The sequence below is a fragment of the Ktedonobacterales bacterium genome (assembly GCA_036557285.1).
Classification (GTDB): Bacteria; Chloroflexota; Ktedonobacteria; order Ktedonobacterales; family DATBGS01; genus DATBHW01.
This window is the reverse complement of record DATBHW010000054.1, coordinates 1-56,867: the sequence shown is the minus strand read 5'-3', so window position 1 is coordinate 56,867 and position 56,867 is coordinate 1. Positions and strand designations below refer to the sequence as shown.

Sequence of the window (56,867 nt, the reverse complement as noted above, 5' to 3'; positions counted from 1 at the left end):
CTCCGGGGGATCGACGCCAATGACCTCACCGACCAGAATGCTGATCGTCCCGCCGATAATCATGGCGGGCAGGATGGTCGCCGCAAATTTGCCCATTTTGCTCCAGGCGGGATTGATAATGAGCATCAAGAAAGGCGGAATCATGAGGCCAACGAGGAATGGGACTCCTTCTTTTATCATTTCCATTGGGTCAAACTCCTTTCGCTGGTGACAATGAAGAGATATAGTTCTATACTACCAGCCGGACGCCGCGCTGTCAACGAGCGAGCAAGGAAGGGTTCCACCAATTATCGGGGGTCACTGGTAGCGCCGCCTTCCAGGCGGCCACCGCTGCGCCAGGGCGAGCGTTCGCCCTCCAGGCCAGCGGACCAGCAGGCCAACGCTGGCCGCCAAGATGGCGGCGCTGCCAGTAACACGCCTCGCTTGCCAACACCTCAGATTTGGTAGAATCGCAAGGAAGGGAAAGAGAAGCCCTATGTCGGGGGGGCGTCTCGGCGGGTGCGCAGGCTGAGCCAGGTAGCCAGGCCGATGAGCAGCAGCGCCACAATGCCCACCACCAGGGCAATAGGCGCGCCTTTCTGGAGGGCAAGCGCCACGCCGCTCAGGGTGTCAACGCCGATGAAGGCAGACCCCACCAGGACCAGCAGGCGCGAGCGGATACCAACGCCCAGGGCAATGATGATGAGCGATTCGATCAGCACCACCGAGCCGTAGATGAACTCTGCGGTCAGGCTTGGCTCGGTGAAGGTCTGGTAGAGCGTGGGCAAGAGCAGCAGCAGCGATCCGGTAAGCGAGGCAAACTGCCCGATACTCCGGGCGTTCGGCACGCGGCGGTCAGCGGGCAGGAACGCGCCAACCAGCAGTTGATAGGAGCCTGGGGCCAGCACAAACGCCTGCACGTTATCCGCGCCAGCCCAACGAGCGACCCAGGTAATCGCCAGCGCGACGAGTTCTCCAGCGACATAGATGGCAAGGTGGAATCGGGGGCGCTGCGCCAGAAGCGCCAGCATGCCTGCCAGCGCCAACAGCGCGACGGCGACGGTCAGGGTTTGCGGGTTCTGGATGCGAAAGCCGCCTGGCGAGAAGACGCTCGCCACTGCTGCTCCCGCAACGACCAGGAAGCCGAAGACGTGATGAACGAGCGAGCCGAACGCCTGGGGGTTACGCCAGCGGTCCCGATCTCGTGGGGCGAAGGCTTCGAGCCACCAGGCTCCGCTGGTCCGGCGCAGCCAGGGGATGTTTGCCCAGAGCGCAGCGCCCAGCCTGTAGAGCCAGCCCAGGGCGATAAAGGCCAGCGTGCCTTGCCACGAGGGCAAATGCAGCGCGTTCGCTCCCGCGCCCAGCGCCAGCATGCCCAGGATCAGCGCGGCCATCAGGACATCGGGCCGCGATTCGACAGCGGCGATCACATAGGCCAGCGCGGCCAGGATCAGCAGCGCCGTCGCCTGGAAGGCGCTGTCGCCCTGCCCGCTGATGATCGTGGCTGCGGCGGCTACCGCTGCTGCGGCGTAGAAGGCCCAGGACCAGCCAGCGCCTGCCAAACGCCCGGCGATCAGTCCCAGCACAGCGAAGCCCAGCGCCAGCGACAGCAGGGCGTGCGCGTCGGGCTGAACCAGGATGCTTGCCACCGCATAGAGCATAGGAACTATTGCCGCGCCGGGTTTGCCTTCCAGCACGACCAGCGCATAGGCGACAGCAGCGAAGATCAGCAGCAGCCCTTCCACCTGTCCGGCCTCGAACGGCACGACGCGCAGCGTGGCAAACATGGAGGAGCCGATGGCGGCGGCATAGGGCGCGTAAGCCCACTCGCGCCGGAACCGAATACGCTCGACATATGCAAGCCCCTCTCGCAGGGCGAGCAGGCTGATGATCGCGCCAAAGGCTGCGAGGGCGAAGGTGATCACCAGCGTGGGCAGCAGGTTGTCGGGGGCGGGCAGCAGGAAGACGGCCACCAGCGTGTACACGACGGCCACCGCGCTCAAGATCGGCTGGCGTTCCTGAACGGCCACCAGATAGGCGGCTCCGGCCATTGCCAGCAGGAAAGCCACCTGCCAGGCAGGCGCGTCAGCGCCAAGATGGTTGAGTTTTACCGTTACCGACACCGAGCCAACGACGGCGGCAATCTGCAAAGCCGCGCCCCACCAGCGCCCACGCTCCTGTCGGGCTGCCGCGCCCACCGCGATCAGCGCGAAGACCAGCGCCACGCTGGCAAGATCGCTGGCGGTGAGCCACAGCGCCCAGAACGCCAGCACCGCCGGGATAATCGTTGCCAGCGGCTGGTTTTCCCAGAGCGCCACGCCATAAGCCAAAGCGGCAAAGAACAGCAGAAACCAGGCTGTAAACGGCAGGCCGCTGGCGCTCCAATCCGGGACGCTCAGGCCGCCAACGCTGGTCTGGACGGCGGCGACGATCACGGCCCAGAGCGCAATTGCATAGGGGGCAAGCGCCCAGACCTGCCCCCAGAGACGGCGCGCGCCCAGCGCCGCCAGGGCCAGTCCCAGCGCCAGCAGGCTCACATGCAAGCCATTGGCGTCGTTGAGCGCCAGCGGCATCACCGCCAGAATACCAAAAAAGGCGGTAACGACGTTGCCGTAGATCGGCTGGCGCTCGCTCAATCCGGCGCTGAAAGCCGCCGCTGTGAAAGTCAGCAGAATCTCGGTTTGATAGCCCGCGTCGTGATGGGCGAAGAAAGTGAGCGTATAGAGCGCGTTGCCCAGCGCAACGACATAGACGGGCGCGACAAAGCGCCGCGAGCGGGCAGCAAGGCCAAGGACCAGCGCCGCCAGCCAGAGCGCCAGGGCCAGCGCAAAGAAGAGCGCCAGCTTGTTAGCGGAGATGTGATCTGCCGGGATGACGACCTGAGCCACCTGATAGTAATCGAACGTCAGGAAGAAACCGCTGACCAGCAGCCACCACGCGCCGTCAATAAGCGCCGCGCCCACGCTGACGGCCAGCGCGGCAGTAAGCGCGATAATCAGCGGCCAGTTGGGGGCCGGGCTGCCTGCCACAATGAACGCGCCGCCACTTGCCAGCCCAACGGCCAGAACCTCCAGAAAGGTGCGCAGCCCACGCCGCCCTGACTGCCAGCGATAGAGCGCCAGCGCCAGCCCAAACTCCACCAGCGCCGTTGCCGCCAGGGAGATCGCCATCGGGCGATTCACCAGTTCTAGCGGCAGATTAGCAACCCAGAGGGTCACGCCGCCAACAGCCTCGGCAAAGAAGACGGCGTTAAATCCATCAATTGTATCTATGATGGCGGCTTGCTGGTTGGGCCGCCAGGATGGAACGGTGAGCCGCCATGCCGCCGTGATGGGTACCTGGATGCAGGCGCTCAGAGCCAGCGCCGCCGCATCCACGTAGACTGTCGGGAAAGCGTTGTAGACCAGCGTTTGGGTCAAGCCGATGATGCCGAAGACCTGCACACCGATTACCACCGGGATGGTTGCCAGGGCGGCGACCTGGGTGGCTGGCTCGGCCAGGATGCCCAGCCGCTGCCGATGACGCAGGTGATGCGGCCCCAGCAGCGCCAGCGTGACGACGCCCAGATCGAAGACCCACCACTCCGTGAGGCTTTTGGTCCAGGGGATGATGGCGATGGCGGCTACAATCAGCGCGGTCCAGCCCAGATAGGCGTAGGTGGCGAAGCGTGTCTGCACAGCCAGCCCCAGATAGACGATGGTGGCGTAAGTCGCCGAGATACACAGCATTCCGGCCACCGGAAAGTTGAGCTGCTGAAGCTGATAGCGATAGATTGCCAGCGCCACCAGCGGAGTCATCAGGGCGAAGACCGCCAGATAGACCTGGCTGACGGTGCGCAGCCGATCAATTTTGCGCAGGCTGAAGCCCGCCACGCCAAAGCTGACATACACCAGCGAGACGATGGAGAGCGTGAGCGTGCGGAGGTTTTCGCCTTTGCTGACGACCAGGGTGAGCGTGGCGACAAGCGCCAGAAAGCCGCCTAGATAGGCCATGATGGCAATCGCTTGCTCGGCGGCAAAGGCTCGCCAGGAAAAGACCGGCCCGGCGGGCGCTGGCGGAACGGGCGCGGCTGGCGGCGTCGGCGCAGCGGTTGGCCTGGGAGGCGCGGGCGGCGCAGCCGATCTCGGTGTCGCGTAGGACATTCTGGGCGGCGCGGCAGTAGAGACAGGCGCTGTGAACTCGCTGGCGCGTCGCCAGGCTTCGACTGGGCCAGGCTTTGGCTGAGTCAGGCGTTCTGTCGTGGCAGCCGAAGCTGGACGCAGCCAGGGCGCCTGGCGCAGACGCTGGTAGTTGATGTAATACTCTTCGCGGAGACTGGCAACCGTCTGGCTGCCCTTGTTGTCAGCAGTGCGCGTATCAAGATCGCGCAGGATAATGGCTAGTCGCTGAAGTTCGCCCTTGATTTTCTGGCTGACTACCTCGCCGCACTGGGGGCAATACTCGATTTCCGGTGGTGACACTGCTTTGCATCGAGGGCAGGTGATCTCTTGCTCTCTCATGCCGGGCCTCCTTTAGAAAGTTGTGGAAGCTACCTGCTTTGTCCCCCCGGTTCTTCGCATCTTTCAACGCGCCAGAAAAGAGAAAAGTTACTCGTTTGGCGGAAATGTGAGCTAGTTCACAGTCGAAGTGTGGTGTGAGCTACCTCATATCAGACAACCGAATTGATGTGATTCACCTGGTCTATGCTAGCTTTCACTATTTTTTGGAGGACTTTTATAACGGGAAGAAGAACCCTCTTGACTCTGGCGCTCCTGGGCCTGTTTGCCCTGGCGGGATGCGCCCCGGCGCCTCTCCAGCACAGACGCCATCGCCGACGGCCCCCACCACACCGACGCCCAGGCCGTCTCCGCTCGAACTGAGCTTTCTTGGCAGCGACGGCAATGTCTGGGAGATGGCCTGGCCGCAGGGCGCAACTGGAGCAATCTGGCGTCCGGTTACATGAATATCGGCGCAAAAATTGCGATTAATGCGCGTGTTGGCTCGTGCTTGCAGCGCGGTCGCGTCGGCCCAACAGGAGGCTGACGCAACCGCGCTCTCGCTGGAGAAAGGAGTATTCACATGCAGATAAGCGCTCGCAATCAGTTGCAGGGCAAGGTAAAAAGCGTCAAGCTGGGTACGGTGATGGCCGAGGTGGTGGTTGCGCTGCCCGATGGGCAGGAGATCGTTTCCGCCATCACGCGCGGTTCCGCCGAGTCGCTGAGGCTTCAGGCAGGCGATCAGGTTATTGCTATCATCAAATCAACTGAGGTAATGATCGGCAAAGCATAGAAGCCAGCCAGAAAGTCCTCGCGCTCGCTCTATCCCTTGACAGCGGCAACCAGGAGCAGTTATACTGTGTTCAGCATCGAGACGGTATGGCCCGGTGATGTCGAGAACATCAGACGGGCCACTCCCCCCAATCCTGCAAATCGCCAGGAATGGGGCTGGGATATTCTACCATTTGATGGCAGAACCTCTCAGCGGCTGTTTCCTGGAGATTGGCGAGGTCTCGACGGCTGTGGATGTGCGGAGAGGGCGCGTCGGCGCGCGGGCGCTGGCTGCGCGCCCTCCCACACCCTTTAGCCTCGACCTGCCAGGACCGGGGAGCAGCCGCTTCGGCTGTCTGAACATTGCGTTTCATGCAGACGAAAGAGAGGTTCTTCTATGGTTCTGTCCGCCGCTTCTGACGTTTCCCTCATCCCCTGGCAGCGCCTGGATGCTGCCTGGCCCGCGCTCCCCGATTCGCCTACCGGCCTGGATGTTCCCGCCCAGCGGATGGTGCGCCGTCTGCTGACCGAGGCTGTCGGGCGGCGCTTGCGGATGCGCCGCAGCTTACCGCCTGAGTCCCTGTTTTTCTGGCAGGCGCGCCCACACCTGGCCCGCTATGTACGCAAACCGCGTTTCTTTGCGAACCTCTTGCACTGCTACGCGCTGGTTGACACGCGGCAGTTCTTGCGCACTGAGGCGGCACTGGCGCTGGAGGTGCTGGAGACGCCGCCCAGCCTGCTGGGGGCCGATGAATGGCAGAAGCTGCTGGCGCTGCAATGTCAGCGGCTCGGCCAGCTTTACGCGCACCTGCGCGAGCGCATCGGCGCGGTGGCGCAAGACGAACTGCACCGCGCGCTGAACAGCCTGATCTCCGAAGTGGGCGCGTGAAAAGAGCAATGCAGTACAATACCGACAAAAATGAAGGAGGCGCTTTTGGAGCCACGAGCGTTTCAAGACGAGCTTGCCGAAGCGGGCTTTTATCATTGCTGGGGCTGTGGGAGCCAGAATGAGCATGGCTTGCAGATCAAGAGCTACTGGGACGACGGTGATGGCATCTGCACGTGGCAGCCGCAGCCCTATCATCAGGCGTGGCCTGGCATCGTGAATGGTGGCATCCTTGCCACCATCATTGATTGCCATTCTGCCTGCACCGCCACTGCGGCGGCCTATCGCGCAGAAAATCGGGCGATGAACACGCCGCCCCTGATCGCGTTTGTCACGGCGGCGCTGCAAATCTCGTATCTGCGCCCGACGCCGATCACGGAGCCGCTGCTGCTGCGCGCGGTGATTTCTCACCAGACCAGGAATAAGATCCGCCTCACCTGCGTCCTTACCGTCCAGGGGCAAACCTGCGTGCGCGCGGAGGCGGTGATGGTGCGCTTGCGGGCGAAACCAGGCGCGGGCGGATGAGGCTTCCCCTATACGACCAGGACGGCTTTGCCCGTCACCTTGCGCTGCATGATGTCGTTGAGCGCGTCGGCGGCGCGTTCCAGCGGATACCTGGCCGAGATGCGCGGCCTGAGCTTGCCCGCCTGGAGCCAGCCCAGCAGTTCGCGCAGGTTTTCCTGGTTGTGCTGAGGATCGCGGGCGGCAAAGCTGCCCCAGAAGACGCCAAGGATGGCGCAGCCCTTGAGCAGCGTCAGGTTGAGCGGAATGCGCGGTATCTCGCCTGCGGTGAAGCCGATCACCAGGAAGCGGCCATTCCAGGCCATGCCGCGCAGCGCAGGCTCGGAATACGCGCCGCCAACGGGGTCCACAATCACATCAACGCCCTGCCCATTGGTCAGCGCCTTGACACGCTCTTTCAGGTCTTCGCTGCTGTAGTTGATGGTGTCGTCAGCGCCATGCTGGCGGCAGATCGCCAACTTCTCTTCGGTGGAGGCGGCGGCGATCACCTTCGCGCCCAGCGTCTTGCCAATTTCGACCGCAGCCAGCCCGATGCCGCCCGCCGCGCCCAGCACCAGCAGGGTTTCGCCGGGCTGAAGCTTTGCCCGGTCCTTCAGCGCGTGGATGTCGGTGCCATAGGTCATCACAAAAGCCGAAGCGGTGGCGAAATCCATCTCAGCGGGCATAGGGATCAGCGCGGCGGCCTCGGCCACCACTTCTTCGGCAAAGCCGCCATACGCCGTAAAGGCAATTACCCGGTCGCCAGGCTTGACGTTTTCGACGCCCGCGCCGACCTCTTTGACGACGCCCGCCACCTCGCCCCCTGGGGCGAAAGGCAGGGGCGGCTTGAACTGATAGAGACCCTGGATAATCAGTGTGTCGGGGAAGTTGACTCCGCACGCTTTGACGCTCACCACCGCCTGGCCTCTGCCTGGCTTGAGCGGCTCGACTTCTTCGATCACCAGGCTTTCCGGGGGACCATAGGCTTTACACAACACGGCTTTCATGAAACACTCTCCTCCCGCTGTTTTTGTGCTGCGATGAAGGCTGCATACCAGCGCCCGCTCTCCTTGATGATGCGGCGCTGGGTGAGGTAATCAACGTACACCAGCCCGTACCGCTGGCTGTAGCCATCAACCCACTCGAAGTTGTCCATAAGCGACCAGGCGAAATACCCACCAAGCGGAATCTCTTGCCGCAGCGATTCCTCCAGAACATGAATGTGCTCGCTCAGATAGTGTACGCGCCGCTTATCGGGGATATGGTTTCTACCATCCCACTGGTCGTCGAAGGCGGCCCCGTTCTCAGTAACCAGGATGAGCCTGGGCGCGTAGTCGCGGTGAACTCGCCTCAGCGCCTCGGCTAAGCCTGGCGGATAAATCTCCCAGGCCATCTGCGTGTAGCTGGCTTCAGGGACCGGGGAGACGTATTCGTAGGCTTCAGCAGAAGGTCTGTGTCCCCGCGCGCGCCCCGGCGCGCGGATGAGCGCGCGCGAATAGTAGTTGACGCCCAAAAAATCGAGCGGGGTTGAGATCAGGGCCATATCCTCGCTTTCAAGCGGCGGGGGCGCGGCGGCAAGGTCGGCAAACAGCCGTTCGGGGTAGCGCGCGTGGAAAAGCGGATCGAGCAGCCAGCGGTTATGCAGCACATCCGCGCGCTCAACGCCCTGCCAGGTTTCGGCGCGGTCGTCGGCGGCAAAGATGGGCGTGAGATTGAGGGTGATACCGACCTGGGCATCGGCGCGCGCGTGGGACCGGATGCGTGGAACCGCTAAACCGTGCGCCAGCAGCAGGTGATGGGCGGCATCTATCGCAGATTGCGGCTGCTGGATGCCTGGCGCGTGGACGCCCAGCCCATAGCCGAGGTAGGCGGAACACCAGGGTTCGTTCAGGGTGATCCACCAGGCGATACGATCTCCCAGCCGCCGGGCAGCGATCTCCGCATAGTCGGCGAACGCGAAGGCGGTCTTGCGTTTCGGCCAGCCGCCTTGATCGTGCAGCGCCAGCGGCAAATCCCAATGGTAGAGGGTCGCTACCGGAGCGATGCCGCGCGCCAGCAGCGCGTCAACCAGGCGATCATAGAAATCGAGGCCACGCTCGTTGATCGCGCCCCGGCCTTCGGGCAGGACGCGCGGCCAGGAGAGGGAGAAGCGATAGGCGTTGAGGTTAAGCTGGGCCATCAGCGCCACGTCTTCGAGCATGTGGTGATAATGATCGGCAGCAATCGCGCCGGTTTCGCCCCCGTGTATGGTCCCTGGCTCCTGGGCAAAGGTGTCCCAGATGGAGAGGCCGCGCCCATCTTCGTGAGCCGCGCCTTCAATCTGGTAGGCCGACGTGGCCGCGCCCCACAGGAAACTGGCGGGAAAGACCGGGCCAGCCGCGCGGCTTTTCCGCCCTTGATTACCGGCAAGCCGCATAGCTGAGAAATCGGGTACAAAGCCGTGTTCGTCCATGATGCGCGCGATGCGCTCGCGTGTGAGCGGGTCCACGTCGGGCTTCTGATTCAGCACCCGCGAGACAGTAGCCGTCGAAACTCCGGCGAGACGCGCAATATCCTGTATCGTCAGTCGTTCTCTCATGGACTCCTCCCGCCGCCAGGACGCTCAACTGATGCGGGCTGATACGTTCCCATTGTCTCTGCTATTATACCAGGCAAAGCGCATGGGCGGGAAAGTCTCTGTTTTTTTTCCAGGTTCCACCAACTATCGGGGGCCACTTGTAGCGCCGCCATCCTGGCGGCCAACGATTCGTCGGTGTGCGCGTGCGCCCTCCAGGCCAGCGTACCAACAGGCCAGCGTTGAGCCGCCTGGAAGGCGGCGCTACAAGTGACACGCCTTGCCTGCCAACACCGCATGTTTGGTGGACTCCTTTTTTCATAAGCAGGAAGGCTGCTCAGTATGCTACAATGCAATCAAGGTAAAGAGGAAATACAGAGCCACATTGGCGCAAACAGTATAGATGGCAAGCGGTATAGATGAAAGGAAGAGTCTCTCATGTTGACTGACTATATTCGCGCAGCGATGCGTCGGGCAACCTATGAAGTCTTGTCCGATGGCACCTTCTATGGCAAGATTCCAGGCTTTCAAGGTGTTTGGGCCAACGCGCCAACGCTTGAGGCGTGCCGCGAAGAACTGCGCGAGGTGTTGGAGGGCTGGATGCGCCTGCGCCTCGCGGATAATCTCGATCTGCCCGCCATCGAAGGCAACACGCCGATCATCAGTACCGCCCTCTGCCCCTGGCACGCCTAGCCCTCATTTGCAGCGCCACCATCCCCGGAAGCAAATCGCAGCGCCGCCGGACAACGGTATCTTCCAGGCGGCGCTGCAAGCAGATGGAGTATCTCTGGCTCGTTAAATCGTCGCCTTGCGCAGCAGTGCATACGACGCGAGAATACAGACGGCAATCACCGGAACCGTCCACAGGCCGAGCATGGCTGCGGATTGCTGACCAAACCAGTCCAAGATCGGTCCCCACCAGTTCCAATAGGTGTTGACCAGCGAAAGGACGCTGAGGAGCAGACCGGACAGGCCGAAGAGCGTATACATGCCGGTGCGGCCAAAACGCTGGTAGACGCTGGCCGGTAGGAATCCGAGAAAGTACATGAGGACCATGACGGCAAAGAAGGTCCAGAGCTGCGCGTAAAGCGGGCCATCACTCACATAGGGCAGGTGGAAAAAGTGGAGGTCCACGCCCCAGTTTGGTATCAGGTTGCCCTCAATGAGCGAAAGCAGCCAGATCAGGATCGCCCAGGCGGCGCTGGTTGCGACGGCCATTGCTATCGTGCCCAGGAAGTAATCCTTTCGGCGCACGCCGAAGCCAACGGCAAAGGGAAACGTTCCGGCCACTGTGATGGCTCCCACGACCATCATGAAGACATAGATGGAGGACAGCCCGCCGGTATAGATCGGTGTTTTGCCGCCAAGAAGCAGGGCAATGAACACATTGATGGCGAAGGAACTCCCCACAATAATCCAGGGGAGGAGAAACCAGGAAAACCTGTCTCTGGAGTACATAGTCATGACACTTGCGATGCGGTTCATCGGACTTCCGCTGCCTTTCTTTCAGATTTTTCGCTCGTCAGATGGACGATCAACTGCTGCATAGAGACTGGAGCGAGTTCCAGGCCGAGGGCTTCGGCTTGCTTGCGCTCTCCTTTGTCACCATTGCCCATGACGGTCGCCGAAACCAGATCGCCCAGCGGCTCCCGTCCAAGCATGGCTTTGCCTGCGGTGTAGGTCTCGACCTTCGACGCCGCGCCGATGACGGTAAACGCTCGTCCGCGCAGGGCGTCGGCTTCTTCATCGAGAATCAGCCTGCCCTGGTCTATGACGATGATGTGTTCCAACAACCGGCTCACCTCGTCAATCAGGTGCGTTGACAGGATGATCGTGCGCGGATGCTCCGCGTAATCCTCGATCAGTCGCTCATAAAACAGGTTCCTGGCTACGGCATCGAGGCCCAGATACGGCTCGTCGAAGATGGTCAGCGGAGCGCGGCTGGCAAGGCCGACAACGATGCCCACCGAGGAGAGCATGCCTCTGGACAACGCCTTGATTTTCCGTTTCAGCGGCAAGCGGAAATCTTCGATCAACGTGAAGGCAAACTGTCGGTCCCACTGGGGCAAAAACAGGGCCGCCTGCTCCAGCACGTCAATCACGCGAAAGTTATTGGGAAACCTCTGGTTTTCCTTGACGAAGCAGACCTGGCTCAGCACGCGGCTGTTCTCATAGGGCGCTTCCCCAAACACCTGGACTTCGCCGCTGGTGGCGAAGATCTGCGCCGTGAGGATCTGCATGATCGTTGTTTTGCCAGCGCCGTTTCTCCCCAGCAGCCCATAAATCTTCCCTGCTTCCATAAAAAAACTTATGTCATTGACCGCCGTGACGTTTCCATACGATTTTGTCAGCCGATGGACTTCGACAACGTTGTTCATCGTACCTTGGCCCCTCTCCGAATCATTTCTGTCAATTCTTCCTCGGTGATCCCCAGCTTTTCCGCCTCCCGAATCATCGTTGCGACATACTGCTCGAAAAACTGTTCTCTGCGCTTCGCCAGCAGCGTGGCGCGCGCGCCTGGCGCTACAAACATCCCAAGCCCTCGCTTTTTGTACAAAATGCCCTGGTCCACCAACAGGTTCACGCCTTTTGCCGCCGTCGCCGGATTGATCTGGTAAAAGGCCACGAACTGATGGGTCGAGGGAACCTGCGATTCTTCAGGCAGTTGCCCTTCAATGATGTCGTTTTCGATCCGCTCGGCAATCTGCACGAAGATCGGGCGGCTGTCATCAATCAACTGTCCCATTTCTTCACCACCAATATGGTTAACTACTCATGTAGGTAACTATACATGAAACAAACCAGTTTGTCAAGACCAGAAATCCAAAACAGTGAATATGTTCATCAACTCACCAGGAACAAGGCCGCGTAGTTCCCAGCGAGAAGGCAGCAAACCAGTTGGCATCCTGGTTGCTATTCAATAAACAAGATCGAGATATCCATAAACTGACAGTGAAAATGTAACTGCCCGCGCGCCGGGGCCTCAGCAAAAGCGGCGCTGCGCAACAAAACGGCTCTTGCTCCTGGGAGAACACATCTGCGACGCCACTTGCCAGAGACGAGCGGCCTCTGCTATACTGGTATAAAAGGAGCTACTTGCCGTCTGCGCGGGCTTGAGATCCAGACAAAGGAGGCGATGCCATGTATCTGGCGCTGCTGAACCTTGTTGTAGTCCTTCTATCGTTGACTTCCCAGCAGCAGACTCTGGCGCTTATAGGGATAGGCGTCGTGGTCGTCTTGATCGTCGTGCTGGCGGCAATGCTGCTGGCGCGCTGGTGGGTGCGGCGCAATCGAAAGCCTGTGGGACCAGAGCAGCCGGTGGAAGCGCCGGAACTGTATGATCTGCGCACAGCGGATGTTACCGACGATATTCGCTTCTGTGTGGAGATGGCCCGCCAGGTGGGTGGGCCAGTGTTGGAACTTGGCTCGGGGACCGGGCGTGTGACGCTGCCGCTGGCGCGCACGGGACTGGTGGTGACGGGTCTGGAGACCTCGCGGCTGATGTTGCAGCGCGCCAAAATGAAGGCCGAGCAGCTTTCGGCTAAACTCCATGTGGAGTGGGTGGAAGGCGATATCACGAATTTTTCGTTGGGAGGGCGTAAGTTCCGCCTGGTTCTGGCTCCGTTTAATGTGCTGCAAGAACTGCGCGATCTCAATGAAATGGAGAAATGCCTGCGCTGTGTCGTGGAACATCTGGAGCCAACCGGCAAATTTGTGGTGATGGTGCAGCCGCCGCGCTGGGAAGCCTTGAAGGTCGAGCGGCGCTTTATGAAGGCCGTCTATAACCCGCGCACGAACGAACTGGTCAACTGCTATCAAAGCCTGGAAGTGGACCCCATCTGGCAAAAGCTGCGCGGAGAATATGAATATGAGATCTGGGACCACGCGGGTCACGCGCGCCAGATCGCAGCGCCGTTTGAGGGCAGTTATGTCACCTGCCCGGAGATGGCGCTGCTGCTGCGCGCTGCCGGGCTACAGCTAGAAGCCGTCTATGGCTCGTTTGCGCGGGATAAGCTGACCGCGCAGAGCAAACAGATGGTCTTTATCGCCCACCCGCTGCCCGCAGCGAAGCCCCAGGTGGCTCTTCCGGCGCCAGCGGCCAGGCAACCGGCTAAAGTGCCAGCGCCAGCGCCTGTGGGAGCATCATCCGCCGGTGCTTCCTCGGTGGCAGCCAGCATGCCCGCAGCGTCGCCTGCCACAGTCGTCTTACCTGAGACGAAAGGCGTATCGCAGGCGAAGCCAGCCAGCCCTTCTGCCAGCGCGCCAGCGGCCTTGCCCGCGCTCCCGTCGCCGGGGGCATCGGGATCAGCCCCGGCACAGGGGGTGCAGAATGCTCCTTCGGCGTCATCTGGTCGTCATACCACCGGCCAGCGCGGGCGCTCGAAGCCCACGCACTAGGCGTGTGGGATCGTTCCCAGGTGAGCAAGGAGATCAGTATGACAGAGTTGGCATCCCGGCGTTGTGTACCCTGCCGAGGCGACACGCCACCTCTGCGAACCGAGGAGGTACAGACGATGATGCAACAGGTTCCCGGCTGGACAACAGATGCAGAGGGCAAGCTGACCCGCAACATCAAACTAGCCAATTTCAAAGAGGCGCTGGCGCTCGTTAATAAGATAGGGGATCTGGCCGAGCAGGAGGGGCATCACCCCGACCTGACTATCCATTCATGGAATCAGGTGCGGATTGAACTCTACACCCATTCCATCAAGGGGTTGTCGGAGAACGATTTTATTCTGGCCGCCAAGATCAACCAATTGTTGCCGCAGTAAACACGGCTGGCAGTTGAAACAATGTATGCGCCAGCCGGAAAGGCTGGAGGTGATACGCTTGCAACCTTCTAACAGGCAGCCGAGCGTTGGCGTAGGAACGGCAGCGCCGGAACTGGAGCCGACGGACTGGGTGAACTGCCAGCCTTTCCGGCTGGTTGATTTGCGCGGGCGAGTGACGCTGGTGGAGTTCTGGACGTTTGATTGTATCAACTGCCAACGTGTTTTGCCCGCCCTGATGCAGTGGCATCACGCCTATGCCGCGCGCGGGCTGGTGATTGTTGGCGTGCATACGCCGGAGTTTCGCCACGAACGCGAACTGTCCAATGTCCAGGCCGCTGTCCAGCAATACGGTATTCAATATCCGGTGATACTGGATAATGACTTTGACGCCTGGCGGGCTTATCGCAATCGCTTCTGGCCCACCTTATATCTGGTGGACAAGCGCGGGCTTATCCGTTATACTCATGTTGGTGAAGGGAGTTACGAGCAGACGCGGCGGGCAATCGAAGCCTTGCTTGCCGAGCCAGCGTAAGGGGGGCTTAAACTATGGCGATCAATCAGACACCAGTGGCGCTATCTCTAGGGACGCTGGTGAGGGATCGCTTTCGCGTTAAGAAGCTGCTAGGCTATGGCGGCTATGGAAATGTCTATCTGGTGGAAGACGAGATCGTCTTTCCGGGGAATCAGTATGCCCTCAAAGAAAGCCTGAGTTCGACCATCTCGGAGCAGCGGCAGTTTACCCGCGAGGCGAAGTGGTTGATGACGCTGGAGCATCCCAACCTGCCGCGTGTGGCGGAGCAGTTTGATTGGAATGGCCGCCCCTATTTTGTGATGGCCTATGTGGCCGGAGAAAATCTGGAAGATCGCGTGGACCGCATGGGGCCGCTGCCGGAAGATCAGGTGCTGACGTGGGTGCTTCCTATCTGCGATGCGGTGGCCTATCTGCATGGTCAGAAGCGGCCTATCATTCACCGCGACATCAAGCCGGGCAATATTATTGTGAGCAAAGATGGCCGCCCCTGGCTGGTTGATTTTGGCATCGCCAAGATGCTGCAATCAGGTGGGGCGCGCAAGACTACCCGCGCGGCGCGAGCGGTCTCTGGCGGCTATTCGCCTCTGGAACAATATACACGCGGCGGCACCGATGTGCGCTCTGACATTTATGCGCTGGGCGCTACACTCTATCACTTGCTGACGGGTATCTGCCCGCCAGAATCGCCCGATATTGCCTCTGGTGTGGCGCGGCTGCCCGATGTTCGCCAGGTGCACTCCAGGGTTTCACGCCAGACTGAGCAGACGGTGATGCGGGCCATGCGTCAGAAGCCAGAAGAACGCTATCAATCTGTGCGCGAATTGATGCTGGACCTGCCTGGCGGGCGAACGTTTAGCCTCAACGCCAACGGAACGGCTTCTCAACCGGTGGCCGCGTCAACCAGCGGCAAACGGAAAGGGAAAAAGACAAAAGACGCCGCTGTGCCTCTGGCGCCCCTTCCGGCAGCGCCCCAGCCCGTCGCTGCTGCGCCTATGCCGGTGGCCCCGCCTCCAGTGGCCTTCGTGCCAGTCCAGATGCCTCCAGCGGCCATGCCTCCTGCTGCAACAGTCATTGGCCCCCCTCCGCCCCAGTATGCGCCCCCTGCTCCCTGGGTCGCGCCTGTGCCAGCCGCCGCTGCCATCCCGCCGCCTCCGCAAGTGGCTCAGGGTGGTTTCAGCGGCGCGCAAGCGTTTGCGGTGACGCCACTGGCTCCTCCGGCTGCGCCGAAACAACCGCCTGCCCGGCGTCGGCGGGTCGTGCTGGCGGGATTGATCGCCCTGCTCTGTGGCCTGGGGGTGCTGGCGACAATGGTTTTGACGGTCCTGTATCCCAACGGTGAAGAACAGGTACCTATCTTTGTTCCAGGCTATGGAGATGTTGTGTCACAGCAGAGCCTGAGCCTGGATGTGCTGCTCACCTTGATTCCCATTGCCGCGCTGCTTCTGATCATCCTGCCCATTGTCAACTGGCTGGGATTCGTGAGGCGCGGCGTGACCTATGCCCTCTTGTTGTTCTTGCCGCTGTTGGGGCTGGTTCCTGTGATTATCTGGATTACTTCGCCTCAGATAGACGCCGTAGAGAGCGTCTTTGGACACGGCTTCTTTGTCCCCATTCTCCTCTTCCTGGCTGCCTGGGGGGCATCGCTGACGCAGGCGATTCGCCGCCGGTAGGGCTGCTTGCGCTGCCTACCAGCTTCCCGCGCTTTTCCCAGGTGGGAAGGGCTGTATCTGATCGAAGGCGTCGGCCATTATATTCCCAGCAGGGTCCGCAGCCGCTCATCATTCCACTGGATGCCAATCTGGTAAACCCGTTCCCCACGGAAATGGAACAGGAGCGCACCTGTCAGGTTTTGCTGGGAGCCATCGGAGGCGGGCCAGTGTGAGCAGTAACGCATCGCCCACCCTTTAGCGCGCGGGTAGAACATGAACTCGTCAAACAAGACATTCTCATAGCGGGCAAAGGCCGCCTGCACATAGGCGAGCAGCGCCTCCAGCCCCTTTACCCTTCTGGCGCTTGCGGGCAGCGCCCTGGGGGGGTAATAGGTGATGTCTTCGGTGAGCAGCCGCCCCAGCGTTTCCAGGTTTCTGTCCTGTGTCGCCTCGATCAAATGCTCCAATACCTGCGCTTGCTGTTCTTGCTCAGGGGTGAGGGTGGGGTGAAGGCAGGTGGTAATCTCGGCCAACACGAGATCAAGGTCGAAAGGTTTCTGGAGCAGAAAAGCGAAGCCCTGGCGTTCGACTTCCTTCGAGGGTACCTGCCAGCCGGTCATCAAACCAACCGGCGTCGGCGGGCAGCGTTGCAGCAGACGCCGCACTTGACTGAATGGGCGGCGGGCGTTTTCAATGAAGAGATCGGTCAGCACCAGATGAAATGTTTGCTCATCAATCAGTTTCAGGGCGTTTTCCGGGGAAGGCGCCAGAGAAGGTTTGTAGCCCTCTCCATTCAGGAACGCGAGAAGGAGTTCTGCGACGCTCTGGTCTTGTTCAGCGACTAAGATGCGTGGCGGGTGCGGAGGCTGAACACGCATCAAGGCATCAAACCTTTCTTCGGGGAACCTTGATTAGAGCTTCCTGGCGTGGCGCTACCCCGTTGGCCTCCTCCGCAATCCTGCCCTTATCGTTCGTTGTTAAATGACAATGTACCATGACCAGGTGGAGAAATGGGGCATTTCAGGTTGAGTACAGGTTAAGATTTGCTCTTGAAGAAGCGTGCTTCTCGCGCTGCTCTAAAAGTCCTGGCTGATTTGTCTCTTCATCAATGAACCAGCCAGGTTACAGCCCATTTCCTGTCTGCATAAGCCTCCGTTGCTGTCAGGCGTGGATGGCAACCTCTCCGCTGCTGATGTCCAGGGGTCCGGCCAACAGCGGCGCGATATGGGTTCGCACCCACTCTGCGGCGACTGTGCTGGATTCGTCGGCCCCGGCCTGAGTCTCGAAAATGCTGACCGTTATAATCTCATCCTCGCCAATTCTCACAGCATACAAGGATAGAAAACCTGGCGTCTTCCTGACAAGCGGAAGCACGCTCTCTCTGATGTGCTGAATCACCTCATCGGCTTTCTCAAGTTTGACCTTGCCGCGTCGAATCGCTGCGTACATCGCCTCTTCCTTTCTTATCAGCCACAACTTCCTGCTTTTTTAGAGAAACCTGACGAGATCGCCGCGACGAACGACGCCGCCCCGCGTCACGCTGGCATAGACGCCCACGCAGGGCAGCGCGCCATAGCCTGGGAAGCCGACCCGGTTATGTTGCGCGACGGCGCGCAAGATGCCCGGATCGGCGGGCAGGTCTCCTTGGGCCAGAGTGGTCATCACGCAGCGAATGCAGGGACCAATCACTTCCAGGCGCACCTCGTCGCCAAGAGCGAGCGCGCGGTCCAGCCAGGCGCTCTCTGTGAACCCCTGCTCTTCCCCCCCGCTTTGCACCACGATATTGGGGCGAAAACGCTGGGGGGCAAAGCGCCCTTCTGGATAGAGTGCTTGCAGCCGGTTGAGCGTGGCCGTTGTCAGCAGGTGGATGACCGCGCCATCAAAAAACAGGCCAGGCATTGTATCGCCGCCCAGAGCTTGTTCGGTAATCACCTCTCGATAGGGCATGCCCTCGATGTCCGGCCAGTACTCCTCATAGCTGGGGTCTGGCGGCGGTGATGCCATGAGGATGACATCGCGTCCAAGCGCCCCTGAAAGCGCCTGGGCCAGATCGCTCTGGTTGCTGAGGACAGACACTCCATTGGGGAGGGTGATGCGCACAGCGGGCAAAGGCTGGTTAAGTTGTGGCTCCGCGACGTAGGCAGCCTGGCACTCGAAGAGTCGGCCCCACTTGCGCGGATGCTTGGCGCTGGCGACCTTGCCGGTGAACAGGTCAACGCAGGCATAGCCGCGATCTCCCAGCACGCCGCGCGCCGTCACTTCGGCGGCCTCCAACGGCTCGCCCAGCATTGATTTGACAGGATAGCGCCAGAGGGCCGCCACCGACCCAGGCATAGACTCTTCCGGTGGTTGTGACATGCTTGACTCTCCCGCTTCAGCGCGCGTATTTCTTCCAGCATACCATCTCTGGCAATCGTCAGCAGTGGCGGCGCTGATTTCGCCGATTGTGCGCAATTGCCAACTCAACCGCCACGAATTGGCAATAGATGCGCTTGTTTCAGAGGCAGTTTTGTGTTACAATCACACGAGGGCGGGGACGATTCAGTATAATTGTCCCCGCCCGACATTGTGAGGGGAGCGCAGAACGCTATGGAACTGACCTGGCTGGGCCATTCGTGTTTTCGGTTGCGCGGCAAAGAAGTGACCGTTATCACCGATCCTTTTGGCCCCCAACTTGGCTATACATTGGGGCGTATCAGCGCGCAGATTGTCACCATCAGCCACGATCATCCTGGGCATAATAATGTGGCGGCGGTGGGCGGCGATCCGTATGTCTTGCGCGGGCCGGGCGAGTATGAGGTGCAGGATGTGCTGGTAACGGCGGTAGCCTCCTATCACGATGCCGAGCGCGGCAAGCGGCTGGGCCGCAATACCATCTATCTGATGCATATTGATGATCTCGCGGTCTGTCACCTAGGCGACCTGGGCCATTTGCTGACCGATCAGCAGCGCGAAGAAATGAGCGATGTTGATATTCTGCTCGTGCCAGTTGGCGGCAAAAATACGATCAACGCGGCGCAGGCGGCTGAGGTCATCAGCCAGATTGATCCAAGGATTGTGATCCCCATGCACTACGCGACTCCAGCCACCGAAGGCAAGGTGGAGGGTTTGGACCCATTAGAAAAGTTCTGTCGAGAGATGGGAGTGGAGGCGGCGGAACCGCAACCCAAACTGGCGGTGACGCGGAGCAGTCTCCCCGCCGAACCGCAGGTAATCACGCTAAACTATCGGGGCTAGGACCGGCCAGGGTTCCTGGCCCCTTCTTCTTGTGCAGGGATCGGCAAACGCAGGTGTTGTCGGGCGGCAGGCATAGTATTTTTGGAGTGTTTTCTGCTAGAGATGGCGGCGTGGTCCGTATATAGAGCCATGAGGCATAGCTCAGGTCAATTTCTCTTGCCTTATTTTATTTTATTGGATTGCGAGGACCAAGACCATGCGAGTGTGGCGTACAAGCGCCGGGAGCAGTCAGGAGGGCCGTCTTATGCCCAAGTTTCTCTTTGTGACGGGTGGGGTCGCGTCGTCGGTTGGGAAGGGGATCAGTGTCGCTTCGATTGGGCGCCTGCTGAAAAGCCGGGGATTGCGGGTTGCCATTATGAAGCTGGACCCTTATATCAATGTGGACCCCGGCACGATGTCACCGTATCAACACGGCGAAGTGTTTGTCACGGAAGATGGCGCTGAAACTGATCTGGACCTGGGACACTATGAGCGTTTCACGGATGAACCCGCCAGCCAGGCCAGCAATGTGACCACCGGCCAGGTCTACGCTGCGGTGATTGGCAAAGAGCGGCGCGGTGAGTATCTTGGCGGAACCATTCAGGTGATCCCCCATATTACCAATGAGATTAAAGAGCGCATTCATAATGTGGCGCATCAGAGCGGCGCGGATGTGGTGATTGTCGAGGTCGGCGGCACAGTGGGCGACATCGAAGGCGAGCCGTTTCTGGAGGCCATTCGCCAGATGCGCAAAGATGTGGGCCGCGACGAAGTTCTCTATATTCATGTGACCTTGCTGCCCTATCTGGGGGCAACCAAAGAACTCAAGACCAAGCCGACGCAGCACAGCGTCAAAGAACTGCTGCGCGTGGGCATTCAGCCCGATGTGATTCTGTGCCGCTCGGATGTGCCGGTCAGCGATGAAATCTGCGAAAAGATTGCGTTATTCTGTAATATTGATGAGCGCGCGGTGATCCCGATGACCACCGCCGAGACGATCTATGAAGTGCCGCTGATGCTGGAAGAGCGCGGCCTGGGGACGTATCTGGTGGAGACGCTGCGGCTGGGTGCGCAGTGCCACGAGCCGAACCTGGCGGAGTGGCGCGAACTGGTAGCGGGCATCAAGCGCGAAAAGCCGGTGGTTGATGTGGGGCTGGTTGGCAAATATGTGGCGTTGCAGGACGCCTATCTTTCGGTGGCCGAGTCGCTGCGCCACGCCGGGTGGGCGCATGGCGTGGATGTGCGTATCAAGTGGATTAACTCCGAAGATGTGGAGACGCGCGGCGCGAACTTCGCCGAGATGCTCAAAGGAGTGGATGGCATTGTGGCGCCGGGTGGCTTCGGCAGCCGGGGCATTGAGGGCAAGATTAAAGCGGCAAACTATGCGCGCCACGAAAAGATACCCTACCTGGGCCTGTGTTTGGGGTTGCAGGTGGCCGTCATTGGCTTTGCCCGCGAACTGATGGGCGTGAACGATGTGAATAGCACCGAGTTCAACCCGAACACGGCTAATCCCGTGATTGATCTGATGCCGAATCAGCGCCAGATCTCTGACAAGGGCGGAACCATGCGCCTGGGCAACTGGGTCTGCTGCCTGACCAATGGCAGTAAGGCGCAGCAGGCGTATGGCGAGCCGATTGTGTTTGAGCGCCACCGCCACCGCTACGAGTTCAACAATACCTATCGCCGCCGTCTGGAAGAGGCGGGTATGATCGTCAGTGGGCGCTCGGCGGATAATAGTCTGGTGGAAATTATTGAACTGGCCGATCATCCCTGGTTTGTGGCGACCCAGTTCCATCCCGAATTCAGGAGTCGCCCGACGCGCCCGCATCCGCTCTTCCATGCGTTTGTGGGCGCGTGTCTGAAGCACGCGAAGTCGGTGGGCCTGGCTGAGAGGGGCAGCGCGGTCGAGGCACGCCCCGCCGAGCAGAGCGATGTCTACAGCGCAGCGCCTGCTCAGCATGGGCCTATCGAGGTAGCCCAATCGTTGGGAGGCGAGCAGGCGTTGACCACAGGCGCCTGATCCATCAGCAGGGGCTTGCAGCGCCGCCTGGAAAGCGGCGCTGCAAGGAAACATCTATGCCATACCTGAGCCAATTGCTGCACAGCAGCGTGGATGATAGCTGGAACGAGCGCGTGGGCAAGCTCGTGGACGTGGTCGCGCCGCCAACCCCTGTAGCGGCGCTGGTCCAGCATGCCCCTGCGCCTGCTGCCAATCTGGCCGCTGGCGCTGCTCCGATAGCCCTGGCCCTGATTGTTGAAACGCCCGATGAACATCTGCTGCGCGTGCTGCCCGCCCAGGTGGGCCGCGTGGAGCATGATCACATCCCCTTGCGTGTGCCGCGCGCCGATCTTGAATCTGATCGCCCCAGGCCAGATGATGTGCGCCTGGCCGCTGAGGTCTTGAATAAGCAGGTGGTGGACCTGACGCACAAGCGGGTGGTGCGCGTCAATGATATTCTGCTGGATGAAAACTGGCGTTTGCTCGGATTGGATTGCACCAACCTGGGCCTGCTGCGCTGGCTGGCGCCCGCGCGCCTCTATGAAGCAGTGGCGCGCCGCTTCCCAGCGCCGCTGCTGTTGTGGGAACAAACGGGGCTGCTTCCGGCGCGCGCCCAGGAAGCTGCTGTTGAAGTTCCGGCTCCGCAAGCGACGGAATCGGGGCCGCTGGCCCAGTTGCACCCTGCCGATATTGCCGATATTCTCCACGATCTGAGCCAGGAAGAGGGCAGCCGCGTGCTGGCTTCGCTGGATACGGAGACGGCGGCGGAGACGCTGGAGGAGATCGAGCGCGATCACCAACTGCGTCTGCTGGAGCGGATGGCTAGCTCTCGCGCCGCCGACATTCTGGAGGAGATGGGGCCGGACAAGGCCGCCGATCTGCTGGCCGAACTGCCTGAAGAGCGCGCCCAGGAATTGCTGGGGCTGATGAAGCGCGAAGAATCCGAGGATGTGCAGGAATTGCTGGCGTACCCTGAAGATTCGGCGGGCGGCATGATGACGACAGATTACGTGCTGGTTGGGCAGGACCGGATGGCGGAAGAGGCGCTGCTGCGCGTGCGCGCTGCCATTACCCAGGACGTGCGCGTGGCCTATGTCTACTGCGTGGCCGATGATACTCGTGAAGATGAAGAACAGCGCCTGCTGGGGGTGGCTTCGCTCTGGGAACTGCTGGCCGCCGACCCTGAGCGCCCGCTGCGCGAGTGGATGGAGACAAGCCTCATCAGCGTGCAGCCCGACGCCGACCCTCAGACGGTGGCGGAGATGATGGCAAAGTATGATCTGCTGGCCCTGCCGGTGCTGGACGAGCAGGGCTGCATCCAGGGAATTGTCACCGTTGATGACGCCCTGGATGTGCTGCTGCCCCCCAATCGCCGCCGCCGCGCCCGCCGCATGTATTAGCGCCCCGGAGCGCCTTGTAACTCCTGCGCGCGGGCTGCGTGCAGGGCGACTGGCAGCGACTTGAGCAGGCGGACGTTGAAGTTGTTCTCGTATTCCCAACGAGCGGTTGCCAGTTCGAGCGCGGGGAAGCGTTTGAACAGTTGGCCGAAGGTGATCTCAGCCTCCAGTTGAGCCAGCGGCGCTCCCAGGCAGTAGTGCGGGCCATGACCCAGCGCGAGATTCCAGGTGGGCGGGCGGCTGACATCAAGCGCGTCGGGATTGGGGAATCGCTCAGGATCGCGGTTGGCGGCTGCCAGGATGAGCAAGACCATCTGTTCCTGCTGGATGGTCTTGTCCCGCAGGGAAATGTCTGCCAGAGCGCGCCGCCGGATGAACTGGTTCGGGCTGACGTAGCGCATCAGTTCGGGAATGGCATCCGCCCAGGTCACTGAGCCTCCCTTGAGCAGATTGAGTTGATCGGGCTGCTGCAACAGGGCCAGCGTTCCATTTGAGAGCAAGCTGGTCAGGTTTTCGTGTCCGGCGATCAAGAACAGAACGATGGTAGCGAACAGTTCTTCTTCGTTCAGCCGCTCGCCCGCCTCGGCAGCTTCGACCAGCAGAGTAAGCAGATTCTCGCGTGGCCTGGCGCGTGTCTCTTTGACCAGCGTGTGCGCGAAGGCGCTCAGCGCGGCGGCGCCCTCCCTTGAATGCAGGCGTTCGTCAGCCGTCAGAGTCGTCGGGTCGCGGCCAAAGGGGAGCAAGAAATCGTCGCACCAACGCTTCAACTGCGCGCAATCAGATACATCCAGTTGCACCCCCAGCAGAGCGCCAATGACCATCAAGGGGAGCGGATAGGCCAGATCATGTACAATATCCATCGTTCCGTTGTCGGCTGCGGCATCGAGAAAGCTATCCACCAGCCTCTCGATCAGGGGCCGCGACCCTTCTATCGCGCGCGGGGTGAACGCCTGGCTGACCAGCGCCCGCAGGCGCGTGTGCTGCGGCGGATCAGAGAATACCAGGCTGTTGTTCACGAATGAATAAAGGCTCTGCTGCGCTCTGTCCGCATCGCGCTTGTCGCCGGTTGAACCTTTTGGGACGGCAGGCGCCCAGGCGTCTTCGAGCCTGGACGCGAAGCGCGGTTCATGCAAAGCGTAATCAATGTCGTCGTAGCGCGTAAGAACCCAGGCCCGCAGCGGCTCCTCCCAATGAACAGGGTCTTCTGTTCGCAGCCGCTGATAGGTTGGATATGGGTCGGCCAGCATGGCAGGCGCGAAGAGTTTGATCTTATGAGCCATCGCTTCAACCTTCTTTCTATGAACTGAAAGACGGGTGGACAATGGCTTACCTGCACATTGGAGGCCAGCGCGAGGCATTGTGACGTAGCGCCGCCGTCTCGGCGGCCAGCCAGTAGCGCCGCCGTCTCGGCGGCTCAACGCTGCGCCAGGATGGATGTTGCCCCGCAACGTGCGCGTTCGCTCAGGCGAACCGTTGGCCGCCGAGACGGCGGCGCTACAAGCCCAACGTCACAGCCGTATCGCTCAGACTGGGCGTGGCTGCCTACGCAGGAAGCGGCTTCCAAGCAGCCCACCTGAGACGCCGCCGACGATGCCCACGACCAATTGAGAGAGCAGCGCCAGAAATACCCATTCAACGAAGACGTCGACAGGGAAGCTCAAACCCGCTTCAAAACCAGGATACATGGTAAAGGACAGCATGAAGATAGAAAGCGCACTGATACCACATCCAAGCGCGCTTATTTGCGCAGCAGCGCTCATCTTCCTGGTAATCCTCCCGCGCCACAGACCAACCAGGAAGAACAGGAGGAAGAGGACCAGGAGATATTGCAGGAAGATCAGGGTCGAGTCTTCATCACTGAGAAAGCCAGGGGTGGTATGGCTCTCCCTAAAGGGGTTCATTGTGACCAGATACAGTAAAGCTGCATTCAGAATGACCGGGCAGAATACAAGGCTTATGCCCCACCAGAAGGTTGCTTCACTATCCTGTTTCCGCTGTGGTGTTGATTCATCGGCCATGTGTCGCCTCCTTGACGAGTCAGATGAAGATAGTATACCTCTTTCCGGTTCCACCAGATATGGAGTGTTGACAAGCGAGGTGTGTTACTTGTAGCGCCGCCTTCCAGGCGGCTCAACGCTGGCCGCCTGGAAGGCGGCGCTACAGGTGGCCCCCGCTTTTTGGTGGAAACCCACTTTCCTACGCCGCTTGACAGGGGTTGGATAAGCAGGTATACTATCCTTGCTCGGAACAGTTGGCTTGGGAAGAGCAAGGCTGGAACGGCATGACGCGGCGGTGATTTGTACACCGCCACGTCATTACCCCAGACCTGGCAAGGCCAGGAATGGGGCTGGGGGCATTCTATCACTGGAAATTGTGCCCGGTTGAAAGATTGCTCAGCGGCTCCTTCCTGCGAAAGGCTGGGGCGCCACTTGTCGGACGGGGAGAGCAGATGGTGCTCTCCCCCGAAGGCGAGCTTCGCGTCAGCGTTTGCATCAGGCGGGGGCCGTTTCGGCGTATTGAGTTGTTGGCTCAAGAAGTCGAAAGGAGCATCTATCATGGCCCTGGTCACTGGTCGGTCTTCGTCGTCTCCGTCCATCCCGCCCTCGGCGCGCTTCGCGTTCTCCAATCCGCTGCGGCGCGAATACGGTCTGCGCCTGCTCACTGGTAACATGCCGGAGCCGCTGCGCGGTGTTCTCATCAAGGGGCTGCGCCGCCCGCCGCTGTTCAGCGGTCAGCAAACGCCGCTGGCAGTGCAAAGCGCGCACCGCCGCCGCCTCAGCGATACCGGCTTGCTCAAGGCCACAGTCAACATCACCAATTGGCTCATCGTCACCGAACTGGGAGTAACCCGGCGCACTGTCGAAGCGCCGCTGGGCAGCATCAGCCGCGTGACCCGCAACACGCTGCTGGTAGCCCAGGGCGCGCAGTTACGCCGCCTCTATCTGGCGCTGATGGAGAAGCTGGGCGATCCTGGCGCCGCGCTGACCGTCTTCCAGCAGGCGCTGGATGACCTGGGATAGCAATAGTTGCCTGATCTGTTGTATATACGCTAGAATACAATCACCATGCGGCGGGCGTCGTATCAAGCGGCGCGCCGGTACGCATGAGGCCAGCGCCCTGGAGCAAAGGAGGCATTGGATGAGGCAATTGACCCGCCGACGAACGACCACCCGCTTCCGGGGGCTGGCGCACAGAAGAGGCGTTCTGGCAGGGGTGACTCTGCTCACCCTGGTCCTGGTGATGTTCGGGCTGCTCCTCTCCACTCTGGGGGTTTCTGCTGCCCCTTCGCGCGCCGGGGCGGGCCAGGCAGCCGATGCTTCTCCTCTCCAGGCACGGCCAACCCACAAGCCGAAGCCCACCCACACTCCAAGGCCAACGCCCACCCCAACCGCGACGCTGGCTCCCAGTCCGACGGCCATACCGACAGAGAAGCCGACTGCCGCCCCAACCACCGCGCCTACCGCCGCGCCTACCGAAACCGCGAGTCCAGTCACAGTTGGCGGAGGCCATTCCGGGCCAGGCGACGGGGATACTCAGGCAGGTGCTGCTCCCCCTGGCTGGCTGCTGGGGTGGGGAGTGGGGATACTGATGGTGGCGCTGCTGGGCTTCAGCGTCTTCCTTGTGCTGTTCACCCGCCGCGCGGCTCGTGAACCTCAGCAGCCAGCGTTTCCCCCGCCTCCTCAGAAACCTGCTCGCGCGCGGCTGAACCAACTCCGTCAGATGCTGCCTGCGCGTCACGCTGCGCCGCCAGCGGCAGCAGGAGAGGCAGCAGCGCCGACGCTGGGAGAGGGCTACACCTGGGAACCCTTGCCGCCTCTGCATGAGGCGCCTGTGTCGCCTCCGCTCAAACCGCCACCCTGGATGATTGAGGCAGGGTTGATGAAAGAGGATACGGGCGAATTGCCCGCAGCAGACCTCTGGAAGCCGCAAGGCGAAAGAAAAGACGCTGATTGGCCGCACTGACTGTACTGACTCTGGAACATGTTCTGCCTATGCTGGTAATATACGAGAGAAACCAGAGAGGAGAACAGCATGGAAACCATTCGCGCGATTGTGGTTGATCCGACCACACCTGAGCGCCTGGTAATACGCGGGGCGCAGGCGCGCGCTCCGCTCCCCAGCGAGGCGCTGGTGCGCGTGCGGGCCACTTCGCTGAATCGCGGTGAAGTGCGCAGCGCGATGAGTAATCCGACGACCCTGCGCCCTGGCTGGGATCTCGCGGGGACTATCGAGCGGGCCGCCGAGGATGGCTCAGGGCCGCGCGCGGGCGCGCGGGTAGTCGGGTTCCTGAGTTCTGGCGCGTGGGCCGAACTGGCCCCTGTGCCGACGAACGCGCTGGCCGAACTGCCGGAAAACGTCTCGTTCGCGCAAGCGGCCACTCTGCCCATCGCGGGCCTGACGGCGCTCTACGCGCTGGAGAAGGGCGGCGGGTTAATCGAGCGCCCCGTCCTTATTACCGGCGCTTCTGGCGGTGTCGGCCTCTTCGCCATCGAGCTTGCGCGGCTTTCTGGCGCGCGGGTGGTTGGCGCGTTTCGCCAGGCCAGCTATGAGGCGGCGGTGCGCGAGGCGGGCGCGCAAGAGGTGGTCATCGGGGAAGACCTGGCCCCGGCGAAAGCCCTCGGCCCCTATCACCTGATTCTGGAATCCGTTGGCGGGGCTTCGCTGGGAGCGGCGCTGGGCTTGCTCGCGCCGCAGGGAACGTGCGTGCTGTTTGGCGTATCGGCAGGGGTCGAGACCACCTTTCAAGCTGGCGCCTTCTTCCGAGCAGGCGGCGCGAGCCTTTATGGGTTTATCATCTTCGATGAAGTCAAGCGCCAGCCAGCATCCCAGGGTCTTGCCCGCCTGGTGCGCCTGATTGCCGATGGGCGGCTGCATCCGCGCATCGAGATCGAAGCGCCCTGGACGAACGTGGCTGAGGTGGCCCGGCAGCTTATGGATCGGCGCTACCCTGGGAAAGCGGTCTTGCACGTTGATGCCTGAGGAACAAACAATTGCAGAACCAAAACTGCACGCGCAGCCCGGCAAGGCAGGGCCAATGCAGAGGCTGCGCTGGCGGCGTCGGCGGCCCAACCGCCTGCTCTTGCTGCTGGCAGTGCTTGGCCCTGGGCTGATCTCAGCGGCGGCTGGCAACGACGCGGGCGGCGTGGCAACCTATGCCAGCGGTGGGGCTGCTTATGGCTATGGGCTGCTCTGGACGCTTATCCCCCTGCTGATCGGTCTGATCATCATTCAGGAGATGTGCGCGCGCATGGGCGCGGTGACACAAAAGGGGCTGGCCGACCTGATTCGAGAGGAGTTTGGCGTTCGCTGGACGGCCTTTGCCATGCTCTGCCTGCTGATCGCCAACGGTGGCATCGTCGTCACCGAGTTTCTAGGTATCCGCGCCAGCGTTCAGGTGCTGGCCGGTGACGGTACCTGGCTCGTCTATCTGGTGATTCCGCTGGTCGCCTTCGTTCTCTGGTGGCTGGTGATGAAGGGCAGCTATCGGCGCGTGGAAAAGATTTTCCTGGCGATGGCGCTGGTCTTCTTGAGTTATATTCCGGCGGCCTTCCTGGCGAAGCCGGACTGGGGGCAGGTCTTCCACCAGACGGTTGTACCCTCGTTTCTGCTCAGCGGCCCCTATATTGCGACGTTTGTGGCGACGGTTGGCACGACTATCTCTCCCTATATGCCGGTGTATACGCAATCAGCGGTAGTTGATAAGGGGACTCAGATGAAAGAGTATCCCTATGTGGTGGTGGATGTCTCCAGCGGCTCGGTCTTTGCCATTGTGACCGTCTTCTTTATCATCGTCACGACGGGCGCGACGCTCTTTGTGACTGGTCAGACCTCCATTCCCGATGCCGCCACCGCTGCCCGCGCGCTCGCGCCTGTCGCGGGGAACTACGCGGAATTACTGTTTGCCATTGGTTTGTTTGGAGCCTCGATGCTGGCGGCGGCGGTCTTGCCGCTCTCTACCTCCTATGCCATCTGCGAGGCGTTTGGCTTCGAGCGCGGCGTCTCGCGCAGCTTCAGGGAAGCGCCGGTCTTTCAATCGCTCTTCACCGGCCTGATCGTCTTTGGGGCATTGATTGCGCTGATCCCTGGCCTGCCCATTATTTCGGTGCTGGTGAACCTGCAAGTCCTTAACGCCATTCTCATGCCGGTCCTGCTCATCTTTATTTTGCGCCTGGTCAATAATCGGCGGCTCATGGGGCGACAGACCAACGGGCGCGTCTATAATGCGATTGCCTGGGCCACGACCATGATCCTCATCGGGCTGACAGCCATGTATCTGCTCACCCAGTTTTTGCCGCTCTTTGGTGTGCATCCAGGCGGATAGCCCCCCTCATACCCCATCTCCTTGCATGCTTGCGGCCACTGGCAGCGCCGCCTCCCTTCGGGAAGGGCTTCGCCAGAGCCGCTTGACCGCGCTGGGCGCGGCCATTCTCGCTCGGCTGTGCCTCGCTCGCGCGTCTCTGCCGCTTGCCTCGGCTATGCCTCGGCATGCTCGCTCCCGTTGGTCGCTCGCGCGTCCCTTCCCGGCGGCCACCGCTGCGCCAGCGCACACGTCACCCTAAAGCGCGGGCGCTCAACCCTGCGAACCGTTTCGCCGCCAGGGACGGCGGCGGTACACGCCGAGGCTGCCTGCGTGTACCGCCAGGCTTCGCCCGCAGCCGCTTGCCTCGGCCATGCCTCGGCACTCTCGCTCCCGTTGGTCGCTCGCGCGGCTGCGCCTCCGTGCTGGCACGGGCGGGGAGGAGTCTGGCGCGGGGCGCTTCTGCTGCGGTTCTGAGAAAAGTGTCGGGCAGAGAGCAGGGACGGCGGCGCTACACGCAGACAGCCGCGCTCGGTATAAAGATTGCACACGCTTTCGGACGGTCTTTTGACGGCTTGCCAGCCCAGATCGGGCGAACCGCCAGGGCGACATGGTTTTCTTAAGAGCGCATACACACGAGCCATATGAATCATGAAGATTTCAGTTGGGAGCTAGAGAGAACAATGGCAGAGAGGTTCTTCTCAAGAAACGGATATGACACGAGGACGCTTGCCCAACGAGGCGCTCGCCAAAGACATGGCGGCATCTCCGTGCTGGCGCTGCGGGCGCTGCTGCTGGCTTTGGGGCTGGCGTCAGCCGCCTGTAACCAGCAAGCCGCGCAGCCCCCTCCGAAATCGAACGCGACGACGGGTGGCGCTTCTGCCATACAGCAGGAGGAAGGGGGCGCCTGGCTCACCTTCGGAGGTGATCCCGCGCATGAAAGCATCAATACCAGCGAGAAGGCGATTACGGCGGCAACAGTGAGCCATCTGCGCCGCGCCTGGCATGTGCAGCTCCCTGATCTGGCGGACGAGCGGCCTATTCTGGTTCGTAATTTGACCATGCCGAACGGGCAAAAGCACGATGTTCTCTATGTGACAACTGACAAAGGTACGCTGATAGCCCTCAATGCCGACACTGGCAAGACGTTTTGGGCCGTGACCCCCAGGAGCGGCGAGGGCGCCAAGTATACGAAAGCGACGCCAGCGGCTGACCCGGCCAATAATCTGATCTACAGCTATGGGCTGGATGGGTATGTGCATCGCTTCCAGCTTACCACCGGCAAAGAACTACAAGGAAGTATCTGGCCGGTGCTGGTGACAAAGATGCCTCTCAGCGAGAAAGTCTCTTCCCCGCTCAATCTCATCAACGGCTATCTCTACGTGACGACCGCCAGCTTTTCAGGGGATGCGCCGCCCTACCAGGGCCATATGGTCGCCATTAACGTCAAGAATGGCGCTACCCACGTCTTCAACAGCCTTTGCAACGATCACACGCATGTGATGGCGCTCAATGAGTGTCCTTATAACGGTGGAGGCATCTGGGCCAGGCCAGCCGTTGTTCAAGACCCCGTTACCGGCCATATCTTCTTCACCATCAGCGATGGCTTCTTCACCGCCAACAAAGGGGGCAGCAATTGGGGCGACAGTGTGATCGAGATGACGCCCGATGGAGCCAGGGTGCTTGATTCGTATACCCCGGAGAATTACGCGAGCGAAGCCTTCCAGAATCGTGATCTGGGCAGCACCGCCCCGGTGATGCTGCCAACAATTCCGCAAAGTCACACGCCCTACCTGGCTGTGCAGGCTGGCAAAGAAGGGCTGCTGCGCGTCATCAACCGGCAGAACCTGAGCGGGCAGGGTGGCCCCACCCATATAGGCGGCGAAATACAGACCGTTGAACTGCCAGACCTCTGCCCCACGCTGGCCCAGCCGCTGGCCTGGCAGGACGCCAGCGGCAGCATCTGGCTCTTTGTCGCTACGCTGTGCCACATGGATGCTTTTCGGGTCGTCACCTCGCCCCAGGGCGTCACGAAACTGCAAAAAGCCTGGTATCTGGGTGTGGAGGCCACCTCACCGATTCTGGCTGGAGGCGTCCTTTTCGTGGCAACCGGCCAGGCGCTGCTGGCGCTTGATCCCCATACAGGCCATCAACTTTGGAGCAGCGCGCAGCCGAGCGCCGGGGGCAGCATCGCGGGCATTCACTGGGAAACGCCCATCGTTGTTGATGGGCGCGTCTATTGCCCTGACGAGGAGGGCCAGATGACGGCCTATAGCCTCTGACAGCAGATCAGGTGTTTGGGACGGCGCTGCAAGTGGCGTCCCCCGATAGCTGGTGGAGCCGACGGCGCTGGTTCCACCAACTATTGGGGGGACGCCACTTGTAGCGCCGCCTTCCAGGCGGCTAACGCTGCGCCAGGGCGAACGTGCGCCCGCCAGGCCACCGGACCAGCAGGCCAGCGTTGAGCCGCCTGGAAGGCGGCGCTACAAGTAACGGGTCTCGCTTGCTAACACCTCATTTTTGGTGGAACCACGGCGCTCCTGGCGTTGACCGGCGCGGCCAGGTGTGCTACACTTGCAGCCACAGCACTGGCGCGCGCGGTGTCGCTGCGCTATCATAGAAGCAGGGTAATGGCCCTGGCCGAACCGATCCTTCGCAAAGAGGGGCGTCTGGCCGTCTGATACCATTTTTCTCTGATACTGTTTTTCAAGGAGCGAGTTGTGCCGACAATCAATTTTGTGCGTGAGGGCAAGAAGGTCCAGGTAGAGGTTGGCGAAAGCCTGCGTTATGCCGCGCTGGACAACGATATTCCGCTCTACAAGAAGTTTATGGGCATGTCGAACTTCATCCAGTGTCACGGCAATGGCCTCTGTGGCACCGATGAGGTGATTGTATCGCCAGCCAATGCCGTGAATCCGCCGACCTGGCAGGAGAAGCTGAACGAGAATATTCCTCCCTTCGGTCCTCTGCGCCAGAAGCATCGGGGTACCCGCCTGGCCTGCCAGGTGCAGGTCATGGGAGACATTGAGGTCATTACGGGCGTGGGCTTCGTGAGTCCGAAACCTGATAAGCTGCTCGATGAGGCGCGCGGGCGCAAGTAGGGGAACAGCGTATACTTACAGCGCCGCTTTCCAGGCGGCGCTGCAAGTAAAACGCTCCTCTTCAATCAGCTTTCCAAACGCTCTGCTTCGGCAATGGCGCTCGTGGCAGTTTCTGCCAGGGCAAGCGGCTCCTCTGTGGCTGGGGCCGTTTCCCGATAGTACCCTTGATATGTTTCTGGCAGTAAAGCGGCAATGCGCTGCATCATCTCCTGGGAGATCAGCGCCAGAGCCTGCTTCTGGCTGACGCCTGCGGGTACGCTGGGGCGATAGGGTTCGCCCACGCGCACCTCAACCGGCCAGCGCCGAAACCAACCCCAGGGCATGCTGCGAACAGCCCAGACCATCTCCAGGCCGCTGATGCCGATGGGCAGGATGGTTGCCCCGCTGCGCTGCGCCAGCAATGCCGCGCCTGCCTGTGCCTTGAGCATGCCGCGTGGCTCATCGGCTTTGGGGTAGGTGCCTTCGGGGAAAAGCAGGACGGCGTGCCCTGCCTCAAGATGCTCCAGCACGCGCCTGATAGCCTCGCGGTCTGATTGTCCCCGCCGCACCGGAATACCGTCGGCTTTGCGCGCCAGCCAGCCAACCACCGGCCAGGAAAACATCTCGGCTTTGGCGAGGATATAGAGGCGTCGGGGGAGTTCTGTGCTGATGGCGAGCGGGTCAAGCAGCCCCAGATGATTCGAGACGATCAACAGCCCGCCCTCGCGGGGAGTGTTGTCCTGGCCGCTGACGCGCCGATTCATGGTGATAAAAACAAGCAGCCTGCTCAGGCGAATCAAAAACTGGTACATGTCTCGCTGCGTTCCTCCCCAAACATCGGGCGCTCTCCCCCTCTATTGTATCATGCGGCTGATAGCGCAGTTCCACCACCTATCGGGGTTGCCACTTGTAGCGCCGCCCCCTTCGGGAAGGGCCGCTTGCCTCGGCTATGCCTCGGCATTCTCGCTCCCGTTGGTCGCTCGCGCGTCCCTCTTGGCGGCGCAACGCTGGCCTGTTGGCGCCGTGGCCTGGAGGGCGAACGCTGGCCCTGGCGCAGCGGTGGCCGCCTGGAAGGCGGCGCTACAAGTGGCGGTGGCCTGGAGGGCGAACGCTCGCCAGGGCGCAGCGTTGGCCGCCTGGAAGGCGGCGCTACAAGTACCATGCCTCGCTTGCCACCACCTCATTTTTGCTAGAACCTGATAGCGCATCTGTCTTGACGCTGAGTACCCTGAGCGGTATAGTGTTGGCGAGGCTTGTTCACAGGGCTTCGTTTGGTAGCCGATCTTCATGGCCGGACAAGGATTGAGAACCTGATGGTTCAGTATTTCAAGGGTCGTAATCTCACGCATCTTGGCTGCGCGCTGGGTGTCTCCGTTGGCCTGATGGCCGGATTGATCGTGGGCGCGCTGGTAAGCAGCTCAGCATCGCTCTCTGTGGCGATCTGGGTGACGCTGGGGACGATGGTGGGGGTGGGCATTGTAGGCTGGATCGTTGGCGCGCTCGTGTCGCCCAAAACGAAGAGCGACGCTTAAGCCAGCGCCAGGAGAAATAATAGCCCGGCAGGTCCGGCAACATCCTCCGTTGCCGGACCTGCCGGGCTATCAGCAGAGAGAGCGCATTATGGTCCCACCAGTTTGCCGGTAACAGACTTATGCCGTTGCAGCAGAAGGAAGCCGCTCACCAGCAGGGCTAGCCCGGTGATCGCCAGTGCCGCCCAGAAGCCCCAGACCACACTGTACGCTGTAACCGTTAGCTGCTGGCCCGCCGCCCGAAAGATTTGCTCATCATAGGTTTGCAGCGATTGCACTTCCAGCAGGAAAAACGCCTCCAACGCCAGCGCCACCAGACAGATGACACAGGCCAGGATGGCCGCCATGCGCCGCCAGAGGAGTCCTCGGCCCAGCATCCAGGCAATCCCAACCAGACACAGCGCCGCCAGCAGGACCAGCCACAGCGAGAGGAAGATGCTGACATGAGGTGTCAGGCAGGAGGTACAAGAGCCGCCTCCAAAATAGGGCGTCTGGAGGCCGTTGGCAGCCGTGTTCCACCCGGAGACGGTCTGCGAGATCACACTCACCTGTTTCTTGGCCGACACCAGATAACCACCGCCAGGGCCAGCAGCAGGGTCGGGCGTGGAGAACCAGGGCAGGAAGAAGACGACGACCAGCGCCAGCCCGGCTAGCAGCATCACCTGCCCCGCCAGCCCCAGATTCCTCCAGAAGAGGAATACGTCGAAGCGGCGACCAAATGCCGAGGCAAAAAGGGCGTAGCCGCTGGCCCCGATGGCGACCAATGTTGCCGCCAGCGCCAGCCAGAAACCTGCTGCCGGGCTGGTGGTAAAGGCAAACACCGCCTGGCGTTTGGAACTGAGCGCCAGGCCATTCAGCAGCGCCGCCAGGCCAGCCTTCGTTTGTGGCAGCGCCTGGGCGGCGCTCATGGCGTAGCCCACCTCAACAGCCAGCAGAAGCAGGCCAAGTACCAGCAGAAAGACGCGTGTTCGGGCGGCGTCCATTTTACTCAGCGCCAGAAGCAGCGGCAGCCCAATCAACAGCAGCCCTCCCAGGAAAATCACCCAGAGCAGCAGAAAAGAGAACCCTTCGTGGATCACCCCGGAAGGCGCGGTAGTCGTCAACACGAATGTGCCGCTGGCAATGGAAAAGCCCGTTGGTGAGGCGGCATAGTGGCTGATGAAGTGCTTATCTTTCGCCACCAGAGCGTTACAGACGGGATCATGGCACAACAGGCCGGAGGTGAACCAGGGCAGGAAGAACGCGCCGCAGATAAGCAGGCCAGTGATGATCCACAACAGGCCAGGGAACCCCAGGGCCTTGCGGAATGAATTGGGGGCAGCGGCTCTTTTTGCGGGAGATGCCTGGGCACTGCCCAGAAGAGTGGCGCCAGGTTGCTGAGGTCGAATACCAGACATGGTGGCCTCCTCGACAATAAAGATGGGAAGCGCGCGGTGCTACACCGCGCGCGATGTTATGCGCGTCTCCTTGATACTGGCTGCGATGAAGCGCCTGCATTCATCTGGGCAGCGCGGCGGAAAGCGGGCGGCTGCCGAAGCTCGGCTCGATACTTCGCAACGGTGCGCCGCGCCACCTGGATGCCCTGCGCGGCGAGCAGTTCGGATAGACGCCGATCACTCAGCGGACGGGAGGATTGCTCAAGCATCTCCTGAAGCGCCGCCTTGATGGGCAAGCTCGCTGTAAAGAACGTGGCAAAGGGAATGACCTCGGCGTTGGGCAGCAAGACGTATTTATCGGCTGTGGCCCGGCTGACCGTTGAGGGGTGAACCCCCAGCGTTGTCGCCAGGTCGGCGCGGGTGAGGGGGAGCAAAGCGCCGACGCCCTGCTCAAGAAAAGCTGCCTGATGCTCGATGAGGCCCCACGTGATCTTGGCAAGCGTCTGCCAGCGTTGCCTCAGACTCGACAGGAAGAACCGGGCGCGCGCCACGGCCTGGCGAAGCTGCGCTTGTTCCTCCGCTGATCCGGTGCGCTGCCCCCGCAGTTCCCGGTACGCCTGGACATAGGCCGGGTCCACCCTGACAGAAAACCGCTGCTCCTCCACGACCTCTACCTCATAGCCCGGCGTCTCTCCCTCAGCGCAGCGGCGAATAATGACATCGGGGATGACTGCCCCGATCTCTTCAGGCGCTTGACCTGCCTGACCTTCCAGATAGCTTTGCGCTGGGAAGGGCGTGAGCTGACGCTGGATAAAGGCGCGAGCCTGCTCTACCTGCTTGCGGGTCAACCCAAGCTGCTGCGCGATCTGCGTGTACTCGCCCCGACCAAGCTCGCTGAGGAAACGTTCGACGATAGCGAAAGCGACGGGCTGCGGCTGACCCTCGGCTTCGAGCGCCCGTAGCTGCAAAAGGAGACATTCACGAACGTTCCGAGCGCCGATCCCTGGCGGGTCAAGGGCTTGCAGGCGTGCCAGCACCTGCTCGACCCGTTCCAGCGAAACATCTAGCAGGTGCGCGGCCTCCGCGACAGTGCTGCGCAGGTAGCCGTGTTCATCCAGATTGCCCACCAGATACTCAATAATGGGGGTATCCTCAGCGGGCAATTCAGCCTGAAGGGTAAGGGTCAGCACATCGGCCAGTGAAACCGGGGTCTGCACGTACATAGGCGCGTCAAAAGCATCATCTGTGTTTCCCGCAGCGGAGTTAGGGCCGGCCCAGGGGGTCATCTCATCACGCGGGGTCACGCCACCCACCTGCGCTGTTGGAGCCTGTCCACGAGACCAGCACTCCGAGCAATAACTCCCTGTGAGCGCCCGCCCACAGGTCAGACAGAGAGGGCGCTCCTCTAGTTCAAGCGCCGGGTTTTCCGCCGCCTCCTGGTGAATAAGCGACGCAAGATCAAGGGAGGAGGCGGCGAGTATCTGGGTCGCCATAACCAACCATTGTGATGGCTGTTGCTCCTGCGCGGAGACAGCCAGTTGTTCCATATGAAGCGGCATCAGGACGCCTCCTTTGGGGAGAGTAATCGTTCCGACTGGCCTGGGACATGCTGCGACTGTTTGGCCCATCCTCGCGCTTATTTGTGGGTGGGCGGTCAGTCATAATATAATTAGTATACCTTGTTATAGCCGTTTTTTCAAGGGGCAGGACACTGCGCGAGGCGTCACCACTGTGGTACACTCGTGGCAGAGGCCCTGCATTATCGTCCACCTCCTTCACCAGCCCTGCGCTCCGGTAGAGCAGCAGAGCGGCGGAAGGGTAGACCAGGAGGAAGACAGTGCCACGCAGTACAGACCCGCAAACACGCCAGGCGACTCATGACCGCTTATTGTACGTGGCGGCGAGCGAGTTTGCTCAGGTTGGCTTTGAGCAGGCGAATATCAACACCATTGCCGAACGAGCCGGCCTGGGGAAAGGGACCATCTATCTCTACTTCAACAGCAAGCAAGAACTTTTTCTCGCAGTGCTGCGCACTATTGCCCAGCGCCAGCTAACTGTTGTTCGCGCGGCGCTGGGAGGCGGCAGCTTTCAGCAGCAGCTAGAGGCGCTGGTTTCTGCCTTTGTTCGCCTGGCAATGGAGGACTCTCATGGCTTTCACGTCTACATGAGCGCCCTCTATGGAGTCAACCGGGCGTTTCAAGCGGAGGCGGTGAAACTGCTGCAAGAGTATGTTGCCTTGTTGGGGAAGGTGCTGGCGCAGCAGCCACCCTATCGCCATTTGGATCAAGCTCGCCTGGAAGCCTGTGCTTTGTGGCTTTTCTCGGCAACTGAGTCCTTCGTTCTTGCCGCGCGAGTGCTTGGCTATAACGAGTACCATCTGGCCGGACTGACGCCAACTATCGCGCATCTCCTGATACACGGGCTTGGGGGAGGAAAGGTGACTGGCGGTTAAAAGCTCGCCCTTTCTTTTCTGAGCATGGTATGCTGAGCACACCTATTTCGACTGAATGAAGACGTTCACAGCGAGGATATTTCCCTGAGAGGAGGGTACTGGTATGGGGCTGTATGTGGACAGCGCGTTTCTGCCCGATGTAGAACGGGTTTGTAGTAAACTGACGCTTGCCGGAGCGACGACCAACCCCAGCATTCTGCTGGCTGCCTCGCAGCGTGGGCAGCAGATGAGCGCCAGGCAGGTACTCCAGGCGCTGCTGAAGGTCTGCCCAGGCGCTATTTTTATGCAGCCAGTTGGCGAGACGGTGAGTGCCATGCAGCGCATGGCAGAGGAGTATATTGAGGTCGCGCCGGAGCGCGTGGTGGCGAAGCTGCCGCTGACTTCCGTTGGGATGCAGGTGGCGCGCGCTTTACGAAGCGCCGGGGCGCGCTTCTCCTTTACCTGCGTTTTCACCGTGACCCAGGCGTATTGCGGCGCGATGGCGGGCGCGCAGTACGTGATCCCCTATTTTGGACGCTTGCGCCGCTCCGGCCAGGACGCCTGCGAGCGCATCGAGGCAATGGCAAAGCTGCTCAATGCTCAGGCGCCCCACACGCGCGTGCTGGCGGCGAGCATCAAGAATCCCACCGATGCCGCCGAGTCTTTACTGGCTGGCGCGCATGATCTGACTGTCACGCCGGAGGTGCTTGACGCCCTGCTGGACGACCCGCTGACCGATGCCGCTGTCGCCCAATTTCAACAAGACTGGGAGAGGTTCAGCCAGCTTCTCGCCAGCCGTTAGAATGCCTCACACCACCGACGGTTGGCCCCACCCCTGCCGCCTGGAAGGACGGCGCTACACCCCCGCCCCTGCTCGTGCGGAGGTTGTGTGAGGCGCTCTTAGGGGAAGCGGAAGCTGAGCAGCATTGGCTGGAAGTAATGGTTATAGGTGGTGCTAAACACGCCCTGACTGGCAAAGTAGAAGATGGCGTAGCCGCGCCCGTTGTGTATAATGGCGAGACATGCCACGCGGATGCTGACGCCATTGGTCAGCGTGATGTCGGCGTCTTCTGTGGTCCAGTCCTGGTTAGCGATACGGATGGTTGGCGAGACCGGCACAAACACCTGGACGTTGGCGACTTCGCCATCGAGAGGAAAGGGATTTGCCAGAATATAATCATCAATCTGGCCGGGACTCATATTCGCGTACCGGGGTGAAGAACCAACCTCAAGCCCGGTATAACGACCTGCCGTGAAGAGATCGCTCTGGTATTCGGGGTCTCTGGTATCCTTGTCGGATTGTTTTTGCCAGCTATCCGTATATTGCAGGCTGAAGCCCAGCGCCTTATTGGCATAGATCGTATAGCCTGGTTTGGGCGCCACCGTGGGCAGGGGGGCTACCGTTGTTTTCGCCGGTTTAGGCAGCAGAGACTCAAGCTGAAAGTAGCGTGTAGCGCCGAAGAGGAGCGCGCTGCCAATGATGGCAAGCGCCAGCAGCAAGGTCAGCACCCCGCTAAAGGTTCTGAAGAAGTGGCGGCGGCCTCTGCGCTGCGGGCTGACTCTGGCGCCAGGCGGTGGGGGCATCTCGAATGGACCAGCCGACGGCCCTGGCGGCGTTATTGTGCCTGACCTGCCGCGCGCCCCGTCGCCAGGCAGCGGACCGGAAGCGGTACGATAACCGCGCTGCTGTCTCCACCCTCTCTCGTCTGGTGCGGATGGCGGGCTGGCAGCGGCTGCTTGAACCCTGGGCGAGAAAGAAGGCGGGGGCGACACGGGGGGCGCGGGCTGCTGCGGAGGGGCCTCTGGCAGTGCTGTCAGGGTGAAGAGCGGCGGCGCTATCTGCCCTTTCGCTGGCCGAGATGGCGGCTGCCGAGATGGCGGCTGGGGGTGATTGGCCTCGTCGTCCTGGCGCGCAGCCCCTGGCTCCACCAGGAAGGATGGATACTCCTCTTGCGCTGGCGCGCTCCCGTTGCTCTGAAAGCTTCTCCCCTCTTCGACTGGCCCGGAAAGTTCGGCCAGCACCGCTGGATCGAAGAGATCGGCGGCGTTTAACATCCCCTGGGGCGTCTCAGGTTCAGGCGCGCGATCTTCTAATGGCCCGGTTGTGAAAATGTCGGCAGCGCCTGTCGCTTGAGGCACAGCGTTCAGCGCGTCTGGATCAAGCAGATCTGCGGCGTTGAAGAATGGCTGCGATTGCGACGGCGATGGGGCTGCTGGCGCAGTACTCCCGGGACTTGCGGTACTCCAGGGTGGAGGAGTTTGCCTGTTTGATCGCTTGTTTAGCCCGGTTGGCGTGCCACAAACCGGGCAGACAGCGGGTCGCCCCCAAAGCTCGGTTGTACAACTGCTGCATTTCATCTTCAGCGCCTCTTGCTTGTGCTGGAATAGCGATAAGGCTTTTGTTCCCTGTCGAGTATATCATAGCTGTCTATTTGTAGAGGACAGATGGCATATATTTTGCGACTCTATTTTTGATGTTAGGCGCGTCGGCCCACGCAGGCGCGGCGTGGTAGATACGGGGTAGCAATTCAACCTTTCTCTCAGGGGAGGGCTGCGTGGAGCAAGTTGAGCAGGACGCTGGAGATCAGCCGTCACGAGAACTTCCAAATACCTGGAGGCCGCCCCCGGAAAGTCAGCGGATGCCTGAATCGGCGCCTCATTCCCCTTTTTTCCCAGCGGACGCCGCAGAGGGAGCGATGGCGCTCCATTTCCAGCAAACACCCCCAATCTCTCCGCCGCCCTCCGGCGGACCGCCCGGCTCAGAAACCTCGGCAGAGCATTTGCTGGGCGCGCTGGATGTCGCGGCCCGCAAGTTCGCGGCTGCCGAGCGCGCAAACATCTTGCCGCTGGCCTTACAAGAGTTTCTCGCTCTGTGCCGCGCCCGGCGCGGCCTCGTCCTCACCCGATCCGAAGGCGCTGCTGCATACACTGTTGCGGTCAGACAGCATCTCTCCCAGGAGATGGCGGAACGAATCCCGCGAGAGCCGCGTTTTTGGGGAGCGCCCTCCCCAGGGGTTCTGTTTGGCCCTGTGGACCAGGGTTCCAGGGACGCATCCGGCGAGCAGCAAGCCTCAGAAACGGTCGCGGCGTTCCTGGCTGATGTCGGGGCGTCGTGGTATGCCTGGTTGCCGCTGGCGCTGCCGAAAGGGGCTGAAACGCTGCTGGTTGCCCTGGGCGACGGCGGCCCGCCCACCCCTGTTGAGCGTGGCCGCGTATCCCTGGCTGGAGTGGTGTTGAGCGATCTGGTGGCTGCCGCGTTGGAGCGTGCCGAACTGCGCCATATGCTGGTGAGCGAAGAACACACTCGTGACGAGTTCATTGGCCTGGCCTCGCATGAACTCCAAAGCCCTCTGACGGTGATTAAGGGCTACTCCCAACTGCTGCTGCGCCAGGCCCGGCGCGGCGATCATACCGGGGCTGTCAATCTGAGCGGCCTGGAAGCGATTAGCCAGCAGGTGAGCCGGATGTCCAACCTGGTAGGCGAACTGCTGGATTTCTCGCGGATTGAGCGCGGTACGCTGGAGGTGGCCCCGCAGCCAATAGATGTGGTTGCGCTGACGCGCCAGGTGGTCGAGCAGCGCCAGCGCGCCCTGCCCGATATGAACTTCTTCCTGACCACCAGGGAGCCAGAATTGATCGCTCTGGCGGATCGTACTCGTCTGGAGCAAGTACTGGGCTATCTCCTCGATAATGCCGCCAGGTTTGGGCAGGAAGAAGGGGTGGTGGAAGTGATTGTCCAGCGAGTGTCGGCAGCCCCGCTCCCATCTCTGCTCTCCACGGCGTCGGCTGAAGTCGCTGAAGCAGCGGCTCAAGACGAAGTGGCGCTGATTTCGGTGCGCGACTATGGGCCTGGCTTGCCTCATGAAGAGAGCGAAAAGCTCTTTACCGCTTTTTATCGCGGCCCGGAACACAGCCTCCAGAGCCAGCTAGCGGGGTTGGGTCTGGGCCTCTATGTCAGCCGCTATCTGGTCGCCCGCCAGAATGGATACCTCTGGGCCGAATTCCCCACCACCGAGCACGCGACGGGGAGCATCTTCTACCTGGGTCTGCCTCTGCCTCGCGCGTCCTGATTCCCTTCTGACACCACATCCTGTTGCATGCTTGCGGCCTCGACTTGTAGCGCCGCCTTCCAGGCGGCTCGGCGGCTGGCCGCCTGGAAGGGACGCGCGAGCGACCAACGGGAGCGAGGACCTCTCGCTCGAAGAGGCATAGCCGAGGCAAGCGACCCTTCCCGAAGGGGGGCGGCGCTACAGGGAAAACGCTCCGCTTCATGCCGATGTGATATGACCGCTGAACGGCTCTATCCAGGCGCGGTTTTTTGTACCTAAGATGAATAAATGTTGGGGGAAATCATGCGTTTTGGGGGATAATACCCTGGAAAGATGAAAAAATATTCAGCAAATTTTGTGATCAATTTCATGGGAAATTCAGCAGATTCAGGTATCATTGTTCCCATAGATGACAACTCAATCGAGATGATCATCTGTGCGGGTGAAGGTGGCGGCTGGCTGGGGAGGCGTTGTTTGGGTGGGTGTGGCTGCGTGGGGCGCTTTGTGGAGGTGGCATTGGGCTTGCAGGGTGAATGGCGGGGGCAAGGCAAAGTGGCGAGCGATGTGAGCGGATGCAGGGTGAATGGTGGGGTGGATGCTTTGGGGTTTGTGGCGTGGGGCGCCGCCTGCCGGGCATAATCGTCAGGATGGGGTGGGTCAGGTGGAAGATGGGGAACGTTGGAGAGACGATGCTGTTGGGGCGACGAGAGCTTCTGCGCCGGTAGGGATAGATGTTTGGGGCCTGGTACATTCGTGTGCCAGGCCCCTCTTTTTGGCAGCGAAACAGCCCTGATAACGTCTGGATGCCAGGAAGGTTGGTGTGCTACAATATCTATACCCAATCCCCGGACGGAAAGGAAGGCACTCCTCTGCATCTTCCGATACTCGTGTTTCTGCTGCTGATCTTTGTGACCTCCCTGATAGCTGGTACCCTGGGCGCGCTGCTTGGCCTGGGCGGCGGCATCATTGTGGTGCCTGCCCTCTCGGTCCTCTTTGGCGTTGATATTCATTTTGCCATTGGCGCTTCGATTGTTTCGGTCATTGCGACCTCCAGCGGCGCGGCAGTTCGCTATCTCCGCGACCATATCAGCAATCTGCGCATTGGCATGTTTCTGGAAGTGGCGACGACGACAGGGGCGATTACCGGCGCGTTTGTGGGCGCGTATCTGGGCGGGCCGGTCCTCTTCTTTGTGTTTGGCATCATTTTGCTCTATTCCTGCGTGGTGATGCTCCAGCGCGGTAAGATGGAACAGATGTCAATGACTGGCGCGCTGGACCCGGAAACCCTGCGTCAGACGCCTGATACGGATATGGGCCTGGGCCGAAGGCTGGCGCGTCGGCTGCATCTCGATGGCGCGTATTATGACGTGGCGCTCAAGCGCAAGATCGCCTATCGGGTGCAGGGGGTGCCGCTGGGTTTTGGCTTGATGTATATCGCCGGGATGGTTTCGGGGTTGTTGGGCGTGGGCGGCGGTGCGCTGAAGGTTCCGGCGATGGATATTGCGATGCGTATCCCCATGAAAGCCTCGACGACGACCAGCAACTTTATGATTGGCGTGACGGCGGCGGCCAGCGCGGGCGTCTATTTTTCGCGCGGCGACATCAATCCGCTCATCGCGGCCCCTGTGGCGCTGGGCGTGCTGCTGGGGGCGCTGACGGGCGCGCAACTGCTCATTCGGGTGCGCGGCTTGCTCATTCGCCGGATTTTTGTGGTGGTGCTGGTATTGACGGCGCTGGAGATGGTTTTACGCGCATTTGGATTAGGTATTTGATTGTATGGCTCACGAGCAACCATCTTCATCTGAAGAACCGAAGACTGAAACAGGCCGCGAGACGGCTCCGGCGCGCGCCTTTCCTACGGAAGAGATTATTAGCTGGATTCTGCGCGTGGGCGTCCTCGTCAGCGCGTTCCTCATCGCGCTTGGAGTGGTTCTGCTGCTGGTGACTGGCGATACGGGCTATGCAGGCTCAGTCAACAATCTGGCCGGGCTGACGCAGTACGGCCCGAACCGGCTCACTGCTTTTCCCACGACCCCTGGCGATGTGCTGGCCGGGGTGGCGCAGTTCAAGCCCTATGCCCTGATCGCGCTGGGGCTGCTCTTGCTGATTGCGACGCCGGTCATTCGCGTGGCGTCCTCAGTAGTGATCTTTGTGCTGGAGCGCGATTACGCCTATGTCCTCATCACCCTGGTCGTGCTGGTCGTGCTGGTGATCAGCTTCCTCCTGGGCAAAGCGGGGTAAAAGCAAGAGCGAGGGAACCCGCGCCTAGTGATGCTGAACGCCTCTTTTTGCCGCGCAGCCTGGAAGGCGACCAACGGTCAACTGCCTTCCAGGCTGCGCGGCAAGTCACAACAGCGATGCGCCAGGACGTGGGGCTACGGTGTTTTGTCGGTAGCAATCGTCGGCTGATCATCTTCGCCGCTGGCCGACCCATCTGTGGACCCGGCGCTGCTGCTTTGCGCGCCTTCGGCGGAGGTAACGGGCATATACATCGAAGCGGCTGGCTCTGGCTCCTGAAGGTTCACTGTGGCGGGGGCTGGCTGTGGCTGGGCCGACTCCTGGAATGCGGCAGCGGGGGCAGCGGCAGCAACCGGCTGTGGCTGCGCGGCTGCCTGGGCCTGCGCGGCTGCTTGCGCCTGCGCGGCTGCCTGGGCCTGCATGCGCCGCTGAAACTCGGCCTGAAGGGCGGCCTCTGCCGCGTGGACGCCTGCGCGGGCAATATCGTCGTCGCGGCCCGGCGCGTTGCCGCCGCTGATGCCAATGGCTCCGACGGTGACGCCATTGGGGCCGCGAATCGGCCAGCCGCCTGGGGCCATAATAAACTTGCCCTGAGTCATGCTCGCCATGCTGGTGGCGAAGCCGGGAATATCGCCAGCCCAGCGGCTAATATCAGAAGTGGACTGATTGAACATGACGGCTGATGTTGCCTTGGCGGTGGAGATTCCTGCGGTGGCCCACGCATAAGGCGCCATCATGCGCTCGAATGCGACGAGATGGCCCGCGCTATCAACCAGCGCAATGCTGACCTGGCAGCCGAATTCACGCGCCCGAGCGCGGCTGGCGTCGAGGGCGCGCCTGGCAATTTCCAGAGTAAGACTCATCGAAACAAACTCCTTTATCGAGCGCAACGGGTGCGCTCTGCCTCCGTTGAATGCTTGATATGCTGCACCGGGAGCGTAGCTGATATGTACGCAGACCTCATAAGCCATGCGAGCTATCAGGTATCAGAATAACACACCTGTCAAGCTATTTGCTGGCGTTCTGGCGGCTCAAACCGCCAGCGAAAGCAGGGCATAAAAGTTGCTTTGTCCCCTGCCAGAAAACGTTGCCCGGCGGAAGCGAGGGCGCATAGAACGACCTTTCCATCCGGGCCAGGGTAAGGAACGAGTGATCGAGTGTTCAAGCATCTTGCATCGTTGACGTGGACGTTTCCGGCGGATGGGCAAGAGATTGCCGCGCTGGCGGTATACGCGGAGCCGGTGGAAACACCGGATGGGCTGGTTTATCGGCCATTCGGGGCAGCAGACAGCGGGCCGGAGGGTGTTGCCTGCGTGGATGACGTGGCGCGTGCCGTGGTCCTGGGCCTGCGCGCCTGGGAACAGGAGCGCGATGCCCAGGGGCGCGATCTGGCGCGGCGCTGGCTCACCTTCCTGCCCTATATGCAGGGAGCAGATGGCCGCTTCACGAACTTTATTCTGAACAGAGCGGGCGAGCGCAATATGACCGGCCAGACTTCCTATCCAGGCGGCATCTGGTGGACAAGCCGGGCGTTGTGGGCGCTGGGCGCGGCCTATCGGGTGCTGGGCGATGAGGCCGCGCTGCAACATTGGCTGCTCTGCCCGCTGCCAGCGCGCGCTGAGACGGCCAGCTATGCCAAAGCAACAGGCGTGCTGGCGCTGGCTGCGCTGGAAGTGCTGCGAGCTGACCCTCCTCCGCACTTGCGCGAACGCTTCAAGCAGCTACTGGAAGACTGGGCTGCCGATCTCTTCGGCTGCATGGATGGCTACCTGCGCGATGCGCCAGGACAGGAACAGGTGGGACTCTGGGGCTATCATCAGTTCCCCGCATTGGCCGAAGCAGGCGCCTGGATGGAGCGCCCGGAGTATCTGGAGGCTTGCGCCCGGACGGTGGAGCGGCTGGTTGAGCCAACGCTGGCGGCAGGTTTTCTCTATGCGTTTCCTGGGGTAAAAGAGAATCAATGCGCCTATTGCCTCTCGCCCATGATGCAGGGGCTGGCTGATCTCTATCGAGCGACGGGCGCGGCGCGCTATCGCACCCTGGCGCTGCGCACGTTTGGCTGGTTTACCGGGGATAATGACGCCAGTACAGTGATGTACGACGCGCAGACGGGGCGCTGCCTGGATGGCATCACCAACGACCAGGCATCGCGCAACTGCGGAGCGGAATCGGCTATCGAGGCCGGACTGGCCGAACTGGAGCGGCTGCGTCTGGAGCGAGAAAAGAATTAAAGCGCCTGGCTATTGCTGGCCTACCAGTTCGGCGATGGTCTGGAGCAAGACATCGTGCGGGCAGGGCTTGACCAGATAGGCGCTGGCGCCCAGGTCCATAGCGTGCTGGCGGTGCTTGTCGGCGGCGCGCGAGGTCAGCATCGCTACCGGAATGCCGCTGAAACGCTGCTGGCCGCGCAGGATGCTGAGCAGGCCATAGCCATCAAGCTGCGGCATTTCAATATCCAGCAGCACCAGTTGGGGGCGGTCCTGCATAATGAATTGCAGCGCCTCTATGCCGTCTTTGGCCGACCTGACCTGATACCCCGCGCGCGCCAGTTGTAATTCCAGGGTGCGGCGCATGAAAAGCGAATCATCCACCACCAGCACTTTCGGCCCGCTGGCGGCGCCAGCCGCTGGCGCTGGCTCATCGCGCAGCGCCTCGAAGCGATCACTGGGCAGGCCGCTGAGTACACGATGAGCCAGCTCCGGCAGATCAAGCAGCAGCAGCAGTTCACCCACGGGATTCAAGATGACGCCGCGCACTCCCCGGCGGCGCAGGTGCGGCGGCAGGCGCTTGATGACCACCTCGCGCTCGGCCAGCACTTCATCAACGTAGACGCCCACCTCTCGCTGCCTCAGCAGCACGATCAAGGCCACCTGGCGAGGGGGTATCTTTGGTTCTTCTTCGCTCTCCCCGGCTAACTGTGGTGGGACGCCAAGGACTTCGCTCAGGCTGAAGAAAGCCGTCATTTCAGATGGCGTCTGGCTTTCCGGCTGCCAGATGCGCGCAACGCTGCTCAGCGGCACGGCATAGACTTGCTGACCCGCGCGCACAAAGAGCGCGGGCAAGATGCCCAGCGAGATGGGCAGGCGGATATGGAAGCTCGTACCCTCGCCTGGTGTGCTGTGAATGTGCATCTCGCCTTTCAGGTTCTCGACAGCGGTACGCACCATATCCATCCCCACGCCGCGCCCGGCAATGGTGGTGACTTCCGGGCTGGTGCTAATGTCGGGCAGAAGCATCAGATTGAGGGCTTGCTCCGAGTCCAACTGCTCTGCTTCCTCTGGCGCGAGTTTGCCAACCGCAATGGCGGCGTTGATGAGCCGGTGGGAGTTGATGCCGCAGCCGTCATCGCCGATCTCAATGCTGATCTCGTTGCCGGTATAGTAGGCATGCAGCGTGATCGTCCCAACATCGGGCTTGCCCAATTCGCGCCGCTCTTCCACCGATTCGATGCCATGCACCGCGCAGTTGCGCACGAGCTGCGCCAGCGGGCCGGTGATGGCTTCGATGATGTCGCGGTCAATCTCGGTGGTCGCGCCGGTAGACATGAAATTGATCTGCTTGTTTTGCTCCTGGGCAATCTGGCGCACCGTTAACTGGAGCCTGGGAAAAATCCGCCCGATGGGGACCAGCCGCAGATGAGTGATGTCGCGCTGAATGGAGCCGGTGAGTCTATCCTGCGCTTCGGCCAGACCATTCATCTCACGCAAAAGACCTTGCAAGCCGTCGCTCAGGGTGGCAATGTCATTAACGCCTTCGCGCAGCGCCCGCAGCAGATGGCTATGCTCGCTGTCGAAGTTTTCCAGGTCCAATTCCCTGCGCCGGGCCGCTTCCTCGCCATGTGCGGGGAACGACATGCCCAGCGGGCGCGACGGCGTGCCGCGCGCGGCGAGGCGGGTCATCTCCGCCCGCGCTTCTACTTCGCCTGGAGCGTATGGCTCCTGGGTCTGCTGGGAAAGCTGGAAAACAGGCCCTGAAGCCAGAGGGGCGCTGAGCATCGGCGCTTCTTCGTCAAGCTGGTTGACCAGTTGAGTCATCTTCTGGACGACGCGATGCACCTCAGCCAGCGATTCGTTAATTTCGGCGCGTGCCTGTTCCGTTCCTGCGCGGTTGCTTGCCAACTCGCCGACCATGCCCATAAGCTGATCCAGGCGGCTGACCTCGACGCGCAATGAGTGTTCGCGGCCCATCACGTCGCCAACACGGGCGCGCTGAGTACCCAGCGAGGGATGGCTTTGATCGGGGGCAAAGACATCAACCGAAACGCTCTGCTGGTGCGCGGCAGCGGCCAGGCGGCGCGAATCCGGCAGCGTCGCCGAGGGATCATCCAGATTCTCTGGCCCGCTGGCGGCCAGCAGCGCCTCATATTGGGCGCGCAGGCGTTCCAGCCCCTCGGCGTTTTCCCTTTCCAGCGTGGGCTGCTTGCTCAGGGCAAGCTCCAACTCGATGATCCCGCGCATCAGGGCGTCCACGACGGCGGGGGCATATTCCAGCCGACGGCTCCTGAGCAGGTCGAGGATGTCTTCCAGGCAATGGGAAAGGCCAGCGACCACCTGAAGATCGAGCGTGGCCGCCGCGCCCTTGATCTTGTGGGCCACGTGGCGCATTTCCAGAACGGCTGCTGGTCGCTCTTCAGGCGTCTCCAGCCGCGCGAGCGCGCCCTGAAGGACGTAGAGATCGTCCAGGGTTTCCGCGCGGAAAAGTTCCAACATTTCCGGCGGGATCACTTCGCCAGCCGCTGGCGCTGCCTCTGGCGTGTTGGCGGCCTCTGGCCCCTGCGCCGCTGGCTGCTGCGCCAGGGGTCGGGTAACTCCTGCGGCTGGCCGAGGCGCTGGGTCGCCCCTTTCTCCTCGCCCTTCGGTATCGGAGCCAGCGGGAAGCTCCGCCCTGGCAGCATCAGCAAGGTCGCTCTCGCTGAAGGCGCGCAGGATGGCAAGGTCTTCGTCGCTCAGTGGCTCAGCAGGGGGCAGCGCGCCCTCTTCTGGAGGCGCAAGCCAGGAGCCAAGTCTCCAGAGCCGTTCTTCCAGGGAACGCAGCGGTTCATCATCCTCCGGGGCGGGCAGTTGAAATTGCCCGCTGGCCTCCATCGCCTCCAGACGATGGCCGAGATAGGCGATGGTAAAGTCGAGCAGATCGATCAGGGCGCTGTTGATGCTGGCGCTCTGCGCGGTGGCTGGACTGGCCCCGATGCTGAGCAAACAGCTTTCCAGACCCTCGGCCAGTCCGGTGAAATCGGCAATCTCCAGCGAACTGCTCAGTCCGGCGATAGTGTGGAAGAGCCGTGTGAGTCCCGCCGCCGCCGAACGAATGTCCTCGCCAGCAGCCTGTGGGTCGCGCAGTGGCTGCGTAAGGTCGCCGACCATCGCGCAGTAACTGCGGATTTCCTTGATAAAGGTAGGAAGATATTTGTCACTCATCGGCTGCTTCCTCACTAATCAATTGCTGGAGGAGGCTTGCCAGCAGGCGAGGGAGGTCCAGCAGCAGCACCGTCCGGTCGTCTTCCGAAGGGAACCAGGCGGCTTGAAGATGGGCGACGGCAAAGGTGGGCAGCGCGCGTATTTCAGCGCCAGGCGGCTTCTCAAATTGGTGGTCTTCAATGAAGGCGACTTCGCCCAATTCTTCCACCAGCAGCGCCAGCGATGCGCCAGCGTTTTCAGCGATGATCACCGGAGCGCCAGCCATCGCGTGTCGCCCCGCATTGGCGGCGGTGATGGGGTCGAACAACAAATCGCTCAGGTTCACCAGGCCAATCGGCTCGCCACGCAGGTTGATGAGGCCATAGAGCCAGAGAGGGCTGAAAGGCAGGGGAGTGATGGCTGAGACTTTGGGCAAGACTTCGCGCAGATGTGACACAGGCACGCCCCAGCGCACGTTATTCAGCTTGAAGGTAAGGAAAGGTGTGCCGCTGGGCGGCTCCGCCATCTTCTGCTCATAGAGCATGGCTGCGGCGCGCTGTTCTTCCTCGCTCAAAAACAGATCGGTGTCAGGCGGCCAGAAGACGCCGGGCGACCATCGTGCCTTGTTCTCTGCGCTGCTCATCACTCGTGGCGGCCCGCGCGCGGACCTGTCCTCCTTCTGGCTGGCTGCGCCCCGGCGCTAGAACTGCCCGCCTGTCGCGCCCACCAGGCGATTGATTTCTGCCAGCAGGAGAGCAGGATTCAGGGGCTTTTTAAGATAGCCATTTGCTCCCAGGCGGCGACCATAGAACTCCTCCGGGGCGCTGCTGCGCTGGGTAAGCATGACGATGGGGATATGTTGGGTCTGTGGGTCTTTGCGCAACGCGCGGCAGACTTCGTATCCGTTGACTCGCGGCAGAATCAGGTCAAGCACCACCAGATCAATAGCGACGCTGCGTATTTTTTCGCGTACCTCGTCACCATCGCCCGCCAGCACCACACTGTATCCGGCTTCGTGTAGGCAATCAGCGATCATCGCCTGTTCGGTGGGGGAATCCTCAACCACCAGCACGGTCCTACGCCCGTTTGGGGCAAACGTCATAGCAGGTTCATCCTCCGGCCTATTGGGTAAAACTGGACACACAGCGAGACGCCAGGCGCAAACAGAAGCGGAACGGTTCTCCCTGATGAAGCCCTCGTCGGCTCGTTCCTAATAATCGGCTCGTTCCTAATAATAAGAATAGCTGCCGGCAGGCTGAGTTTGCATAGATATATCCGGGGGGCCAAGATGCGAACGGACGCACGCGATCACTTCAGCCGTTTTGAATGGTTTGGTAATATATTCTTTTGCGCCCGCCCAACGGCCACGCAGTTTGTCAAAAACACCATCGCGCCCGGAAAGCATGATGATCACCGTATTCCCCAGGCGATTCTTTTGCTTGAAGGCGCGCGCGATTTCATAGCCGTCCATTTTGGGCAGGCCCACATCGAGCAAGATCAGGTCAGGTACGGGAACCTCACCTTTCGAGAGCGCGCTCATCGCTTGTAAACCATCTGGAAACGAGACAACCTGGAAACCCTCGCGTCGCAGGCTGCTCTCCATGATTTTGCGCACTGTCAATGAGTCATCAATCACCATGACAAAGTTTCCCATGCGCTGCGATCCTCCTTTTTGTATGCTGTCCTGATCGGCGCACCTGGCGAGGCCATAGAGCGCCGATGCAATGTTCCTCCCTACTGTGGAGGGGGTTCTCCCTGGAAACCAAGAAAGAGGGCGTCCCAGGCTTCCTGATTTTGCATGCGTTCCAGCGGTGAGACGATGCGTCCATTGATTGCCTGGAACGTGGCGCGTAACGCCCGCTGTAAAGCATCGGATGCCATATCATGAAACTCGCCTGCCGTCTGGTCTACATTCCGTCGGTCCAGATAGCCTCGGCAGTAGTGGGTAAAGTCGTCAATATCAATCTGGTTATCTTGTATCTTCAGGGTGTAGCCAGGGATGCGGTCGAGACCATCGCGTTCGAGCAGCGAGACGAGGGTATCAGGTGAGAGGCTGATGCCGTTCTGTTCATAGGTTTCTGCCAGATTGCTCATCGTCCAATTAATAAAGTTCGCCAGCGCGACGAGTTGCTCTACGGGCTGGCGACGGTGTAACCATTCTTGCTCAATCTTGCTCAGCAAGCTGAAGAGGTCGAAGCTCTCCATGCTGAGCCGCTGGGCCGGAATAGGCAGTCCTGGTCTGCTGTTGGATTCCACCGACGCCAGCAGGGACCGCTCGACCAGCGGCGCAAGCAATCGCGCCACCTCAAGTTCTGGCTGATGGATGGCGGAGGCGATACGCCGGACGGTGCGATAAGCGTTGACATGGGAGATGGCGCGCCAGGTATTGAGGTCGAAGCTCAGCAGCATGCCCTGCGGAATCTTGAGCGCCATTTCCAGGCGGGTGCGCATGCCATCGGGCAGAGTATGTTGGAGTTCGTCCCATTCCTGTGTGTAGCGCAGCACCTCCATCACCACCCGTGTGACCTCGATGCGCAGGGGCATATCTTCGGTGGGCAGATGCGCGCCAGGCAGAAACTCATAGGCCCCCTCCTGCCATTGAGCCATTTCGCGCACCGTCCACAGGAGCTGCGTTTTCAGGGCGTCTTGCAGTTGCTCCGGGGTGATGATCTCGTAATCAATCAGCAGTTCTCCAATGCGTTTACCAAGGGGGTCTTGTGTCTGGAGGTCGTAGGCCCCGTCTAGCTGCTCGGCGGTTGCCATGCCGAGTTGCTGGAGAACCAGGCCCAGGGTGAGGGCCTCGGTGTTGAGTTCGGTGCAGGAGCCAAGAAAGCCGTCGTAGAAATAGATGATGCCGGTGCGCCCATCAGGCCGGTGCAGGTGCAATGCGCCGGTCATGTTACCCAGCCCCATCATCTGGAGGATTTCTGCTAAATTAAATTCATCAAGCGACCCTCGGAGGGGTCTGGCTTCCGTTACCATACTACCTCAAAGTGGGAGGACGGAAAACATGAACGCCTTGCAAAAAGACAATCAACTAAGGTATACACTATAATCGTTCAACAATCAAGGGAGGTTCTGCTAAAAAAGGCTTGGGAATATGGTGAACGCGGGCATTATAGCGTAGTGGTTCATCAAAAGACAAGAGGGAAAAGACGATTGACGCCTTGAGCAGCAACCGCTTCTGCCAGTTCATGCATCGTGCGCTGAAGCACAGGATGCCGCATCTGTGGGGCAATTTCGGCCAGGGGCGTCAAGACAAAGGCGCGCTCGGCCATGCGCGGGTGCGGAATGATCAGATCGGCTGTGTTGATAATCTGATCGCCATACAACACGATGTCGAGATCGATCTCGCGTGGGCCATAGCGATAGCTGGGCGTTCTTCCCAGGCGCTGCTCCAGGGCTTTGAGGAAGCGGAGCAGATCGTGCGGCGAAAGCTGCGTGCGTCCGGCGCAGACAAGGTTATGGTAGAGCGGCTGCTCCACGACCAACTGCGGAGCGGTCTCATAGACGCTGGATACCCGCTCGACCTGATAGGCTGGCGCGAGCTGCGCCAGCGCGGCGCGCAGAAAGGCGTCACGGTCGCCTAGATTGCTGCCCAGGCCCAGGATAACCAGGGGCAGCGTTTGCTGCTGATCGGATGAACTGGAAGTCATACGCCCTCTCGGGAGAAATATAGGACACCGCCCATGCGTACTCCCTGTAAACATTATGGCACACGCGGGCTGCGTCTTCTATCAAATCCTGTTGCATGCTTGCGGCTTCGACTTGTAGCGCCGCCTCCCTTCGGGAAGGACCGCTTGCCTCGGCTGGGCCTCGGCACTCTCGCTCCCGTTGGTCGCTCGCGCGTCCCTCCAGGCGGCCAGCGTTTAGCCGCCTGGAAGGCGGCGCTACAGGTAAAACGCTCCGCTTCATGCGGATTTGGTACTATACGCTCTAGAGCTATTCGCGGGGCAAGAAAAAATGAGCCGGTGCAGCATGGAGGGCGTGTTGCTTTTGTGCGTAGTATAGTATGGGGGCAGGTGTGTGCTGGCAACCCCTATTTACCTGCTGTTCACCTTGCCCCCTGCCATGTTTACCTGCGCGTGCTAGACTCTCTGGTGTGGGGGCTGTGGTGAGATAGCTCCTTTGGGTGGGGGAAATGCAGCAGCCTGTACTCAGAAATCAGGTAATCACCTGATGGCAGAAGCAGAAACTGGCGGGTACCATGTGGTACGATACTGAGAGACGGATGTGTTCCCCTTTCCCATCCTGTTGAAATCTTCACCTGGGATAGAATAGGCAAGCATGTTAGGCGTTATTGGTCTGGATCATCATGGAGCGCCGACAGCAGTACGCGAGCGGCTCGCTTTTTCGGGCGCGGCGCTCGTTGAGGCGCTGGCGACCTTGCGCCGCTCGGAGGCGCTGGCGGAAGCCGTCATTCTCTGTACCTGTAATCGCACCGAAGTCTACGCGGCAGGACCATCCTGGGCAGCCGTCCGCGCAGTAGTGGAAGCGTTTCTGAGCGCGCGGTATCTGGCCGACGTGTCTGCACAGTCTTCCACGCGAGCGGATGGGAAGGCTGCTGCGCAGGATAAGGACGCGCTCAGCCAGTATCTCTACGCGAGCGAGGGCCTGGAGGCGGCGCGGCATTTATTTCACGTCGCTGGCGGGCTGCGTTCCATGCAGGTTGGCGAATCGCAGGTGCTGGGACAGGTGAAAAGCGCCTTTGTGGCGGCCTCGCGGGCCGGGGCAGTTGGCGAAGAACTGCACGCGCTCTTTACGGCGGCGCTCAAGCTGGGCAAGCGCGTGCGCACCGAGACAGGCATCTCGCGCGCGGATATATCGCTCAGCGGGGCAGCAGTGGCCCTGGCGCGCGATGCGTTGGGGGGCCTGGCGGGGCGTTCGGCGCTGTTGATTGGCGCGGGGCGCACGAATCAAATCTGCGCGCGCCTGCTGCGCGCCGAAGGCGTGGGGCGGCTGATCCTGGCAAATCGCGCGCCCGAAACTGCCCAGGACTTTGCCCGCACCGTCAGCGCCGAGACGGTGGCGATCAGCCAGGTGGCTGAGATGATTCCAGCGGTCCAGTTGATCATCAGCGCGACAGCAGCGCCCCATCTCATTCTTTCGGCGGCGACGGTGGCCGAAGGCTGCGCAAGTCGGCGCACGCCGCTGGTCATTCTGGACCTGGCGGTGCCGCGCGATGTGGAAGAGGCGGCGGGATTACTCCCCTCGGTTTGCCTGTATAATATTGACGCGCTGCGCGGCTATGGCGAAAGCGAGGGCCACGCGGCAGACCTGAAGCGGATTGCCGAACTGGTCGAAGAATCAGTGAGTGAACTCAATCGCTGGCAGCAGGTGCGCAAGGTTGCGCCCGCGATTGCCGCGCTGCGGCAGCATGTGGATGCCTCGCAGCAGGCCGAACTGGCGCGGGCGATGGCGCAGCTTGGACATCTGGACGAACGTGACCGCGAAGCTGTGCGCCAGTTTGGGCAGCGCATGGTGGATAAGATGTTTCATCATCTGGTGAGCCGGGTGCGCGAGGTGGCGGAAAAAGAGCCGCCCGATGCGGTACTTGATCTGCTGATGCAGTTGTTTGCGGTCTCCAACCCATCGGCTGATGGGCCAGGCCCCTCTGCCGAGAGCGAAGCTCCCGTCGCGCCGCCGACCAGGCACGCACCAGGAGCATAGCTGACTACTGCTGGCGGACCAGCCTCTGTCGTTCTGGAGGGGACGTTGATGCGGTTTCATCGAAGGCTGACGGCGCTGGCTCCCAAACTGCTGAAAGTGGCGCTCTTTGGCGTTCCGCTGGCGACCCTGGCCGTTTTCTTCGCCTGGGAAGTACCGCGCATCAGCACGATTACCTATCGGCAGACGGATGCGCTGCCGATTTTTCTTGGCCTGCGCGCCCTGCTCGCGGGGAATGACCCCTACGCCCTCTCAGTGGGCGCGGACGCCTATCGCCTGGCGCTGGGAACCAGCGGCCCGGTCTCCCTCGACCACGCCGCGCAGTTTGGCTTCCATTATCCCCTGCCGCCTACGCTCCTCTATCTCCCGATGAGCCTCTTCTCCTCGTTGGAGGCGGCGGCCTTTATGGCCCGCGCGCTGACGGTGGGGGCTTACCTGGCGGCGCTGCTCTGCCTGGCGCGGCGCTATGCGTCCGACGCCCGCCCGCCGACGATGGCCTGGCTGATGCTTTGGGGGATGGCCTGGTGGCCGTTTCTGGCGGTCATCCTGCCCATTATCCAGCCAACGGGCATTGTGGTTGCGGCTCTGGCTTTTTGCCTGCTGGCAGTGGGAACGCGCCGCTGGTTCTGGGCTGGCTGTGCCCTCTTCTTTGCGCTGCTCAAGCCGCAAGATGCTCTGCCCGTGCTGGCTCCGCTGGCGATCTGGGGTCTGCCGCGCGCTGAAGCCCGCTGGCGTCTGCTGGCTGGCTTCGGCGCGATTGCCGTCTTACCTGTCGCGCTCTCGTTTCTCTGGCGGCCTGATTGGCTTGTGAACTGGGCCAGCGCGCTCATCGCGCTTCCCGCGCATATCCCCGCCTATTATCTCAACCCGCTGGCCTCGCTGGCGCAGGCGCTTGGTATAGCAGGCATCTTGATCTGGGCGCTGGCGGGCGCGCTGCTCAGCGCCTGGCTGGCGCTGATGATCTGGGGGGCGCGCCAGGCCTGCCAGCCAGAAGCATCAATCGCCGCCAGGCGCTGGATACTGCTCAGCCGCGCGCGTGACCCGCAGTGGGGCATCGCGGTGGGCTGCGCTCTGGCGCTGGCGCTGCTGCCACGCACAGGCGGCTACGAAATCGCTATCGGGCTGATCCCCTGGTTCTATGCCTGGCAGTGGGCAGGCGAAGCCGCGCCGCCCAGGAAGCGTCGGCTGGCGCGAGGCTTCCTGGCGGCGCTCTGGCTGGCATGTGGCGCGCTGGCCTATAGCGATCACGGCTATGGCAGCGGCGTGGCCTTTGGGGTTGGATTGCTAGTGGCGCTTGGCGCTCTGCTAGCGATTGCTCCTGGATTCAAGGCTGAGCGCGCTACGCCCGATGCAGCCGCTCATTTGATTTCTGCGCCGCGCACCCAATCGTAGCCAATAGCCGGGTCGTCGTGGGGGATGCGGCCCTCTTCGGCGAGATCGTAGGTCCGCGAGGTCACGTAGAAAAGATGCGCCGTACCCCCAATGGCCTTACACCCATGCGCGACGCCCGCCGGAATCTTGAGAATGACGGGCGCATAGTCCTCGCCCAGCAAGAGTGTTTTGGTCACGCCGCGCGTGGGGCTGCCCTCGCGCAAATCGTGGAGCGCCACCTTCAGCGTGCCTATAGGGACATACCACCAGTCAATCTGAGTTGTATGGATATGCCAGGCTTTGGCAACCCCTGGGAACATCTTGGAATGGCTGAGCTGCGCGAAGCCTTCAGCAAAGAATGGGTCGGTGGCGCGAATCAACTCCAGAAAGAAGCCGCGCTCGTCGGGATGTCGGATCAGATGCTTGAGGACAGCGCCCGCGATCCCTATCTCTTCCTCATCAGGCGCGCCAGCGTTCGCATCAGGAGGCATAATCTGGCCTCGCTTTCTGCTGTCTAAAGTCTACGTTCGTATTATACGCACAGGACCAGAGGGTCCTTATCTAAGTAGATAGCCATTGAAATTTAGAGGACTTCAGACCACAGCGGCGCAACCGCTCGTCATTGGTGAGGCCGTCGAGCCAAGCTACAGCTCGCTCGGCTTCTTCCTCCAACGAGGCATACGCCCGATTGGCCGCGATGA

The 56,867-nt window shown here is 61.2% G+C and carries 54 protein-coding genes (1 of these 54 running past the window's edge); 29 read left to right on the top strand and 25 right to left on the bottom strand.

Going from position 1 to position 56,867, the window contains the following annotated elements; genetic code table 11:
• Both VH599_16055 and VH599_16050 read right to left on the bottom strand, forming a co-directional pair.
• On the bottom strand, positions 1-186 hold the 5' portion of the coding sequence (locus tag VH599_16055) for a hypothetical protein (protein ID HEY7349831.1). 138 nt of this gene lie to the left of the window's left edge; only the first 186 of its 324 coding nucleotides appear in the window; its start codon is at positions 184-186; the stop codon falls past the left edge of the window.
• Between the two features lie 287 nt (positions 187-473).
• Entirely contained in the window at positions 474-4,478 is a 4,005-nt protein-coding gene (locus tag VH599_16050) for a zinc ribbon domain-containing protein (GenBank protein ID HEY7349830.1), read from the bottom strand.
• 134 nt (positions 4,479-4,612) lie between these two features.
• Between VH599_16050 and VH599_16045 the strand changes: the two genes are divergently transcribed.
• The 4 genes from VH599_16045 to VH599_16030 all read left to right on the top strand — a co-directional run bounded on the left by VH599_16045 (position 4,613) and on the right by VH599_16030 (position 6,636).
• Positions 4,613-4,921, top strand: coding sequence for a hypothetical protein (locus VH599_16045; protein ID HEY7349829.1), 309 nt, complete (start codon positions 4,613-4,615; stop codon positions 4,919-4,921).
• A gap of 116 nt (positions 4,922-5,037) precedes the next feature.
• Positions 5,038-5,247 (top strand): TOBE domain-containing protein, encoded by a 210-nt coding sequence (locus VH599_16040; GenBank protein HEY7349828.1) that lies wholly within the window; start codon positions 5,038-5,040, stop codon positions 5,245-5,247.
• A 375-nt stretch (positions 5,248-5,622) separates the two neighbouring features.
• Positions 5,623-6,114: a hypothetical protein gene (locus tag VH599_16035; GenBank protein ID HEY7349827.1), complete on the top strand. Its 492-nt coding sequence runs from the start codon at positions 5,623-5,625 to the stop codon at positions 6,112-6,114.
• A 45-nt stretch (positions 6,115-6,159) separates the two neighbouring features.
• Positions 6,160-6,636, top strand: a complete 477-nt coding sequence (locus VH599_16030) for a PaaI family thioesterase (GenBank protein ID HEY7349826.1) — start codon at positions 6,160-6,162, stop codon at positions 6,634-6,636.
• A gap of 8 nt (positions 6,637-6,644) precedes the next feature.
• Here the strand turns inward: VH599_16030 and VH599_16025 are convergent, their stop codons facing one another.
• Complete coding sequence (locus tag VH599_16025) at positions 6,645-7,619, bottom strand: NADPH:quinone oxidoreductase family protein (GenBank protein ID HEY7349825.1); 975 nt, start codon at positions 7,617-7,619, stop codon at positions 6,645-6,647.
• On the bottom strand, positions 7,616-9,190 hold the full coding sequence (locus VH599_16020; protein HEY7349824.1) for a GH1 family beta-glucosidase: 1,575 nt from the start codon (positions 9,188-9,190) through the stop codon (positions 7,616-7,618). The genes VH599_16025 and VH599_16020 overlap by 4 nt, the downstream gene beginning before the upstream one ends.
• A gap of 414 nt (positions 9,191-9,604) precedes the next feature.
• Here VH599_16020 and VH599_16015 point away from each other — a divergent pair, with 414 nt between their 5' ends.
• A complete protein-coding gene (locus VH599_16015; GenBank protein HEY7349823.1) occupies positions 9,605-9,859 on the top strand; it encodes a type II toxin-antitoxin system HicB family antitoxin in 255 nt (84 codons plus the stop codon).
• A gap of 102 nt (positions 9,860-9,961) precedes the next feature.
• Here the strand turns inward: VH599_16015 and VH599_16010 are convergent, their stop codons facing one another.
• The 3 genes from VH599_16010 to VH599_16000 are packed head-to-tail and all read right to left on the bottom strand — an operon-like array spanning position 9,962 to position 11,912.
• Positions 9,962-10,651, bottom strand: a complete 690-nt coding sequence (locus tag VH599_16010) for a hypothetical protein (protein HEY7349822.1) — start codon at positions 10,649-10,651, stop codon at positions 9,962-9,964.
• The gene (locus tag VH599_16005) at positions 10,648-11,544 is read right to left on the bottom strand and encodes an ABC transporter ATP-binding protein (GenBank protein ID HEY7349821.1); all 897 of its coding nucleotides are present in this window, start codon (positions 11,542-11,544) and stop codon (positions 10,648-10,650) included. The genes VH599_16010 and VH599_16005 overlap by 4 nt, the downstream gene beginning before the upstream one ends.
• Positions 11,541-11,912, bottom strand: a complete 372-nt coding sequence (locus tag VH599_16000) for a GntR family transcriptional regulator (GenBank protein HEY7349820.1) — start codon at positions 11,910-11,912, stop codon at positions 11,541-11,543. Before VH599_16000 ends, VH599_16005 begins: the two co-directional genes overlap by 4 nt.
• 395 nt (positions 11,913-12,307) lie before the next feature.
• Between VH599_16000 and VH599_15995 the strand changes: the two genes are divergently transcribed.
• From VH599_15995 to VH599_15980, 4 genes are read left to right on the top strand one after another with little or no spacing between them, the layout of a single operon-like run.
• Positions 12,308-13,564: a class I SAM-dependent methyltransferase gene (locus VH599_15995; GenBank protein ID HEY7349819.1), complete on the top strand. Its 1,257-nt coding sequence runs from the start codon at positions 12,308-12,310 to the stop codon at positions 13,562-13,564.
• Between the two features lie 38 nt (positions 13,565-13,602).
• A complete protein-coding gene (locus VH599_15990; GenBank protein HEY7349818.1) occupies positions 13,603-13,938 on the top strand; it encodes a 4a-hydroxytetrahydrobiopterin dehydratase in 336 nt (111 codons plus the stop codon).
• A gap of 58 nt (positions 13,939-13,996) precedes the next feature.
• Positions 13,997-14,470 (top strand): redoxin domain-containing protein, encoded by a 474-nt coding sequence (locus VH599_15985; GenBank protein HEY7349817.1) that lies wholly within the window; start codon positions 13,997-13,999, stop codon positions 14,468-14,470.
• A gap of 14 nt (positions 14,471-14,484) precedes the next feature.
• Positions 14,485-16,140, top strand: coding sequence for a serine/threonine-protein kinase (locus VH599_15980; protein HEY7349816.1), 1,656 nt, complete (start codon positions 14,485-14,487; stop codon positions 16,138-16,140).
• 77 nt (positions 16,141-16,217) lie between these two features.
• Here VH599_15980 and VH599_15975 read toward each other — a convergent pair whose 3' ends face one another.
• The 3 genes from VH599_15975 to VH599_15965 form a co-directional block, all read right to left on the bottom strand.
• On the bottom strand, positions 16,218-16,997 hold the full coding sequence (locus tag VH599_15975) for a response regulator (protein HEY7349815.1): 780 nt from the start codon (positions 16,995-16,997) through the stop codon (positions 16,218-16,220).
• 283 nt (positions 16,998-17,280) lie between these two features.
• Complete coding sequence (locus VH599_15970) at positions 17,281-17,568, bottom strand: antibiotic biosynthesis monooxygenase (GenBank protein ID HEY7349814.1); 288 nt, start codon at positions 17,566-17,568, stop codon at positions 17,281-17,283.
• A gap of 39 nt (positions 17,569-17,607) precedes the next feature.
• Positions 17,608-18,477 (bottom strand): MOSC domain-containing protein, encoded by an 870-nt coding sequence (locus VH599_15965; GenBank protein ID HEY7349813.1) that lies wholly within the window; start codon positions 18,475-18,477, stop codon positions 17,608-17,610.
• Between the two features lie 231 nt (positions 18,478-18,708).
• Here VH599_15965 and VH599_15960 point away from each other — a divergent pair, with 231 nt between their 5' ends.
• From VH599_15960 to VH599_15950, 3 genes are all read left to right on the top strand, one after another.
• Positions 18,709-19,356: an MBL fold metallo-hydrolase gene (locus tag VH599_15960; GenBank protein ID HEY7349812.1), complete on the top strand. Its 648-nt coding sequence runs from the start codon at positions 18,709-18,711 to the stop codon at positions 19,354-19,356.
• Between the two features lie 244 nt (positions 19,357-19,600).
• Complete coding sequence (locus VH599_15955) at positions 19,601-21,358, top strand: CTP synthase (protein ID HEY7349811.1); 1,758 nt, start codon at positions 19,601-19,603, stop codon at positions 21,356-21,358.
• 56 nt (positions 21,359-21,414) lie between these two features.
• A complete protein-coding gene (locus VH599_15950; protein HEY7349810.1) occupies positions 21,415-22,737 on the top strand; it encodes a CBS domain-containing protein in 1,323 nt (440 codons plus the stop codon).
• Here VH599_15950 and VH599_15945 read toward each other — a convergent pair.
• Both VH599_15945 and VH599_15940 read right to left on the bottom strand, forming a co-directional pair.
• Complete coding sequence (locus VH599_15945) at positions 22,734-24,014, bottom strand: cytochrome P450 (GenBank protein ID HEY7349809.1); 1,281 nt, start codon at positions 24,012-24,014, stop codon at positions 22,734-22,736. The genes VH599_15950 and VH599_15945 overlap by 4 nt on opposite strands.
• Before the next feature lie 243 nt (positions 24,015-24,257).
• On the bottom strand, positions 24,258-24,752 hold the full coding sequence (locus VH599_15940; GenBank protein HEY7349808.1) for a hypothetical protein: 495 nt from the start codon (positions 24,750-24,752) through the stop codon (positions 24,258-24,260).
• Between the two features lie 537 nt (positions 24,753-25,289).
• Between VH599_15940 and VH599_15935 the strand changes: the two genes are divergently transcribed.
• From VH599_15935 to VH599_15920, 4 genes are all read left to right on the top strand, one after another.
• Positions 25,290-25,754 (top strand): hypothetical protein, encoded by a 465-nt coding sequence (locus tag VH599_15935; protein HEY7349807.1) that lies wholly within the window; start codon positions 25,290-25,292, stop codon positions 25,752-25,754.
• Between the two features lie 118 nt (positions 25,755-25,872).
• Positions 25,873-26,697, top strand: a complete 825-nt coding sequence (locus VH599_15930; GenBank protein ID HEY7349806.1) for a hypothetical protein — start codon at positions 25,873-25,875, stop codon at positions 26,695-26,697.
• A 69-nt stretch (positions 26,698-26,766) separates the two neighbouring features.
• Positions 26,767-27,714, top strand: a complete 948-nt coding sequence (locus VH599_15925) for a zinc-binding dehydrogenase (GenBank protein HEY7349805.1) — start codon at positions 26,767-26,769, stop codon at positions 27,712-27,714.
• Complete coding sequence (locus tag VH599_15920; protein ID HEY7349804.1) at positions 27,707-29,056, top strand: Nramp family divalent metal transporter; 1,350 nt, start codon at positions 27,707-27,709, stop codon at positions 29,054-29,056. Before VH599_15925 ends, VH599_15920 begins: the two co-directional genes overlap by 8 nt.
• A 152-nt stretch (positions 29,057-29,208) precedes the next feature.
• Here VH599_15920 and VH599_15915 read toward each other — a convergent pair whose 3' ends face one another.
• The gene (locus VH599_15915) at positions 29,209-29,583 is read right to left on the bottom strand and encodes a hypothetical protein (protein ID HEY7349803.1); all 375 of its coding nucleotides are present in this window, start codon (positions 29,581-29,583) and stop codon (positions 29,209-29,211) included.
• Between the two features lie 219 nt (positions 29,584-29,802).
• On the opposite strand from VH599_15915, the gene VH599_15910 reads away from it, so the two are divergent.
• Together VH599_15910 and VH599_15905 are read left to right on the top strand one after the other, a co-directional pair.
• Positions 29,803-31,314 carry a PQQ-binding-like beta-propeller repeat protein gene (locus VH599_15910; GenBank protein ID HEY7349802.1) on the top strand — a complete coding sequence of 504 codons (1,512 nt, stop codon included), beginning with the start codon at positions 29,803-29,805 and terminating at the stop codon, positions 31,312-31,314.
• Between the two features lie 438 nt (positions 31,315-31,752).
• Positions 31,753-32,133, top strand: coding sequence for a hypothetical protein (locus tag VH599_15905; GenBank protein ID HEY7349801.1), 381 nt, complete (start codon positions 31,753-31,755; stop codon positions 32,131-32,133).
• A gap of 65 nt (positions 32,134-32,198) precedes the next feature.
• Here the strand turns inward: VH599_15905 and VH599_15900 are convergent, their stop codons facing one another.
• The gene (locus VH599_15900; protein HEY7349800.1) at positions 32,199-32,924 is read right to left on the bottom strand and encodes a lysophospholipid acyltransferase family protein; all 726 of its coding nucleotides are present in this window, start codon (positions 32,922-32,924) and stop codon (positions 32,199-32,201) included.
• A gap of 126 nt (positions 32,925-33,050) precedes the next feature.
• On the opposite strand from VH599_15900, the gene VH599_15895 reads away from it, so the two are divergent.
• Both VH599_15895 and VH599_15890 read left to right on the top strand, forming a co-directional pair.
• Positions 33,051-33,305, top strand: a complete 255-nt coding sequence (locus VH599_15895; protein HEY7349799.1) for a hypothetical protein — start codon at positions 33,051-33,053, stop codon at positions 33,303-33,305.
• A gap of 120 nt (positions 33,306-33,425) precedes the next feature.
• Positions 33,426-33,644, top strand: coding sequence for a hypothetical protein (locus VH599_15890; GenBank protein HEY7349798.1), 219 nt, complete (start codon positions 33,426-33,428; stop codon positions 33,642-33,644).
• 86 nt (positions 33,645-33,730) lie between these two features.
• On the opposite strand, the gene VH599_15885 is transcribed toward VH599_15890, so the two are convergent.
• Positions 33,731-35,038, bottom strand: coding sequence for a hypothetical protein (locus VH599_15885; GenBank protein ID HEY7349797.1), 1,308 nt, complete (start codon positions 35,036-35,038; stop codon positions 33,731-33,733).
• A gap of 56 nt (positions 35,039-35,094) precedes the next feature.
• The gene (gene rpoN, locus VH599_15880; protein HEY7349796.1) at positions 35,095-36,576 is read right to left on the bottom strand and encodes an RNA polymerase factor sigma-54; all 1,482 of its coding nucleotides are present in this window, start codon (positions 36,574-36,576) and stop codon (positions 35,095-35,097) included.
• A 278-nt stretch (positions 36,577-36,854) separates the two neighbouring features.
• Here rpoN and VH599_15875 point away from each other — a divergent pair, with 278 nt between their 5' ends.
• Positions 36,855-37,469, top strand: a complete 615-nt coding sequence (locus VH599_15875; protein ID HEY7349795.1) for a TetR/AcrR family transcriptional regulator — start codon at positions 36,855-36,857, stop codon at positions 37,467-37,469.
• A 103-nt stretch (positions 37,470-37,572) separates the two neighbouring features.
• Positions 37,573-38,250 (top strand): transaldolase family protein, encoded by a 678-nt coding sequence (locus VH599_15870; protein ID HEY7349794.1) that lies wholly within the window; start codon positions 37,573-37,575, stop codon positions 38,248-38,250.
• Positions 38,251-38,348: 98 nt separating this feature from the next.
• On the opposite strand, the gene VH599_15865 is transcribed toward VH599_15870, so the two are convergent.
• Positions 38,349-39,806, bottom strand: coding sequence for a hypothetical protein (locus tag VH599_15865; GenBank protein HEY7349793.1), 1,458 nt, complete (start codon positions 39,804-39,806; stop codon positions 38,349-38,351).
• A 197-nt stretch (positions 39,807-40,003) separates the two neighbouring features.
• Here VH599_15865 and VH599_15860 point away from each other — a divergent pair, with 197 nt between their 5' ends.
• The 4 genes from VH599_15860 to VH599_15845 all read left to right on the top strand — a co-directional run bounded on the left by VH599_15860 (position 40,004) and on the right by VH599_15845 (position 43,738).
• Positions 40,004-41,518, top strand: a complete 1,515-nt coding sequence (locus VH599_15860) for a HAMP domain-containing sensor histidine kinase (protein HEY7349792.1) — start codon at positions 40,004-40,006, stop codon at positions 41,516-41,518.
• A gap of 312 nt (positions 41,519-41,830) precedes the next feature.
• Complete coding sequence (locus tag VH599_15855; protein HEY7349791.1) at positions 41,831-42,136, top strand: hypothetical protein; 306 nt, start codon at positions 41,831-41,833, stop codon at positions 42,134-42,136.
• A 179-nt stretch (positions 42,137-42,315) separates the two neighbouring features.
• Positions 42,316-43,269, top strand: coding sequence for a sulfite exporter TauE/SafE family protein (locus VH599_15850; protein ID HEY7349790.1), 954 nt, complete (start codon positions 42,316-42,318; stop codon positions 43,267-43,269).
• A gap of 4 nt (positions 43,270-43,273) precedes the next feature.
• On the top strand, positions 43,274-43,738 hold the full coding sequence (locus VH599_15845; protein ID HEY7349789.1) for a DUF1634 domain-containing protein: 465 nt from the start codon (positions 43,274-43,276) through the stop codon (positions 43,736-43,738).
• Between the two features lie 134 nt (positions 43,739-43,872).
• Here the strand turns inward: VH599_15845 and VH599_15840 are convergent, their stop codons facing one another.
• Positions 43,873-44,598, bottom strand: a complete 726-nt coding sequence (locus VH599_15840; GenBank protein HEY7349788.1) for a heme-binding protein — start codon at positions 44,596-44,598, stop codon at positions 43,873-43,875.
• A 294-nt stretch (positions 44,599-44,892) separates the two neighbouring features.
• Between VH599_15840 and VH599_15835 the strand changes: the two genes are divergently transcribed.
• On the top strand, positions 44,893-45,966 hold the full coding sequence (locus tag VH599_15835) for a hypothetical protein (GenBank protein ID HEY7349787.1): 1,074 nt from the start codon (positions 44,893-44,895) through the stop codon (positions 45,964-45,966).
• Between the two features lie 9 nt (positions 45,967-45,975).
• On the opposite strand, the gene VH599_15830 is transcribed toward VH599_15835, so the two are convergent.
• From VH599_15830 to folK, 6 genes are all read right to left on the bottom strand, one after another.
• Positions 45,976-49,149, bottom strand: a complete 3,174-nt coding sequence (locus VH599_15830) for a response regulator (protein ID HEY7349786.1) — start codon at positions 49,147-49,149, stop codon at positions 45,976-45,978.
• Positions 49,142-49,771 carry a chemotaxis protein CheW gene (locus tag VH599_15825; protein ID HEY7349785.1) on the bottom strand — a complete coding sequence of 210 codons (630 nt, stop codon included), beginning with the start codon at positions 49,769-49,771 and terminating at the stop codon, positions 49,142-49,144. The genes VH599_15830 and VH599_15825 overlap by 8 nt, the downstream gene beginning before the upstream one ends.
• A 57-nt stretch (positions 49,772-49,828) precedes the next feature.
• On the bottom strand, positions 49,829-50,230 hold the full coding sequence (locus VH599_15820; GenBank protein HEY7349784.1) for a response regulator: 402 nt from the start codon (positions 50,228-50,230) through the stop codon (positions 49,829-49,831).
• A 126-nt stretch (positions 50,231-50,356) separates the two neighbouring features.
• Positions 50,357-50,782: a response regulator gene (locus tag VH599_15815; GenBank protein HEY7349783.1), complete on the bottom strand. Its 426-nt coding sequence runs from the start codon at positions 50,780-50,782 to the stop codon at positions 50,357-50,359.
• Positions 50,783-50,862: 80 nt separating this feature from the next.
• The gene (locus tag VH599_15810; GenBank protein HEY7349782.1) at positions 50,863-52,110 is read right to left on the bottom strand and encodes a DUF4388 domain-containing protein; all 1,248 of its coding nucleotides are present in this window, start codon (positions 52,108-52,110) and stop codon (positions 50,863-50,865) included.
• A gap of 152 nt (positions 52,111-52,262) precedes the next feature.
• Entirely contained in the window at positions 52,263-52,784 is a 522-nt protein-coding gene (folK, locus tag VH599_15805) for a 2-amino-4-hydroxy-6-hydroxymethyldihydropteridine diphosphokinase (GenBank protein HEY7349781.1), read from the bottom strand.
• 631 nt (positions 52,785-53,415) lie between these two features.
• On the opposite strand from folK, the gene hemA reads away from it, so the two are divergent.
• Positions 53,416-54,798: a glutamyl-tRNA reductase gene (hemA, locus tag VH599_15800; GenBank protein ID HEY7349780.1), complete on the top strand. Its 1,383-nt coding sequence runs from the start codon at positions 53,416-53,418 to the stop codon at positions 54,796-54,798.
• Positions 54,799-54,846: 48 nt separating this feature from the next.
• Positions 54,847-56,187 (top strand): glycosyltransferase 87 family protein, encoded by a 1,341-nt coding sequence (locus VH599_15795; GenBank protein ID HEY7349779.1) that lies wholly within the window; start codon positions 54,847-54,849, stop codon positions 56,185-56,187.
• Here VH599_15795 and VH599_15790 read toward each other — a convergent pair.
• Positions 56,154-56,657, bottom strand: a complete 504-nt coding sequence (locus tag VH599_15790) for a dTDP-4-dehydrorhamnose 3,5-epimerase family protein (protein HEY7349778.1) — start codon at positions 56,655-56,657, stop codon at positions 56,154-56,156. The genes VH599_15795 and VH599_15790 overlap by 34 nt on opposite strands.
• Positions 56,658-56,867 lie beyond the last annotated feature (210 nt).

Coding starts and splice junctions, on each gene's coding strand:
- VH599_15960 (HEY7349812.1), top strand. CDS start 18,709: ATGGAACTGACCTGGCTGGGCCATTCGTGTTTTCGGTTGCGCGGCAAA.
- folK (HEY7349781.1), bottom strand. CDS start 52,784: ATGACTTCCAGTTCATCCGATCAGCAGCAAACGCTGCCCCTGGTTATC.
- VH599_15790 (HEY7349778.1), bottom strand. CDS start 56,657: ATGCCTCCTGATGCGAACGCTGGCGCGCCTGATGAGGAAGAGATAGGG.
- VH599_15955 (HEY7349811.1), top strand. CDS start 19,601: ATGCCCAAGTTTCTCTTTGTGACGGGTGGGGTCGCGTCGTCGGTTGGG.
- VH599_15995 (HEY7349819.1), top strand. CDS start 12,308: ATGTATCTGGCGCTGCTGAACCTTGTTGTAGTCCTTCTATCGTTGACT.
- VH599_15840 (HEY7349788.1), bottom strand. CDS start 44,598: ATGAGTCTTACTCTGGAAATTGCCAGGCGCGCCCTCGACGCCAGCCGC.
- VH599_15925 (HEY7349805.1), top strand. CDS start 26,767: ATGGAAACCATTCGCGCGATTGTGGTTGATCCGACCACACCTGAGCGC.
- VH599_15980 (HEY7349816.1), top strand. CDS start 14,485: ATGGCGATCAATCAGACACCAGTGGCGCTATCTCTAGGGACGCTGGTG.
- VH599_15900 (HEY7349800.1), bottom strand. CDS start 32,924: ATGTACCAGTTTTTGATTCGCCTGAGCAGGCTGCTTGTTTTTATCACC.
- VH599_15885 (HEY7349797.1), bottom strand. CDS start 35,038: ATGTCTGGTATTCGACCTCAGCAACCTGGCGCCACTCTTCTGGGCAGT.
- hemA (HEY7349780.1), top strand. CDS start 53,416: ATGTTAGGCGTTATTGGTCTGGATCATCATGGAGCGCCGACAGCAGTA.
- rpoN (HEY7349796.1), bottom strand. CDS start 36,576: ATGCCGCTTCATATGGAACAACTGGCTGTCTCCGCGCAGGAGCAACAG.
- VH599_15815 (HEY7349783.1), bottom strand. CDS start 50,782: ATGGGAAACTTTGTCATGGTGATTGATGACTCATTGACAGTGCGCAAA.
- VH599_15870 (HEY7349794.1), top strand. CDS start 37,573: ATGGGGCTGTATGTGGACAGCGCGTTTCTGCCCGATGTAGAACGGGTT.
- VH599_15920 (HEY7349804.1), top strand. CDS start 27,707: ATGCCTGAGGAACAAACAATTGCAGAACCAAAACTGCACGCGCAGCCC.
- VH599_16000 (HEY7349820.1), bottom strand. CDS start 11,912: ATGGGACAGTTGATTGATGACAGCCGCCCGATCTTCGTGCAGATTGCC.
- VH599_15975 (HEY7349815.1), bottom strand. CDS start 16,997: ATGCGTGTTCAGCCTCCGCACCCGCCACGCATCTTAGTCGCTGAACAA.
- VH599_15825 (HEY7349785.1), bottom strand. CDS start 49,771: ATGAGCAGCGCAGAGAACAAGGCACGATGGTCGCCCGGCGTCTTCTGG.
- VH599_15845 (HEY7349789.1), top strand. CDS start 43,274: ATGGCTCACGAGCAACCATCTTCATCTGAAGAACCGAAGACTGAAACA.
- VH599_16035 (HEY7349827.1), top strand. CDS start 5,623: ATGGTTCTGTCCGCCGCTTCTGACGTTTCCCTCATCCCCTGGCAGCGC.
- VH599_16025 (HEY7349825.1), bottom strand. CDS start 7,619: ATGAAAGCCGTGTTGTGTAAAGCCTATGGTCCCCCGGAAAGCCTGGTG.
- VH599_15855 (HEY7349791.1), top strand. CDS start 41,831: ATGAAAAAATATTCAGCAAATTTTGTGATCAATTTCATGGGAAATTCA.
- VH599_15945 (HEY7349809.1), bottom strand. CDS start 24,014: ATGGCTCATAAGATCAAACTCTTCGCGCCTGCCATGCTGGCCGACCCA.
- VH599_15795 (HEY7349779.1), top strand. CDS start 54,847: ATGCGGTTTCATCGAAGGCTGACGGCGCTGGCTCCCAAACTGCTGAAA.
- VH599_15810 (HEY7349782.1), bottom strand. CDS start 52,110: ATGGTAACGGAAGCCAGACCCCTCCGAGGGTCGCTTGATGAATTTAAT.
- VH599_15950 (HEY7349810.1), top strand. CDS start 21,415: ATGCCATACCTGAGCCAATTGCTGCACAGCAGCGTGGATGATAGCTGG.
- VH599_16015 (HEY7349823.1), top strand. CDS start 9,605: ATGTTGACTGACTATATTCGCGCAGCGATGCGTCGGGCAACCTATGAA.
- VH599_15990 (HEY7349818.1), top strand. CDS start 13,603: ATGACAGAGTTGGCATCCCGGCGTTGTGTACCCTGCCGAGGCGACACG.
- VH599_16010 (HEY7349822.1), bottom strand. CDS start 10,651: ATGAACCGCATCGCAAGTGTCATGACTATGTACTCCAGAGACAGGTTT.
- VH599_15820 (HEY7349784.1), bottom strand. CDS start 50,230: ATGACGTTTGCCCCAAACGGGCGTAGGACCGTGCTGGTGGTTGAGGAT.
- VH599_16050 (HEY7349830.1), bottom strand. CDS start 4,478: ATGAGAGAGCAAGAGATCACCTGCCCTCGATGCAAAGCAGTGTCACCA.
- VH599_15890 (HEY7349798.1), top strand. CDS start 33,426: ATGGTTCAGTATTTCAAGGGTCGTAATCTCACGCATCTTGGCTGCGCG.
- VH599_15970 (HEY7349814.1), bottom strand. CDS start 17,568: ATGTACGCAGCGATTCGACGCGGCAAGGTCAAACTTGAGAAAGCCGAT.
- VH599_15940 (HEY7349808.1), bottom strand. CDS start 24,752: ATGGCCGATGAATCAACACCACAGCGGAAACAGGATAGTGAAGCAACC.
- VH599_15830 (HEY7349786.1), bottom strand. CDS start 49,149: ATGAGTGACAAATATCTTCCTACCTTTATCAAGGAAATCCGCAGTTAC.
- VH599_16040 (HEY7349828.1), top strand. CDS start 5,038: ATGCAGATAAGCGCTCGCAATCAGTTGCAGGGCAAGGTAAAAAGCGTC.
- VH599_16005 (HEY7349821.1), bottom strand. CDS start 11,544: ATGAACAACGTTGTCGAAGTCCATCGGCTGACAAAATCGTATGGAAAC.
- VH599_16020 (HEY7349824.1), bottom strand. CDS start 9,190: ATGAGAGAACGACTGACGATACAGGATATTGCGCGTCTCGCCGGAGTT.
- VH599_15930 (HEY7349806.1), top strand. CDS start 25,873: ATGAGGCAATTGACCCGCCGACGAACGACCACCCGCTTCCGGGGGCTG.
- VH599_15935 (HEY7349807.1), top strand. CDS start 25,290: ATGGCCCTGGTCACTGGTCGGTCTTCGTCGTCTCCGTCCATCCCGCCC.
- VH599_15865 (HEY7349793.1), bottom strand. CDS start 39,806: ATGAAATGCAGCAGTTGTACAACCGAGCTTTGGGGGCGACCCGCTGTC.
- VH599_15965 (HEY7349813.1), bottom strand. CDS start 18,477: ATGTCACAACCACCGGAAGAGTCTATGCCTGGGTCGGTGGCGGCCCTC.